Below are 57,671 nucleotides of genomic sequence, written 5' to 3'. Positions count from 1 at the left end.
ATGGACGCTCTGGCATTAAATATCCTCCTCCTCGATGGTGGTATGTGGAGGTGGCAACTGGTTGCCAACGGACATAAACCCTTGTAACGTTCCTAAGAGCTTCTGCCTCTGATCATCATCCATCTCAGGATCAAACAGTGCGCGCATGACGCCCGTACCCAGCCGGTTGAACATATTGGCTTGATCCTGCATGCTCTTCAATGTCTCAATCCGGTTCTTATTCTCAAGGCGCTTCATCTGAAGCTCAGTGTGCAAGCTATCCTGCTCGATGTCAGCCTCTGTATGGGCACGCTGCAATTCCAGGATCCCCTTGTTGATGATCGTCACCTCAGCCGATTTTTGGTGCAGTAACTGTTGCGCCAGCTGTGCCCGCTGTTGCTGCTTTTGTTTGGCCTGCTCACCATCTGTTGGCTTCTCTTCGTGGACGAAGGCCGTATAGAAGTCACTGGCTAGCGTCATGACCGTGCGCACAATAGCAAAGGTAGCGAGCCATACGATGCCGTTCACCCTGGCATTCATAGCGAACAGAAGAAACGCGACCTGGCCAGCTCCAACGCCAAATCCCAGGACAAACCAGGTGATCTTATACCGCTTGAGCTTGGCCTTGTCCAGATCGGAGGGTCCTCCAGGTCGCATTTCTGCCCTATTGCGGATTGTTGCGGCCTTATACGAGACAACCATAAACGTTGCCTCAAGCACAATGACCGTGGCCAGGATCGACATCCCTACCCACCATTCCGGATTGTTAGTATTCTGCCAGATAAAGGCGAAGACCTCTCCGGATGTGCCGAGGAGAAGAACCATCGGGCCGATGACGGACCACAGTTCCGCGACATTCTCCATAAAGCGGTGTGACAGGCTCATGCCGAAATGCACGGTAGACATCGTATTTTCGACATGTTGCATGAGCTGTGCCGGAGAGTAGTTCACCAGATTGAGGCTCTCACCATCGACGTTCTGCAGGCCGGATGTTGATGCGGTATCCAGCGGGCCTGTATTTGGGTCTGGTGGCTGCTGTTGGCTATTCTTTTGTGGCGGGGCGGCAGCAGTCTGTGCCCCTGCGACCTGGCCGGGTTGGCGGCTTTTGAAGGGGATAAATCTATCGAATCTGCCCATCGAATTCACTCCTTGTTTTGCCTCTGAAATTTGCCCGATCTTCTGTGGTTTAATCGTGTAAAAGTCAGGTATTAGTCGTGTAAAAAGGTGCGCGTAACATGCGGCGAAGGTGCCATGACAGTGCCGAGGGGCTGCCACGATTTTTGCGGCTGCAACTTCGCAGAAATTTCGGACAAAAAAACACCGAACATTCGTAAAAGTTGTACCCTGCTCTTACAAAAGTTCGGTGTCGAGGGATGGAATTAGTTAGATGTTTGGCGCTGCCCCTGGGGGCGCTGGCCTTGAGTGGAGGATTGCGCGTCCGTTGCTCCTGCTCTCCCCTGTCCAAGTTTGCGGGAGTTCAGGCGGTTTTCCCGGCTAGCGCGGAACTTGGTCACGTTGTTTGTGCGTGCTGTTCTCTTGGCCGCGGCTGCAGCTTCGATGGCCAGCGCTTTGGTACACGCGTTGCCGATTCTGCCGTAGACGACCGCAGCTTCATTTGATGTGTTGGTATCCTCAATGCGTTTGATCATATCCTCAACGAGTCCCTCGAGATGCTGAACCTCTTCTGGTCGTAGTGCCATAGGTATGTGCTCCTTTTCATTGTAGATCATCGCGTTGATAGGTAAATGGTGGCGGGCAAAAAGTGTTCTTGTTATTTATCTCTAAGAGCACATAAATTATTTTCAATTTTCAAGCACTTTGAAATTTAAATAAATGGTTGAGGCAGATGTAACCCCCAACGCTAGACTGGTTACTTTTACGATAATTATCTAGGCAAGTAAGCCACTTCAAGCTAGTTGATCACCAAAATAGTATTGGGATTTACACCAATAAACCGACGTTATGAATTTAATAGAGGTTTGCTTGATAATATAAAGTGATGCCTTGCCAAGTGACGCAAAATCTTCCTGAAGATATGCATGTCCATAGCGTCCGTTAGTGACAATTTACATCGCGGTCCCTCATTAAATTAGTTATGATTATTTCCGGTTAGGTCCTATGTCCAAGCTTCAGATAATGTTTCGGCCTGTTGAAGCACTAAATCAATGGCATATTGTTCTAGGTCAGGAGGATATTTGTATTTTCGCAAAATACGCTTTACCAGAATTCTCAGCTTTGCTCTGACTGTCTCCCGTACAGACCAGTCAACCGATATATTTTTACGGAGCTGGTCAGTGAGTTCCACAGCAATTTTTCTGAGAATATCGTCTCCTAATTCTCGTACCGCTGCCTGATTTGTTCCCAAGGCATCATAAAATGCCATTTCTTCAGCATTTAACCCTAAATCCTCGCCGCGCTCCGCGGCAGCTTTAAATTCCTCCGCCATTGCAATCAGCTCTTCAAGTACCTGTGTGGTTTCGATGGCGCGATTGCGGTATTTATTCAGGGATTGTTGCAAGAGATCTGTAAATTTTTTGTTTTGCACAATATTGTTTTTAAAGCGGACCTTAATATCGTCTCTGAGCAGCCGCTCCAGAAGCTCAACCGCGAGATTCTTCTGAGGGAGCAGGCGGACATCCTTGAGGAAATCATCTGACAATAGCCCAATATCTGGATTTTTCAACCCCGCCGCTGCAAATATGTCCACCACTCCATCAGCGGCAATGGCTTTGCTGACAATTTGCCTGAGCGCATGTTCCCGTTGTTCATCCTCAATTTTGCTAGATGCTGTGCCGTGTTTGGTAATAGCGGCTTTAATGGCTTGCAGGAAAGCTACTTCCTCCCTGTACGGAATTGCATCTTCATAGGTACTGCACAAGGCAAACGCCTGGCTCACGGCTGTGACACAGTTGGAAAAGCGTTTTTGGCCATCTCTCTGACCCAGGACATGATCTGCCGCGCCTGGCAATAACTCAAAGGCTTCGGTTTCATAATCAGAATAATCAAAGTTGTGCATCATGCCACGTGCTATGCTGAGTTTTTCTTGAAAAACTCCAAAAGCTTGTTCAATAAGTTCTGTCGGATTTCCTTTACCACCACTGGCAGTGTATTCTCTCAGCGCTTCTCGCAGTTCGTTTGCAATGCCGATATAGTCAACCACTAATCCACCAGGCTTATCCTTAAATACGCGGTTTACGCGGGCTATTGCCTGCATTAAGGTATGCCCGCGCATGGGCTTGTCGATATACATCGTATGCAGGCAGGGTGCATCAAATCCGGTAAGCCACATATCCCGCACGATAACGACTTTAAAGGGATCAGTAGGGTCTTTAAACCGTTGTTCCAAATCCTTCTTGACTTGTTTGGAGTACAGATGAGGGCGTAGGATGGCTTTATCACTGGAAGAACCGGTCATGACAATTTTTATCACGCCCTTTTTAGGGTCATCATCGTGCCATTCTGGACGTAGCTCGACGATAGCATTGTATAGATGCGCGCAGATTTCCCGGCTCATAGCAACGATCATTGCTTTTCCGTCAATTACCCTGAGCCTGTTTTCAAAATGCTGTACGATGTCGGCGGCAATCTCCTGTATGCGCGGTTCTGTTCCCACCAGTTTTTCGAGTGCTGCCCAGCGGGATTTAGTTTTGGCTGCTGAGCTTTCCTCCTGGTCTTCCGTCAGCTCCTCGATTTCTTCGTCAATCCGGAGATTCTCATTGCTATTCAGTTCCAGCTTGGCAAGTCGTCCCTCATAGTAGATTTTAACGGTAGCCTGGTCTTTCTCTGCCTGTTCCATATCATAGACATGGATGTCCGGGCCAAATACCGCCCGCGTATCGCGATCCGTTTGTGAAACAGGTGTTCCTGTAAAAGCGATAAAGGTGGCATTAGGCAGAGCGTCGCGCATGTGCTTTGCATACCCATATTCATACTCGCCTTTTTTGTTCAGGCGGGCCTCCAGCCCATATTGCGTGCGGTGCGCTTCGTCGCAGATAACCACTATATTATGCCGCTCGGATAAAATGGGAAAACTATCCTCATCCTCGCCCGGCGTGAATTTCTGAATAGTGGTAAAAATAATCCCGCCCGATGGCCGGTTTTCCAGTAATTCCCGTAAGTTTTTGCGGTCATCAGCCTGCGCTGGCGTTTCACGCAATAAATCCTTAGCCGTGCTGAATGTGCCGAAAAGCTGGCCGTCCAGGTCATTCCTGTCGGTGACGACAACGACAGTCGGGTTCTTCATCTCCGGGTTTGTCATGACCTTGCCAGCATAACAAGCCATAGAGATGCTCTTGCCGGAGCCTTGCGTATGCCATACCACACCAGCCTTGCGATCACCGTCAACCGCAGCAGCGGCAAGCGTTCTGACCATGGCCAATCGGACTGCGTGGAACTGGTGGTACCCGGCTATTTTCTTGATGATGCCATCTTTATCTTCTTCAAAAAGGATATAGTTCCGCAGGTAATCCAGTAGAAATTCCTTATTGAAGACGCCTTTTATTAGCGTTTCCAGTTCTCGCATCGCACCTAACGGGTCAATAGTATGGCCATCAATGGTGCGCCAGGTGGAGAAGCGTTCCTTATCGGCAGTTAGTGACCCCATGCGGGCAGTCACGCCATCGGAGATAATCAGCATCTCATTGGTGTTGAACAGGTCAGGGATATGCTCTTTGTAGGTTTGGAGCTGATCGAATGCTTTCCAGATATCTGCTTCCTCATTTGCCGGATTCTTAAGCTCCAGTACGGCAATTGGCAGCCCGTTTAAGAAAACGATAATGTCCGGTCTGCGGGTATGCTGCGGCCCTCGAATAGAAAATTGGTTTACCACTAGCCAGTCATTGTTTGTCGGTTCGTAAAAATCCACTAGATAAACTTGATCACCCACAGTCTCGTTGTCACGCTGATATTGTACCTTGATACCATCACGTAGCCAGCGGTGGAATTGCCGGTTGATCTGGATCACTGTGGGCAGGTTTGGCGCAAGAATCTGGTGAATAGCATCATCTATGGCAACAGCAGGAATGGTGGGATTGATAATCTGGAGCCGGGTTTTCAGGCGCTCCATAAGGATGGTCTGGCGGTAATTGTCTCGTTCTGGGGCGGTTCCGTCCGGCAGTGGGGCTATGTCTGGGCCGAAGGCTACCTGATAGCCTAGTTCTTCAAACCAGAATAGGGTCACCTCCTCCAATTTATTTTCGTTAATTCCCATGCTCATTTTTGCTTTCTATCTTTTTCTTCAGACAAAATTTCTACTACAAATTCACGGTAATTAACAGGATCAACGGCGTATAAGACTTCGCTTGGTTTATAGAAAGATCCCATAATTTCTATCAGTGGATATGAATCATCAATTAGTTCATCGATCTCTTTATTACGTTGGTATAAATCCACTTTCCTGATTTGCTTGATCCTGGCACTTACTTCTGCTTCAAGGTCAGCTATCTCAAATAGAAATGCAAATATCCAGAACGCTGCTTCCCGCACTTTAGCAAGAATGGGATCAGAAGGAATAAAATCAGGATTTTCATGATAAAAAAGGTTACGTTGGATATGCACATAAATGATGTCCTCTTTGGCTATGGTGCAAATTCCGCTTCTAACCTCCACTTCCTGGAAGAGGAAATCAATTTTGGTGTGATAATCCTTTAAAGCAGTGTCAACCACTGTGCGCTCATACTTCTTATTTCCACGCAGCGTAGGGTGAAGTTTCAAGTAGCAGGCAATCGAAGCTTCAATGGCATTGTCAAAGCTGATGAGCGATAAACGCCGATCAAAATCTTCTGGTAACGTGTAATGTAACTCGCCGTGAACTAGTAGATGAAAAGCAGAGTTCAACCAAAGTGGTATCATGAGACGTCATCCTCCTCTGGAAGATCACTTATGCGCAATTTACCGGAAATCAGGAGCGGCAGCAGTAAATCACGAGCATTTGTTAAGGAAGATACGTTGCGTTCATTTTCTGTAATTCGTTCATATATTGGTTTGGCAATATCATCAAATCTTTGAATTATAGCTTTGCTAGGAACTATAACTTTGATGGGTCTGAAAACAGATTTGCTGATTTCTGCAAAAGTGGTACCCGTAGCTCGGGCCTTAATTTCGTCCAATTTATGATATGCCCAGTTTATTACAAAGTATGGAGAAACATCTTTAATGCATTTTATTGCGATAAATCCCTGATTTATCGAAGTGGGAACTTTTGCTAACGCAATATAACCTACTGGTGCGCGAGAGGAGAGGAGAACCGTATTAATGGGTAATTGACCTGAAGGTATCTGTTTTACTCCAAGCTCAGTAATCTTACGTTCTGTATTGAGTAAAATGGGGGATTTTAATTTGGAGAGGTCTTTAGGAGTAGCCCAGCAGAGATTTCCGTCCTCCCAGTAAGCTGCTTCTTGTGTACTCGGCGTTGAGCCTCCGATTACTTCAACTTCTTTTCCTATTTCGCTTATTGTCCATCCTTCTGGAATAGGTCCAAGTATAGATTTAGTGAAATCCGAAGGAAACAGAGCGGCGGTAGCTTCATCCATACCTTCAGGCTTTTGCCCTTCGGCTTTGGCTTTTACTGGGTCAAAATCCATAAACCATGATTTGAACAGCGCCTGCACTATGCTTTCAAGCGTATTATTCATCTGGCGGTTAAGTTCAATTTTATCGTCGAAGGCGGAGAGAACGTCAGCAATGGCTTTTTGTTCATGATATGGTGGCAAGCGAACGGGAACATCAGAAAGTATCGCTGTGTTCAAGTTCGGCATCGTTGCACCGACTGCATGCTGAACGATCCACTTGCGGATATTTGGCACACCCAAATAATATGATATGAATGTTGAAGAAATTGGCTTTTTGTCACCAAATCTAACTCTTAGGCAGCCAGTTCCACACAGCCATCCTTCCTCAGTCTCACGAATAAGCGCTCGACGTTCAACATCCCCTCGACGACTGTAAACAATATCGCCAGATTTAACTAGATATCGTGATAGTCTTCTTGCATCTGCATCCCTAATCCTAGCTATACCATCAATTATGACTCGATTATCACTAATATTCTGCGGCATTATGGAAGGTACCCCAACCGACACGTAATCAGAAGCATGAAGCTGAGAGCCAAAGGGACCGGTTTGAATGTTGCCACCACTATCTTCACAAATTTTACCAAGCGTTGTTTCTTCCCACTCTGTCATCACTCATATCCCACCTTTTTGAGTTGCTTGCAGATTTCTTCGTTTAGCTTATTACCTTTTAACATTTGCACTTTTAACTGCTGCGTCAAATAGGTCATTTTTTCGGCAAAGGTTGCTTCATCATCCTCGATTTCTTCTGCTCCAACATAGCGCCCTGGGGTGAGGATATAATCGTGGGTTTTCACTTCCTCCTTTTTTGCTGCATACACGAAGCCCGGCTCATTTTGATATCTTTTTGTGGTTTCACTATCCGTTCGCCAGGCATGATAAGCGGTTGCAATTTTGGCAATGTCGGCATCGTCCAGCACACGCGTTACGCGGGTTTCCATGCGCCCCAGTTTGCGGGCATCAATGAACAGAATTTCTCCGCGCCGGTCACGACCATTAGCACGTTTGTCTTTAGTCAAGAACCATAGGCAGGCTGGAATCTGTGTGTTGAAGAAAAGCTGTGGAGGTAAAGCAATCATGCAGTCTATCACGTCCCGCTCGATCATCTCCTTACGGATGGTTCCCTCGCTATTTTGATTGGAAGACATAGAGCCATTTGCCAGAACCACGCCAGCCAAGCCGGAAGGTTTCAGGTGGTATAGGATATGAGACAACCAGGCATAATTCGCATTTCCGGCAGGCGGCATGCCATATTCCCATCGTGCGTCCCCAGCCAACTTTTCATTCCACCAGTCAGAAATATTGAACGGTGGATTTGCCATAATATAGTCCGCCCGCAAGTCCGGGTGCTGATCGCGGGTGAACGTATCGGCAGGCTCTTTTCCAAGGTTGAAGTCCATTCCCCGGATAGCCAGGTTCATTGCGACGAGTCGCCAGGTTGTAGGATTGCCTTCCTGCCCGTAAATGCTGATATCGCCAAACCTGCCGCCATGAGACTCTATGAATTTCTCAGACTGGACAAACATGCCACCGGAGCCGCAGCAAGGATCATATACCTTGCCCCTATGCGGGGCAATGATTTCGACAATCACCCTAACAACAGAGGCAGGAGTATAGAACTGGCCGCCCTTCTTCCCTTCGGCATTAGCAAATTGGCCGAGGAAATATTCATATACCTCGCCAAGTACATCGCGGGCTTTCTCCCCTCCCCCGAAGCCAACTTTTGATATGAGATCAACCAGTTCTCCCAACCTGCCGGGTTCAAGCTCCGTGCGGGCAAAGCGTTTATCCAGGATATTCTTCAAGCGAGGGTTCTCAGTCTCAATGGCAATGAGCGCATCATCTATCAGCTTGCCCAAGTTGGGCTGCTTCGCATTATTCCTTATACTCTCCCATCGTGCGGACTCCGGCACCCAGAATACATTGGCCTCGGTGTAGTAGTCGCGATCTTCCAGTTCACTGTCTATACTATCTTGATCAGGTAGATAATATTCATCATCAGGATCGATAAACTTTTGACGCAACTCTACCTGGCGTTCGGAGAACGTATCGGAAACATATTTGAGGAAAATAAGACCGAGGGCAATATGTTTATACTCGGCAGCGTCCATGTTAGAGCGCAGCTTATCCGCCGCCGCCCACAGCGTCTTTTTCAATTCTTGGCTAACCATTATTTGTCCTAAGAAAGTTATATTTACTTGCTATGAATTTATCAACTGGCAATATAGCAAAAAGAGTGTTCATTACCAATTTTTGCAAATATGTCAGCTCCCTAGCATTATGGATACTTTCTCTACAATTCTACCAGCAATACCGTCATTTGGCTAGCTTTTGTCCTGCATAATGCTCTTTTTGAGCTAAACCTTTCGTAAATTCTTTTGGGATAGCCGCTAATTTTAATTGAAAACTTGATTATGGTACAGAGCATATCCTTTTCTCTCTATTGTCATTTGCTGTTCATAAAAGAATACTTACGCTTTATCTTTTGCCTGCTATGAAATAATGCGAAGGAGAGCGCAGCGAAGACATGAAACCTCGAGATTACTGCTCTCTCCTTTATCGCCACCACAGTCCCTGCTTCTTTCCCCATCCAGCGCAGGCTTCCTCATCATTACTGCCATTACAGATTTTTACCTACCATCGTCTCGGTCTGCTCACCTGCACTCGCCTCCTCCGCAGAAGGGAGTTAATCTGAATTATGCTAAAGATTGGAGAATGCGTGAGACTAAAAGCTGCATAACAGGCGGCGTCACAGCATTCCCCAGTTGCTTGACCTGCTCCCGGCGATTGCCCGTGATCACATACTCAGTGGGAAATGCCATCGCTGCCTGTATTTCTTTGGGAAAGAGCATGCGAAATCCGCAATCTTCAACTGCAATGGAACTGGCCTCTTCACTTGTCACCAGAGCATGACGTTCCAATGTAGTAACTGTGGGCGCGGCCTGTTGTACTGGAGATAGTTGTCCATTGTTGTAGTAGGTCATCAACCAGCTTTGAGCAGGCGGAACGATGATGCTATGATGATTGCCCGCCGCACAGATGGTGGACATCGGTCGTGTAATCTCGCGAGGGCGATATTCAGCAAGATGATCAAGGATAAATGGTGGTGTGACTAGACCATGATGCAATCCGCCGACGCATATTGTTGCCAGGGGTTCAGTCGCACTTCGTGCTGTTGATGTTCCATGCAACTCTGCGATATAGGGCAAGACTACACCGGTTGCGTCATAGGCTGTCTGGGTATGAAATGGCTGTTCCACGACGAGCACCGGCCGGGCTGCAGTATGATTAAGGTTGATTAAGTAGGGGACAACCAAACCCTGCGTTTCTGTTCCCGTTTGGGTTGGAAATGGCTCCTGTATCATATCTCGGAATCGATCTTGAACCCTAGTCATCGGAATGCTAAACGAATGGCCAGCGAACTTCTGCAAACCATCTGCAATCCGTTGCAGCGTCTTCTCACGAAGTGGACGTACCCGATCTCCAATGCGTGGTGCTGGGATTGTCCAATCAATCGCATTCGCAGCTGCATAGTAGTACGGAGTGACCTCGTGAGCGCACTCAGGACAGCGATACACATATTGCTGTTTGTATTTGCCGCGGCGCTTGCTGACATTTTTCCAGGACTGTACCGACGCAACATCTTTCCCGCAATGACCACAGTAGGCAAGTGGGCAGATGCGGAGATCTGGGCGACGATTGCCTTTCTTCCACGCGACGAAGTACATTCGATCCCTGGATTGAGGTGTTGGATGGGCAAACATGCTATTGAAGTAGACCAGTTCAAAGTCATACCCCAGGCTTTTCCAGGCCTGCAGCCATGAGTCGAAGGGGCGCCACAGGTGCGCGTCAACAACATTTTCCAGAATCACGAACTGATAATTGTGATATTCTGCCCAGTCCAGTGGTGTCCACATCGTACAGCGTGAACGCTCTTCTGCTTCATCCTCCAAGGTCGGGCCTTCATCGAAGAGGGATAACTGCTGCTGACCAGTACGCTTTCTTCCCTTGGCCAGCGTATGGCTTGTGCATTCCGGACTCGCCGCTAATCCGGTGGTTGATGGAAATCGGCGAGGATTAGCCTTGTGAAGATCGGTGAGAACATGAGCCGTATTGGGATGATTGCAATTGTGCGTTTCAATTGCCCGTTTCCAGTGATTGATAGCCAGGCGAACATCGATGCCAGCTGCCACTGCGCCGGTGGAAGTCCCACCAGCGCCACAAAACATATCTGTTAAGGTGATATCCTGTGTCATGTTTCTTCTCCTCGCTTCTTAGGCCATCATATCGAATAGTGTCGTTTCCGATTTATGTAGGCACCTGGGATTACGCCAAATGCACTCTTTCCTTGTTGTCTGCTGGACTATTTCTTGCTCCGCGCGACGGTTTTCTGAGGAACAGGTGACGGTAATCGTTTTACATTCCCAGGCAGATAGCGCTTCTCGATAAAGTGGATGGCCATATCCGGAGAGGATAACCATTCCCTGGACGTGACCTATGCGGTCTAAGAGGCGCTCGTGGTCCGCATAGGTCATCTCATGGCTATAACATTGTGCCTTGCGCCGGGTCTCTGCGAGATAGGGCGGGTCGAGGTAAAAGCAGGTTTCAGGGCTGTCATATGCCTGGATAACCTGCTCGAAATCTCGGTGATCGATTTGGACCCTCGAGAGCCTTTTCACAAACTCAGTCAGGTGTGTTGCGTGATTTGACCACTTGAGGGCAGGGTTCGAGTTGGGAACTTTTGACGAACTCCAACCCGTTGATCGAATGGAGCTATTCATGCTTTGCATCACGGCACAGTACCATTGTCGGGCCTTCTCTACTGGATCTTCAGCTTCATTCCAGTGTTTCAGACAGGCGTAATACTCTTCTCGGGCATAGGGTGTGAGCAGTAAAAGTTGCTGCAGGGCTTCAGCCTGCACCGGATTGCGTAGTACTCGGAAGAAGTTGACCACGCCGCTATCAATGTCATTGAAGATCTCTATACGGCTCGGTGATTTGCCGAAGAGGAGCGCGCCGGAACCACCAAAGACCTCACAGTAGACCTGGTGCTTTGGGAGTAGCGATACCAATAGCGGCGTGAGCGCAGCCTTGCCTCCATACCATGCAAAGGGTTTCTTGTCCATATTCATCTCTCATCCTTAAAGCCGCTCCTGGGCGTTGTTAGCGTCAGGAACTGGCTGCGCTTAATCTTTCTTCCAGTAACTCTCTACAAGGACATCCGGTTCAGGAATATGCACGACAGTGAGGAAGTCCCGGCAGGCCTGCACCATCGCATCCTTTAAGATTTTCTCCACCTCTACGATGTTCTGTTCCGGGCACTCCAACACCACTTCGTCATGCACGGCTAGGACAATGTGCGCAGCCTCTGGGAGTCGTTGGTAGAGCAGTGCCAGGGCGCGTTTGATGATATCGGCGTTGAGTCCCTGGATGGGATGGTTCTTGGCTGAGCGCTCCATGGCTCCTCGTGTGGCCTGGTCATCGAGTGGAGTGACGATAAAGGGCCGGCGCCTCCCGGCCAGGGTGACTGCATAGCCCTGTTTCAATGCCTGTTTTGCCGTGGTCCGCAGCCATCTGGCCACATCTGCATAGGTATTGAAGTAGGTGGTCATCAGTTCCTTTGCCACGTCTTCAGATACCCCAACCCTCGCAGCTAATCCCTGGGCGCCCATGCCGTAGGCCAGGCCATAGTTGATGGTCTTCGCGATATCGCGTGCGCATGCCTTGCCTTTGTACAGGTAGCTGCGGGTATCCGTCTCTGGTGGTAGATTGAACATCAGCTTTGCAGTCTCCGCGTGGAGATCTGCGCCTTCTGCGAACAGGCGGAGCAGTTCTCTATCTTGCGCGACTTCTGCCAGAATGCGTAGCTCGATGTTGCTCAGGTCTGCCTTGAGCAACTTATACCCGGCAGGGGCGATGAAGCACCGGCGGATGTTCTCGTCCTCATTCTTCTCGTGGGAAGGGATCTGCTGGAGATTGGGCTTGCTGCAAATGATGCGGCCGGATGCTGCGCCGATCTGGGCGAAGTCCCCGCGCAGGCGCCCATCTGATCCAATCACCGCGAGGATATTTTCGCCGAAGGAGCTATTGAACTTCTGGAGTTTCTTCCACTGCAACAATTTCGCGATCAGTGGAAAACGCGCGGCATAGGGTTCCAGGCTACTCTCACGTGTTGAGATTACGTGAATACCCATTGATGATAGCGCGGCCAGCAGCTGCGTTGAAGAGGCCAGATTGATAGTCGGCTCTCCCTGGGGCATACGTGAGGGTCTGGGTGGTGCTTTATGATTGGCTTTCCAGGACGCAAGACCTTCCTTTCGGAACGCGGGCCAGCTAGATGGCGTCCGTTCAGATTGGTACGTATGCATCAAGTGTTGCTCTTCAGCTTGGAGCGCTCGCTGGTACGTATCATATGCCTTTTGTAGTGCTTTCCCTAGCGTGGTGGCGATTTCTTGCTCTAGAAGGTGTTGGCGTTCAGCTTTCTTCTGGAGCATCGACCGCCAGAGCGCTTGATCGATAAGGACGCCTCGTAATTCCATCGCCGCCAGTGCTGGAAGGGCTTGATTTTCCACCTGTACAATCTGTGCGAGGTCAAGCTCGCGGATGCGTTGCTGTTGGCGCTCGTAGATATGGTACGGGACTTCAATGTCCTGGATCATGTATGCCAGTTGTTGCGCTGGGAATGGGGAAGACCATTCTGGCCGCATATGGAGCTGAGGAAACCAGGCTCGTTGCTCTTTTTCTACCAGGATCTGGTAGCGTGCGGCTGTCTGTTGAAGGCTGACAGAGAACTCCCTATCGCTGAGTCCGGCGCCATGAATAAGCTGCTCGACCAGCATCGTGTCGTAGACCTGGGGGAGATGGATAGTGAAGTGGGCAGAGAGGAATTTCCAATCAAATTTCAGATTGTGCCCGATCCACGTCACTGCAGGCTTTTGGAATACATTCTGTAGCGCTCTCCTCCATTCCTTCCGGCGTTCCGGCGATAGATTGTAATACGGGCGCATATCGAGGATATAGACCCGGCCAGGAATCCCTATCATGATCGAGACCACGCGATCATGTAGGGCATTGAGTCCTGTCGTCTCCAGATCCAGCGCGACCGGGCCGGTAACCTGGCCGAGTGCTTCCGCGATTTCACAACACACATCATGAAGGAAAAAAGCTTCCTGGGTCACCAGCTGGAGGGCAGGGGAGGCTGCGCACTGTGCCAGTGATTTCTCCCGTCGGTGCTTTTCGCAATAGGGGATGCCTTGATCGCTATAGTATGTGAGTGGTTCGGGGCATTGTACGCATTGTTCGATCTTAGCATCTTCTGGCTTCTCTTGTTCTTCCAATGGCTGATCTCCATCGGAAGAGAGCAGGTGAAGCAGGTCAGTTTTTTGCGCGAGTACCTGGGCTTGCAGTTCTGGTGTGAATGCACCTTTTGCCGCATGGACGTGGAGTTTCTCACCGTTCAGGCTCAGGTAGACATCGTGTTTCTGCAGATCTTCGAGAAGTTCAATTGGGGTCATAGGTCAAAGTCCTCCCATTCCTTCCCATTTGCGGGGGGTTGCATACCAATTTGTGGTTTTTGAGGTTTTTTTTTCCCGTCTTCCGATGTGGCGATTTCTATAGAGTCGCTTGTAGAGCCATTCTCCGATTTTTGCACTGTTTCGTTTTCGGCGATTTGCGGGGGGTGCGGGGGGTGTGTCCCATCAGATCCACTCCCATTTTTCCTTTTTTCAGATTCTCCACGTAGAGAATCTGGTGTTTCACAATTTTCGCCTGGACTTGGTAGGGAACTACCCCCCGCACCCCCCGCAAATACCCTCCAAAGACTCTTTTTATGGTGGGTATCTAGCATCTTTTCAAGACAGAGATTCTCGTCTCCAAAGCAGGCATCAATGCGCTTGTCAAGCGCTTTCCCGAGGCGTACACTGAATGTCGCGGGCTTCTCTTTGAGGGCGACCTGCAGGGTATCTGGGAGGACTTCACCCAGCGAATTTTGCGTGTTTTCACTCACACCCCCCGCAACATCACTCACACCCCCCGCAGTGCCGGCGGATTGTTGAATTGCCTTGATGATGGTAGAGAGCGGAACCCACTCTTCCCCCACCTCACAGCGCCATGCCTGGAGGAACGCTTCCCACTGGCGGCCGTCCTCGTCGGCTTGTTCATCCAGTTCATCCATATTAGTCAGGAAGCCTTGGACGCCCGCGTATTCCAGAATGCCGCCGATGGTTTCGACCCAGCCGGTGAACGTGCCCATCGAGGGGAGGTGCTCGTAGCGGGGTTGACCAGCTGCATACCAGGCGCGTGCTAGCGTGAGTAGTGCTTTGACCAGTTCCACGCGATGTTCCTTAACCCACCCGGCTAGGTCCTTATGCGTGAAATTTTTGCGCTTATGGGGTTTGGAGCTTCTCGCGTTCATGCGTATGCGGTAGCACCGGCGGGTCAGATCTCCTCCGAGCCGAATGTTGTTGCCGGTGGCGATCCACGTGGCTCGTTGGGGCACACGCGCCATTTTGGATACACCCAGGATGCGCCCCTTCCACCAGTCGGCTGTCAGAACTGCATCCAGGTGTTTGGACTGGAGACGCTCTACGATGTTATCAATGGTGATCACTGTCGCGCCCTCTATCAGGAGCGCAGTGATGGACTTTTGCAATTCATCCGGGTTCTCCGACATGGTGAGAACTGAGGAGCTCGAACCGGTTGCAATAATAGAGGCAACATCACTCAACAATCCCTTCCCAGTTCCTCTCTTTGGGGCATCCAGAAGCGCCAGGGGGATATGCCGCTGAATGGCGGGACGTGCAATGGGCGTGAGCAATAACCCGAGCGCATTGGCCTTATCGGCCTCGCTTGCATAGGCAAACTCTCCAATGGCATCCCAGATGCAGGCCAGGGCAGCTTCGCGTTCTTCTCGCGTGGGACTCATCGGGACTGTTATTTTTGGCATGTCCTTTGAAGGGGCATAGTAGAGGCGTGTTGTCCGATCATACCCTGGTTTGTCGAGGATACTGCCGTCCGGCCGAATAACGGGCACTTCGACGATCGCCATGAGCGCTGGGAATGGTAAGTGAGGCTTCCGTATTTGCCGCGCGAGAATCTGCTCGGCGATTTCTTTTGGTGGTGGACACGGCGCCTTGGTATACAGTTCTTCGGCCCCGGCAACCTTTTTGAGCCGGTAGAAATTCGCGGCATGGGTGAGCACTTCTCTGACCTCGGGAATTCCCATTTGACCGATAATTGGTCGATGGTCTTCATCATGACCGACACTCACCAGTCGCGCCGCCTGCAAAAAGAGGCTTGGCGCGCGCTTTTCTTGCTGCTGAATGGCCGCAAGGGCCTGATTGGTCATATCGCGCAACTGATCTTCGCCGATGATAATCTCGGGGAGTGAATCCGGAGAGGGCGCAGATCCTGTCACGCTCCTAGGTGGAAGTGGGGGGCTTGCGCTGCCATTTGCGTTGGCAGCCAATGGATAGAGGCGGCGCAGATCCTGCCATGTTTTCTCACGGCAACTATTGTGCTGGCACCCCGCGGCGATAGCGCCGTTCTCAAATTGGACGATATAGGCGCTTCGGTCGGTGTGATCCGCATTCCATGGGCAAACGTTGAAGATCCAGCGCATGCCGTTATTCCATGGCTTGGGTCCCTGGACATCCAGGTGATTGGCAGCTATCCAGGCGGCCAGGTCAAAGGCAGGAGGCGTTCCCCGCCGAGAAATCTGGCGTCGTGGCTCCGCCTTTGGCGGAATCGGTTGGCGAGCAATCGCCTCAAGCAAATCCTGAGATACCGGGTGTATTTCTTCTGGAACGGCGAGCAAGCGCGCCATACGATGGGGTCGCTCATGCGTATCATCGCCCTTACAGGCCAGGGTCCCATACAGCTTGCTGATACGCGAAGGGTTGAAGACCGTTTGATCGATGTGAACACCTTCGCTATCAAATGCGTCTGCCAGCCCTCCGAGAACGCGCTGCACCAGATCTTTCCTGGCCACACCCAGATCGATGCGGTAGAGTAAATGGGCTCCATTGCCGCTATCAGCCACAATAGGTGCAGGCCATCCCATGGCGTGCAGCCTTTGCTGGATAGACTCTGCATGTGCGATCGCGGCTTCATGTTCTTGATCCGAAGCGGAGATATCCGCGGGGCGATCGGGATCGGCATCGATGAGCAGCCATCGATAGGCTAGAACATGGCTGTCTGAGGTGCTGCTCTTGTTCATACGCATCTCATCCGCAGAGCGCAGGCGATTCTGTGCCCGTGCCAGGAGCTCGGGAATGCAGGGCTGAAGTGTGACATACACCCCTTTGGCAGATGTCAGCGTCTTGAGCGCTTCAATCATCGCTTGCTGATCATTGAAGTACCCGCTGGCCTGGTAGGGATAGCGTGATGCGCGTGTCGTAGCATTCAAGATGCGAAGCTCTGCCACGTGCCCCGGAGCTAACAAGACCTGAAGGGCCCGTAACACCTCAGTCGTATCGATCAAGCGTTTCTCATACGTGATCATACTTATCTCCTCCCTATCAGCGTTTGAATGGCTTTCTGTGCGCGTCTGGCTTTTTTCTCGGCGCGTAGTTTCTCCGCATCATCCTTTGCTTTTCCGATCAGATCAGATGCTTCTCCGGCGGTCATATGTGGCGTTACGGGGATCTTGTATTTGTTGAGCAGGTAGCGTTGTTTGTCGGAGACGGACCTTGCGCGCCAAGGGTGGTTGTTGTCAACAAGCACGGCCTTATTGGCACCGGCTTGCAGCACTTTTGCCTTCATTTCGGCGTGTTGCTGGGCCCATTCCAGAGGGGACTCCTTCAGCCACTGTTGCTTCTGGTAGCTGGGGGCCAGCTGGGCCCAGACGGAATAGTAGCCGTCCTTGTCGTCCGAGGGCACCAGGTACACCTTGTGTTTGTGTTCCCCGATTTCGAGCACATAGGCGCCGGTCCTCTGGCGTTTCCAGTCCATTCGGGCCAGCATGTTGAGGGCGAGATCCTGCGTTCGGCGTGAGACCTTCGTCATGCGCTCCTCGCGCTCTTCGCGTTCCTGGAGCTCTCGCTTCTTCGTCTCGGTGATGCTCTCGCCGTTCAAGAGAGTCATGTCTAGAGCTTTGCTCAAGGTCAGGGGCTGGATCCGGTGTTTGAGGCAATTATCGGTGATGTCGAGGATAATCGCGTCTTTCTTCCCCGGAGCCAGTCGTGTCCCGCGACCAACACACTGGGTAAACAGTGCCCTTGATTTGGTGGGGCGGGCCATGATGATACAAGAGGTCTGGGGAGCGTCGAATCCCTCGGTGAGTACGCCGCAATTGCACAGCACTTCTACAGAGCCCCGCTCATACTCGTGCAGAATCCGCTTGCGCGCCTCGGATGGCGTTTCCCCGCTGACCACTTCGGAGCGGACGCCCATCTCGGTGAAGGTTTCCGCTAGGTGGGCCGCGTGCTCAATGGTGACCGCGAAGCAGATCCCTTGTCGTCCCTGGCAGTGCTTCTTATAGGCAAGGACAATGGCCCTGTTGCGCTCGGAGGTGTCAACTGCGACCTCGAGCTCATCTAGCTTGAAATCTCCCGCCTGGGTATGGACGTCATCCAGTGAGGTGGTGGTCGGGATAGCTATGGCCCTCAGATCGCAGAGGAACCCCTGCTCAACCATATCGATGATTGATGCGGAGAATACCGGCTCTCCGAAAATGGCTTCGATACTTTGCTTATCCAATCTATCGGGTGTTGCGGTGACCCCCAGAACAAAAGTATCTGGCAGCGCGTCGAGTACCGCCTGGTAACCGCCAGCTGAGCTGTGATGACACTCGTCGATGATGACCAACCCATACCCGAACAGCTTGAGGTTCCGGAGGTGTTCGGGGCGGCTAATCGTCTGAATAGAGGCGACGGTGATGGGTGCCCCATATTCGTGGCGCCCTGCCCCTACCTGCCCGATGATCGCGGTGGGATCCACCAGGCGGAACTTATCTGCGGCCTGCTGTAGCAACTCTTGCCGGTGTGCGATGATGAGCGTGTTGAGGCCGAGCCGCCGCGCTATCTCGGTAAAAACGATCGTTTTCCCGCCTCCGGTGGGCAAAACTACGAGCGCTTTCCCTCCCTGCGGCTGCAGGTTGTAGGAGGCAATAACCCGATCTATACACGTTTCCTGGTACGGACGCAGTGTGATCGTAGAGGGTGTTAGTATCACTTGGCACCTCCGATCGCACAGGGCTCGGAGGTTGCTGGGGCCAGGAGCGTACGTAATGCGTTCAGAGCACACTTATTATGGTAGTGAGCATTGGCTGGCCGCGGTGATTTAGGTGAGAGCATGCGGCTGATCTCGTTGAGAGGGGTAGGAGCATCGCTCAAGCCATAATAGCGCCGGACGACAAGTTTCTGTTTTTCGGGGAGCGCCTCAATAGCGCTGTAGAGGGAAGCATATTCCTCTTCTAGCGGCTTGGAAGTTTCTAAGCGCACTTCTACAGAGAGTGTATCAGCAAAAGGCGTCTCTGTTTCCCGTTGCACTGGTACATCCAGGCTTAGAATAGAAAGAGGTTTCTGGTAACTATGCCAGGTCTTGATGAGGTCAGATCTCCCGTTGACATAGTACTCGATCATCGCCCTTTTCGCGACTTTCACCAGATACCTATAGGGATCTTCTTTGGTCAGAGCATTTTGCAGAGCTTCGAGGACAGCGACGTTCGCTTCCTGTACCAGATCATCGCATTCGACATGATGGCTATTGTGAAGGTTATTATAGATGTGCTTGGTTGCCATCGCTTTGATGCAGGGTTGAAGAGAAAGGATAATTTCATCTCTTACAGGCTCCCCAGCTTGTGCGCGTGCAACCAGAGCTTGTTGTTGTACCCGTGTAGGGCTGACATTTGTTTTCCAGGCCATAGCATCTTGCTCCTCATGGCGCTTGACGTCAAGCCTCCAACACGGGATACTATGGAGGAGGACTTGACTGTCGGGACGAAAGCACGTTTACGAGAAAAGTTTCTCAATCGGGCTTGGTATGTGGCGCATGCCAAGCCTTTCTGCTTGCTAGCGGTGTGTGCGCATGTAGTATTCCTCATCGCTTATATCAAGAGGGCGGCTCGCTGGATAAGGCCGAGGAATAAATGCCGCCTTTGGGATATGTTGGCCGTGATCCGTATTGGTCAAGATATGGCTATAGTGACCTCTCACTAAGGCTGAAGCCAGGTAAATTCCGAGAATCAATCCAGCGATTAACCCCAGCAATCCTGAAACCGCAATCCAGGGCAACATCTGAGTTAGCATAGCTCTTTCTCCTTTCAAAATATAACTTTACGGCCGTTATTTGTCTTTCTTTGCCCTTCTTTGATCATTTTTGCTTGCGCTGATCGAAGTATACGGCCGTATCTTCTCCAATGTCAATGCTTTTTTAGCGGATTTTAGCAAAGATGAACGATTACAGCTAAACAAATTGATTTCTTTGCAACTATATGCTAGTATCTAGCCAATACAATATACAGAAAAGGGAGGATTTTATGACCACATTTGAAGACCTACGAACCAATGCTGGATTGACTATCACTCAATTATCGAAAGAAGCGGACATATCCCGTGCAACGATCGAAAAGATTGAGAAAGGAAAGCCTGTCAGAGCGGCATTGGCTGCGCGTGCCTGTATCGCGTTGAGCAAACATCTTGATCGATCTGTAACTTTTCAAGAGCTCGGTATTCAAACCGTTCGGTAGACTCTGTTGTACGATTGAGGAACGGTTTGCCATGTTACTTAACGCGGTTTTGGTATTTATGTGCCTATATGCTTTGTTCACGTTGAAACCTTCCTATTTAATGATGTATGCTAAAGACGCGGCTGTCTTAACGCTAATAATACTTCACACAGAAAAAGAGGAGAATGTCGTAAAGCGGACGTTATACTCACGTTTATAGTGTCGTTACCACCTGTCATTTACCTGTCGTTTGTGCTGTAATGCTCCATTTTAAAGATGTTTTTTGCTTGACCCTACTGTCGTAGAACCTTAGAATTCATTTAAGGGGCTGAGATGAACCAGAAGCTACGCAATGCCAGGAAGCAACGGTTATGGTCACAGGCTTTCGCTGCAGATAAGGCTGAAGTAAGTGAACGCACCTATATGCGCTGGGAGCTAGGTACACAAACACCCAGAGGGTATAATCTGAGTTTACTGTGTCAGGCTTTTGGAATGTCTCCTCGGGATCTGGGATATACGGATGACGGACATTTGCTAGATACAATTGGAGATGCAACCGCATCGAAAAGTGTTCCGGCGCAGCCTTCAATCTACGAGTTGCAGGAAAGTCAAAGCCCATCAATCATAGTGTTAACGAGGGAGCAAGCATCATATCTCTCTTCCATACTAATAGGAGAGGACAAAATGGCGCACTTTGACGAGTCACGGCGGAACGCACTAAAGCAGTTGCTGGGCGTATCAGGATTAACACTGGCAATGCCTATGAACGAACTGATAAACCCTGAACCGTGGGACCGGCTTAGCAGAGGACTTACCAAGCCAACAAACATTAATGAGGAAACTTTAGCACATTTTTCAAAGCTAGTAGATACTTGCTGGGGACTGAATAATGCGAGCCAGCCCGAGACCGTACAGGAGATTCTGCCGACCTTCCTGCCGAGGGTAGAGACCCTGGCCCAAACCTATTCAAAAAACCAGAAAATGGCCGCAGCGATTGCCTCGCAGGGATACATACTTGCGGCCGAGGTGGACAAGGGCAACGTTCCTGCCCTAGAGAGGTACTGTGATTTAGCAGTGCAGTATAGTCAGCTTACAGGTGACTATAGTATCCAGGTGGCTGCCCTTAAGCAGATGGCAACGATCGCTCTCGTCGCCAAGAAGACCGATAAGGCCCTGCAGACATATCAGAGAGCGCTCCCTCTTACACGTTATGTGTCGCCTCTGCTACGCGCCAGAATATATATGGGATTGGCCAGCGCCTACGCGCGATGTGGAAACCAGCAAGATGCGCTGAGGTATAGAGGCCGCGCACACGAAGTGTTCCCCTCGCAGCCGGAAGAAGACCCAAGTTTCCTGTATACGGTTTGTAATGAAGCAGTCCTCCATCTGTATGATGGGCTGACATACATGGACTTAGACCAGCCTCAACAGGCCTGGGACGCGCTGGCACAAGTAGATGGACTTAATCCCAAGTTCCCTGTTGCAGAAAGTTGGCGTATTGAGATCATCAATCTGCAAGGAAGTGCGGCGGCTGAATTGGGAAATCTTGAGATGAGTTGCGCATATGTCGAAGCTGGGGCTAACGCTGCCGCTGAACAGGGGTATGAAATTTGGCAAAGCGAGTCTGCGGATGTCTTTAAGCAGATCCAGCTGCGCTGGCCCAGCGAAACCCGTGTCCAGAATCTGGAGGGTTTGTTTCAACAGGGCAGTTGAGGCTTGAGGAGTAAGCTTGGTTTATCATCTTGTTCATTGTCACTTCCTAGCGTCTAGGGACAGGATGCTTTTCAGTTATGACGACGTACTCAAACGCTATTAATGTGTTTCTTTCGTATGCTCATGAAGATGAGCCATTGCGTGATGAGTTGATGAAGCATCTCAGTTCACTCGAACGCCAGGGACTCATCTCAACCTGGTTCGATCGGAAGGTCGTTCCAGGTACTGACTGGGCTAGGACGATTGATGAACGATTAAATCGCGCATCGATCATCCTTCTGTTGGTCAGCTCGGATTTCCTCGCATCAGATTATTGCTATCAGGTCGAGATGAAACGTGCGTTGGCCCGCAACCAGGCTGGCCAGGCTCGCGTCATTCCCGTGATATTGCGTCCAGCTGACTGGAAAGGCGCCTTATTTTCTCATTTACAAGTCTTGCCAACTGATGCCAAGGCAATTACCACATGGAGCAATCGCGATGAGGCGTTTGTGGATGTGGTGACTGGTATCCGCCGGGCCATCGAAGACTTGTCATTGTTGCCAGCCAGTTCCGCACGTGCCACTTTGCCGTCTATCTGGAACATTCCCTATCCTCGTAACCCCTTCTTTATGGGGCGAGATGAGGTCCTCATACAGCTACATGCCCAATTGCAAGGGGGGCAGGCCATGGCGCTTTCCCCGTCCCCCACAGCTATCAGCGGGCTTGGAGGAATTGGCAAGACACAGATCGCTACGGAATACGCCTATCGCTACCATCAGGACTATGTAGCTGTCTTGTGGGCACGTGCTGAGAGTCAGGATGCGCTCATTTCTTCCTACATCGCGATTGCCAAGCTTCTTAATCTCCCTGAAGGCGATGCGGATGAGCAGGAGATCACTATAGAGGCCGTCAAAATGTGGCTACAGAACCATCAGAAGTGGTTGCTCATTCTTGATAATGTGGATGAATTGGATGTGCTACCACCGTTTTTGCCAACAGTTCCCGGAGGTCATATTCTGCTGACTACCCGTGCCTGGGATATGCAGCGGCTCGCCACACGCTTGGAAGTGGAAACGTTGCCTGATGAACAAGGCGCTGCGTTATTTTTGCGACGAGCCGGGCTGTTGGCTCCTGATGCCGATTTGCTGCAAGTGCCGCTTACAGATCAGCAATTAGCAGTTTCAATCACCTACACTCTGGGGGGATTACCTCTGGCTTTAGATCAAGCAGGAGCCTATCTGGAAGCGACTGGGATAAGTTTGTCGGAATATCAAGAGATTTATCAAACCCATCGACAAACGTTGCTTCATGATCGCCGTTCTCGCATTTCTGATCATCCTGAGGCTGTGGCTACTACCTGGTCTCTTTCCTTTAGACGCGTTCAGGAGAAGAATTATGCTGCTGCCGATCTGTTACGCCTGTGTGCTTATTTTGCCCCTGACGCCATTGCCGAAGAAATTCTGACCCTAGGTGCTTCAGTTCTGGGACCGGTGCTGGCTCCTCTCGCTTCTGATGCTTTACTACGCAATCAAGCTATCGAAGTATTACGGACCTATTCACTGGTTCGGCGTGATCCCAGAGAACGAACGCTCTCCGTGCATCGGCTGGTCCAGGCGGTACTCCAGGATGAGTTAGAGGAGGAAGAGCAGCGTATATGGGCTGAGCGTGCGATGTTGGCAATTAATGCAGCATTTCCAGATGCGAAACATCGAACCTGGCCACAGTGTGAACGGCTTCTGAGGCAAGCAATCACAGGAACGCAGATTATCCAACAATACCAGATCGCTACCTGGAAAGCGAGTCGTTTGCTTTATAAGGTAGCATCCTACCTTCAGGATCGTGCTCGTTATCGTGAGGCAGAGCCGTTGTACCAGCGAGCCTTGGGCATCTTGGAGCCGAGCCTGGGAACTGGGCATCCTGATGTGGGCTATCCACTCCATAATTTAGCGAATATCTACCTAGAACAGGGCAAGTATGCAGAGGCGGAGCCGTTGTACCAGCGAGCCCTGCACATCTGGGAGCAGAGTTTGGGAGCCGAGCATCCTGATGTGGGCTATCCCCCCCATAATTTGGCGGAACTCTACCGAGAGCAGGGCAAGTATGCAGAGGCAGAGCCACTGTACCAGCGAGCCCTGCATATCTGGGAGCAGAGCCTAGGAGCCGAGCATCCTCAGGTGGCCTCTTCGCTCAACGGATTGGCGGAACTCTACCGAAAGCAGGGCAAGTATGCAGAGGCGGAGCCACTGTACCAGCGAGCCCTGGGCATCTTGGAGCAAAGCCTGGGAGCCGAGCATCCTGATGTGGGCTATCCGCTCCATAATTTGGCGGAACTCTACCGAGAGCAGGGCAAGTATGCAGAGGCGGAGCCGTTGTACCAGCGAGCCTTGAGCATCTTGGAGCAAAGCCTAGGAGCCGAGCATCCTGATGTGGCCTTTCCGTTCAACGGATTGGCGGAACTTTACCGAGAGCAGGGCAAGTATACAGAGGCGGAGCCACTGTACCAGCGAGCCTTGAGCATCTTGGAGCAGAGTCTGGGACTTGAGCATCCTCGCACCCGAACAGTTCGTGATAATTATGCCCTCCTATTACAAAATATGGATCCCAACACACAACAAAGCCGATAGGAAAGTTTCTCGATTTGTTTTAGAGATGATGTATCATCTCGCAATTACCTAATGCACTTTGAGGTTTCTTTGAATGCGCTTGTATTGCTGTTTGAGAGAGGGAAAATCTGACATCCACTTTGACATCCACTTTGACATCCACTTGCACGAACAAAAGGGGATAACACCGGCTGGTTTTGCACAAGAATTGTAGAGCGGTGAGCGTGATGTGGACGTCGTGGAGGGCTATGCTCTGGTCAAAAATGGGGAATTGTGTTATTGTTATGAACAGGACAATTTTATTGGGAATACTCGTCCTCACAGATCGTAATACATTCTTAGAGGAAATGCTTATGGATAGTTCTCTTCAACGTGCTAATCCCGCTACAGACGATAGAGAGAGCACTGTTGTCGCTGATTATGAGGAGGATGCGCTGGCTGCTGAGGAGGAACATCATATCCACTTACCGAATCCTAGCTTGTGGCCTGTGTTACTTAGTGTCGCAATTCTGGTTTCGATAGTTGGTTTGTTGTTCATTCCCGATGCACCATGGCTGACTCTGGTTGGCGCTGTCTTCGTGCTTGTAGGTATTCTTGGGTGGGCACTAGAAGATCCGATGGCCGCACCAGAAGAAACATATATTTCTTCTCCACAGTTAGGCGGAGCTCTGGCAAAATTTTATATTGGTCAAACAGTCATTGATAGAAGTGGTGAGTCGCTGGGTGCAGTGCAGGCTCGCCTGGGCAACTATATTCTGGCTGATCGTGGCGGTTTCGCCATGAAGGTCTATTATGTGCCGCTACGTTTTATTGAGAATAACATTATCAATGATGTTGTGCGTTTAAAGGTTAACGAAGTGGATCTGCTGAAGCGTGGTCTTGACCGCGTACCGGCTGATCTCTATGATGAGTCACCTGAGTTTGGTGTACCAGAGGTAAAAGGTGTACCAATGTTTGCGCGTGGCCCACTGTCTCCAGCCGAGACCGGTCACTACAACTATGGTCCAAATTTCCCTGGCATTAACACCGATGCGGCTGGCTCATATCTTCCTGAAGAGGTACGCCCGACACCTCAACGCTATGTGTCTGACCGCCGAGGCTACAATACACGAAGATCACTTCCACCCCGTGTTGTGGCTGCAGACTAAACAAAAAGGATGCGAGCATAGCCCGCATCCTTTTTTGCCCCGCGTTCCAGCGGAAATGCATCTTCTTAAAGTATCAGTAATCACTGATAATCGTAGAACCCCTTGCCGCTTTTCTTTCCATAATATCCCGACTGCACCATACGGCGTAGCAACGGAGGAGGAGCATAGAGCGGATCTTTGTATTCATCATAGATCGCTTCTGCCGCCCAGAGTGTCGTATCGAGTCCTACATAGTCCAGCAATGTAAATGGACCCATGGGATAGCCACAGCCGAGTTTCATGGCCGTATCGATGTCATCGCGGCTGGCTACACCGTTTTCCAGCATGCGAACTGCTGAGATCAGATAAGGGATGAGCAGGAAGTTGACGATAAAGCCCGCTGTATCTTTTGCCAGTACCGGCGTTTTACCTAGCGAACGGGCAAACTGCTGGACGGTTTCAATAGTTTCATCCGACGTTGAAATTGTACGTACGATTTCAACCAGTTGCATGACTGGAGCAGGATTAAAGAAGTGCAGGCCCGCTACTTTGTCGGGTCGTCTGGTAACTGCTCCCATCTGGGTTACGCTTAATGAAGAAGTATTGCTCAACAGTAGGGCCTCGGGTTTGAGTAAGCGATCGAGCATCGGATATAGACGTAATTTCTCTTCCATATTCTCGATTACCGCTTCGATAATCACGTCACAATCGGCCAGATCCTCCAGATTGATTGTACCGCGCAGACGCTCGCGTGTTTCTGCAGCCTGCTGTGCCGTAAGCTTGCCCTTGCTCTCCATTTTCTGCCAGGCGGCATCTATCCGTGCCAATCCTTTATCAAGTAGTTCTTGATTAATTTCCCGCACAAGCGTCGTATATCCCGCTTGCGCGCAGGTCTGCGCAATACCTCCACCCATTAAGCCGCATCCGATAACGCCAACTTTGCGAATTTCCATTGATGCTTTTCTCCTCAAGTTAAATATAAAAAGTAAATAATCAGAAAAGAATGTATCTCGACTAAAAATTCATGATGAGCTAAAAGCACCCAACATGAATAGGCGAAAACCAACTATGAAATTACTTCTCTGAAGTATCTACTCTATAGTATACGCTTTTTGTTGATCCCTGGTGTAGAAACGAAATGAAGGCCATTAATTACTGTGACGATGATTGAGCGTCAGCCTGTTCGGTATGCTCGAACTCTTTCCATCGGCCCATGGCTGAGGCGATCAGCGGTTTGCCATCGACCTGGCGCTCCTGAGATAGGCGCCACTGTTTGTAACTACTATGGGCCGCGACGGCCGGTCCTAGCTCATTTTTGATGATGAAAGAGTAGTCTTCAGCTTGAGGTGGAAATAGATAGCCATAGTGGCCATCTTCAAGATAGAAATAGTGTCCTTTTTCCTGGTGCCAGGCCCGAATATCCTCCTGGCCATGTATGCGTTGACCGTGCTCATGCTGCTCCAGATCATAGATGAGTGGACCAATGGGGAAGCAGTGTAGATGAGCATGATAGACCGTCTGGTGGAAGATGCCATGTTCCCAATACACTGGCTCAGTATAGTTGAGCTCAAAAAAACGTCGCACTTCTTGCTTGAGATCGAACAATTCGGCATCGAGGCTGGCCGGGGCATCTCCATAACAGGTATAGTGTTGTTTAGGGATAATCAGCAGGTGGCCTTCAACTACAGGTGCATGGTCAGCTACCAGACGTAAGTTTGGTGTTTCCTTCATTACCATCGGAGCAATATGTTCCATCTGGCAAAATGTACATTCGCGTTTAATATCCAACAGGGAATTTTTATGGGTATCTGAAGATGCGCTGCTCTGACGCTGCATGCAGTGAACTCCTTTGTCTTGTTGTTCCTCATTTGAATAAAGTATATGGGCATATATAGAGTATGGTACAAGACGACGCGTAGAGATGTATCACCTGGTATCATACTCTATTGAAGGTTGTTATTACATTTTAACCTGCATGGCGGAACCCTGCCTCATTCATAGTAAGAGAAGCGCCTTCAGCCTGCACGCCAGCGTCGATAACTTCTGCGATGATCAGTGTTGAGTCCCCGGCCGGCATGGTATTCTGTACCTTACAGGTGATCCAGGCCAACGCATCATTCAGGACCGGGTAGGTATCTTGCTGTAAGCTGTAGCTAATGCCTGCCAGTTTATCAGGATTTTTGTTGTATGATCGACCCAACTGGCCTGCCAGATCGCGTTGCCCTGTTTTCAAAACATTGATCGTGAATGCCTGGCTATGCTGAATCATCGAAAGCGATTTCGCATCGTTCTCAATAGAAACAGCGATCAATGGAGGCTCAAAAGAGACCTGTGTGAGCCAATTGGCTGTAAATGCATTTACAACCTCATCTTCTTTGCTCATAACCACATAGAGTCCATAGGTAAATGTACGTAATGCTTGCTTTTTTACTGCCGGGTCCATGGTATCTCACCTCACTTTTGCTATATTACTTATCTTTATTGTAATCTCTGGACGGATCTGGTATCCAGTCACCTGTGCTTAGAGTTGCTCAAGAGTTTGCCAGTTGCTGCTAGCCAGTACTTTGCCGCTATGACACTAGTATGCGTTTAAATACGTGTATATGAGACAAGAGGGCTATGAAAAGCGGCAGTTTAAGGGCGACCAGGACCATCCACACGACTTATGCGTGCTATATATTATATATATACACTATCTGCATGATTGTCTTGAAAGGGGAGCTTATCCAGTGCGAAGGTATTCAATTACTGCAAGCTTAACTACGTTGTGGTTATGTTTGATGCTAGAGTTGAATGGTTGTGGTTCCAGTAGCACACCACCAACCGCTTCACATCCTACTCATACGAGTACGCCTGCTGGTGCGAAAGCAAGCGCGACGCCACAGACCAATCAAGGAACCTCAACGTCGGCTGTCTCTGAGATCTTAGCTCATCCTGCGGCTGGCAATCAGCGTGTCAAGGTATCTGTAGCATCTAATATACGCGGTGGAACGTTTGCGCAAGATCGTTATCTCAATGTTCCTCCACATATGCAGATTTCCGTCTATGCTCGCATTCCCAAAGCTCGTTTTATGGCAGTGACGCCTGATGGAGATTTACTGGTTTCAGTGCCAGATGAAGGGAAAGTTGATCTGGTGCGGTCCAATCAACAGGGGAATTCTAGTATATCAACATTTGTGGGCGGTTTACGGCGTCCGCAGGATATCGTGTTCCATACGATTGGTCAACAGGCATATGTCTATATCTCTGAAACTAATCAGGTCAATCGTTTCCTTTATCAAAAAGGTGATACCCAGGCTCACAATCGTCAGATAGTGGTCAAGGGATTGCCAGACAGCAGTAGCCCTGAACTGCATGGTGCCTATGGTCATGAACTGAAGAACATTGCGTTGGATAGTAACAATAAATTATATGTCTCAATCGCCTCAACCTGTAACGCTTGCCTGGCGGATACCCGGAGCAATCCACTGCGAGGCGCTATCTATCAGTATAATGCAGATGGTACACAGGGGCATCTTTATGCACACGGATTGCGCAACGCTGAAGGACTGGCTTTTGTCCCGGGCAGCAACGAGCTCTGGGTTGCGGTTAATAATCGCGATAACATCCTGTATCCCCATCAAGACGCAACCGGTCAATATGGACAACGAATTCCAGCATATGTAGATAATCATCCACCAGAAGAATTTACCCATGTACAGGAAGGGGCCAACTACGGCTGGCCGTTTTGTAATCCCAATCAAGATCAGGGTCTCAATCACATGCCTTTCGATCGCGATGTCGAGTTTAACGCCGATGGCCATGTGAACTGTGATCAGATGCAGCGCATTGATAAAGGAATACAGGCCCATTCAGCACCGCTTGGCCTGACTTTTCTACAGGATCCAGTGGCTGCAAACCCACAACATACAGGTGCATTGATCAGCCTGCACGGCTCCTGGAATCGTACCGTGCCAACCGGCTATAAAGTCATCTACTTCCCCTGGAACAATCAGTCCCACCAGCCAGAACAGCAAATCGATCTGGTGACTGGCTGGCAGGATAACACATCTGTATGGGGACGTCCGGTTGATACAGCTATTGATCACCAGGGTAACATCTTTATCTCGGACGATTTAAATGGTACCGTCTATAAGCTTGCGTATCAGCCATAAGGTGGTGGCTAGGAGATTGCTGCGACCTGCCCCTGTGTCATGCCCTGGAGGTCCCGGGGTGTAAGCTGAAAGACAGCAAAAGGCGTACCGGCTGCAGCCCAGATCTGGTCATACTGCAAAAGATCCTGATCAATAAAAGTGGTTAGTGGCTCGGGATGACCGACGGGGGCAACTCCGCCAACGGCGTAGCCGGTATGCTGGCGTACAAAGTCTGGATTGGCGCGCTCAATTGGTTCTCCAACCAGTTCGCCTAGTTTTTTTTCATTGACACGGTTAGAGCCACTGGCAACTACTAATATAGGTTTGTGTGTATCCTTTGTCTTAAAGATCAACGATTTTACAATCTGGGCTACCTGGCAACCGATGGCCTGAGCCGCTTCTTTCGCGGTGCGGGTCGATTCGGCTAACTCCACCACCTCAACCTGGTAGCCCAGCGTCTGTAACGTGTTCTGGACAAATCTGGCTCTCGCTTTCATTTCCTGAGACATACAGCGTTGCTCTCCTGTTTTTTTCTTATTATAAGTCATTATCATCCACTATTGTGTGTATAAACCGGTAATTGCTATTATGCGTGCCATAAATTTAAAAAAAAGCAGAGATACTGATGACCATTATGAGTATCTCTGCTTTTGAAGACGATGATCTTATGCGCGTTTTGCGCAGAGCTGATTACTGGTCGGTTCAGCGCAGCAGAACCAGGACTCAGTCAGGTGGGGAAGTTCTTTGCGTTCGCCATACTGGCGCATTGCCTTAAATGCGGATAGCTTCTGTTCCTGCATAGCAAGAGCGCGAGCTTTGATCTGGAAAAAGGTCATTACCGCGTCTGAACCCATCTGCTCGGCCTGTTCTACCAGGGCGGCAACCTGCTTTTGCAGCTCATCCATGCGTGGATCGGGATGGGCCCAGCGATAGCCAAAGGCGGCAGGATCAAATTCACCGATCCAGCTCGAACTGTTGGGGGTAGCCAGGTGTGCCGAGCCAGGAGGAATGAGCAGACGGATTGAGAGGTGAACCGGATCAATGTGTTCAATGAAGTGTCCCTGCTCGAAGAAATTGAGTAACTCAATATAACTATCAAGTGTTTCCCAGGGAGTAAAAGGCAGCAGTGATGGGCGCAGCGTAATACCGACCCGCTCCATTTCAGCAAAAGCTTCTGCCACATCGGCGGCGGTATGGTTTTTTGCCAGCTCTTGTAGCACTGTATTGTTCAGCGACTCGACCGCTGATACCACAAAGACACAGCCCAGCTCTTTCATTTCTGGTAGAAACTGTCGATGCTTTAATAAGTGCTCAATCTTAATAGTTGCATCGAAGGTCAGCTCGGGGAACTCCTGGTGCATCGCCCGCGTAATGCGTAATGCATGGGTCGGACCATTCCAGAAATCGGGATCGCCAAAGGTAATATGCTGGGCGCCTCGTGCCACCTGTGCGCGAATATCGGCCAGCACAATTTCTGCCGGGACCGCGAAGAAGCGTCCATGGTAAATCGGCGTTACCGGACAATGGACGCAAGTGTGCTTGCAGCCTCGTGTGGCCTCAGTATAGCCTACCACACGCGTTTCCGTGCCCTGTTCCATACGCGCATAGCGCTCTAATGCGGGCAAATGATCGCGTTCGGGCACCATAAATGGTGTGCGTTGAATCCACGGGCCGCTGACATGACCACGGCTATACACGCCTGGAATACCTTCATCTCTATCTTGCTCGACCGCTGCAATCAATTGGCAGAGTGGAGCCTCATATTCACCCCCAATAGCCGCATCGATAGCATGCTGCTCAAGCAAATGGCCGGCATTGAGCAGGGCATAAAGGCCATAAAAGCAGATATAAGCAGCTGGATTGAGCATGCGAATATGTTGCGCAACCTGTTCGCCCAACCGCATTGCCGTATGCATTGGGACCGAAATGGCCACAAAGCGTGCCTGGCGAATTGCCTCATCTGAAAGTGTATCAACTGCCGTATCGACACACACCGGCAAATAGTCGGCCTGCTTCAGCATAGCCGACAAAGATGCCAGGTGGAAAGGTTGATGTCCCAATTCATAGCACGAAATTAATAGAATATCTCCGTGCTTCCTCATTTCTTTCGTGGTGCGCCTCCTCCCCCTTTGCGCTGTGGTGCGCCTCCGCTGCCCGATCCAGCGGTCTCAGGCGTCCAACCTTCTGGCATAGAGGCATTCTGTCCAAAGAAAAACTCTTCCATTTGTTCGCGTAAGATTTTACGAGCCTCTGGATCCGCCATATTCAACCCATAATGGTTGATAATCAACACTTGCTGTGCTGGCCACATATCGTAGGCTTGTTGTGAAATTTGTTCGTAAATGCGTTGCCCCAGCTTTCCTGGAAACGGAGGTTTCTCCAACCCAGGAAGTTCACGCTGTAACTTAACGCAATAAACCGTTCTAGGCATATGAACTCTCTCCCATAAAGGGTAATGATAAAGACCATTGAGCAGCTCGCACTTGCCGTTAATGGAAAAACATCAGCCAATGCATAGCATCTTACTCGTTATTGTACTATGTTGGCAACTATTATTGCACGCCTTTCTCAGAATCTTTTGTTGATCAGGCAGGTATTTTCTATCAGACAGAGAGCCTGTTTGACAGCGGAAGAGAGATTTGTTACTATTTTTGAACGTTTGTTTACCAGAAAGTCGCAATAGGTAAGCAGGCAGTACGATGAAAAGGATAGGAGAGATGTCAAAAGCTTCTTCATCAGGGACACGCATTCTGTTCTTTGGGATGGAATGTGATTTTTCGATACCTTCCTTAGAATCGCTACTTCAGAATGGAATTGAGGTTTGCGCAGTCGTTATCCCTGCCGATGGAGCTTCATTGCCTGGCATTCATGTTACTCCTGCTATTGTGCCAAAAACTCCTCCCCAACAACGACGTAGCTGCTTACCCATGCTCTCTACTGCTAATCCATCACTCACGCAGCTGGCGTGGACGCATTCTGTTCCTGTCTGGCAGGTGCGCAAACTGAACGATTCCGAAACGCTGAAAACGCTTGCTGCCTATCATCCAGATATTCTCTGCGTCGCTTGTTTCTCAAAGCTCATTCCGCGCTCCATTGTAGACCTGGCGCGCCTGGGAGGTATAAATGTGCATCCCTCATTGCTTCCGGCCAATCGTGGCCCCGTGCCGCTTTTTTGGACCCTGCAAGCAGGAGAGGAGCAGACCGGTGTCACAATTCATCAGCTTACCGACACATTAGATAGCGGGCCGATCCTGGCACAGCAAACAATTGCAGTGCCAGAAGGAATCCGTTATGGAGAACTAGAGGCGCTCTGTGCCAGTTGTGGTGCACAGCTTTTAGTGCAAACAGTGCAGGCTCTGGCGGCTGGGCAGAGCCATGCGCGGCCCCAGGATGAAGCATTGAGTAGCTATCACCCTTATCCGGGTGATAATGAATATGTTGTCAACGCCCGTGAGTGGGGGGCGCGGCAATTGTACAATTTTATTCGCGGCGTAGCCAGTGTCGAGCGACCGGTTGAAATTCTCTGTGAGGATCGTTATGTACTGGCAAGCGACGCTATTTCATATAGTTTTGATGGTGCAGAGATAGCAATAGATGCTATACAGCAAGATGGTCATGGAGAAGCAACAATTGTCTGCCATGACGGCCACTTGCGAGTATACTATATTTGAACGACATGACAACGCTTTTTGATATTTTTCAAGAAGAGGATGAAGCCAGGCAGTGTATCTTAAACGACTAGAAATGCTCGGGTTCAAGAGTTTTGCCTCGAGAACCTTACTCGAATTTAGCCCTGGTATTACGGCGGTGGTAGGGCCCAACGGAGCTGGAAAATCCAATGTGGCAGATTCCATGCGCTGGGTATTGGGCGAACAGAGTATGCGGCAGTTGCGGGGAAAGAAGAGCGACGATATTATTTTTGCGGGTGGACAAGGAAAAGCTCCGCTGGGCATGGCTGAGGTCTCGCTTACGCTCGATAACAGCACTGGCTGGGTGCCCTCTGAATACAGCGAAATTACCGTCACGCGACGTAGCTATCGCTCAGGCGAGAATGAATACCTGATCAATAAGCAGAAGGTCCGTCTCAAAGACGTACTGTTGCTACTGGCGCAAGCACGCATAGGGCACGACTCTTATACCGTTGTGGGTCAGGGTCTCATAGATGCGGCCTTGAGTTTGCGTGCGGAGGAGCGACGTGCGCTGTTTGAAGATGCCGCCGGCATACGCCCTTTTCAGGTGCAGCGTACCGATGCCGAGACGCGTCTGAAGCAGACGGAGCAGAACGTGGAGCGCCTGCGTGATATTGTGAGCGAAATCGAGCCACGTCTTGCTCCCCTGGCTGAGCAGGCCAAACGGGCCCTAGAGTTCTCCCGGTTAAATGATGAGCTACACGACGTCCTGTTATCCTGGTATGCACTACAATGGCGGCGGCTACGTGTTACCCGCGAATATGCTGAACTGGCGGAACGTGAGCAGGGCCAGAAGGTCCGTCAGGCAGAGGCCGAATTGCAGATGCTCACAGAGCAATCGCAAGCATTGCGTAACAAGCGACAGCAGATTCAGGTCCAGATCAGTGAAGCACGCACATCCTGTGATAAAGCCAACGAGTTGGTGCGCTGGTTAGAGCGCGACCTGGCTGTCAACGAAGAGCGTATCGGTGGTCTGGAGCGTCAGCGTAATGATATACAAGCCGAAGAGCGCCGTTTACGTGAGCGCTCAATTGCATTGCAAAAGCAATTGATCGACCTGGAGGAGCAGTGTGACCTGGCGGATGAGGCAGTCGATAATGGTGCCACGCAACTTGCCAGTTTAGAAGGCAAAGTGGCCCAGGCGCAGAAAGAATATGAGATGGACGAGCGCCGGCTACGTTCGGCTCAGAGTGACCTGGTGCAGGTACAGGCTCGCCTGGGCTCAACCCAGACTGAACTGGGGCGTTTGCAGAAGCAGTTAGGAGAGCGTAACCGCACGCTGGCCAGTCGCCGCGACACAATCTCTCAGGCTCAACAATCCCAGCGCACCCTTGAAGGTCGGCTGATTGAGGAACGTGGCCGTCTGGAGACAGTGCGTACTGAAGAGCAGCAAATGCTCCAGCGCAAGCAAAATATTGCCAGAGCTATCGCTGATGCCCAGCAAGAGTTGGAACGCATGAAAGCTACGCTGGCCGAAGCTGAGCGCCGGAAGCGCACTACCGTAGATCGCCTGAATATGCTCAAGAACTGGCGGCAAAGCCTCAGTGGCTATAGTGATGGCGTGCGAGCACTCTTACGAGCCCCTGCCGCCGATGTCAGTGGCCTGGTTGGTCCTGTGCCACAATTAGGCGTCGTCGCCAGTGGAATGGAGATGGCCCTGGAGGCCGCCCTGGGACCTTATATGCAGGCTGTCGTAGTACGGACACTGGCTGATGCACAACGGGGCCTGGCGCACCTGCAGAAAACGCAGGCGGGCCGGGCTATGATTATCTGGATGGAACGGGTTGAAGAGGATGAGGATGAAGACATCCAGGAAGTACGCACTATTCAGGGCCAGGTTGAAGAACGCGTGCTCCAGCGCTACCTGGAGACGGCTCCAGAACTGAAGCCGCGCATCCTGGGTTTTGCCTGGAAGCAACTGCAATGTGAGCCCCGCTTCATACCGATCTTCATGCGTCTCTTGCATGGTGTTGTCCTGGCCCAGGATCTGGCCGCAGCCCACGAATTACTGTCCTGGGGTATAGAGCTTAGCATCTCATCGGATAGCGATCTACCTTTTACTTCGCTGGTCACTGTGGCTGGTGAGGTCCTGCATATAGATGGCTGGCTGACTGGCGGTAGCGGGAAAGCCGGAGTACAACAAGGACTGTTGGCTTATGAGCGCGAACTGCGTGAGTTACCACAGCATCTGGAAGAGATTAATCTCATGATTAATCAGTTGCATGACATGATGAGCGAAGCGCAACGAAAACAAGAAGGACGTCGCGCCGAGCAGAACGCAACTGAGAAAGAACTACAGAAAGTTACTAGTCGCATCCATGATATCAATAAAACACTGAACTCCTCCCAACGGGAACTGGAGCGCGTGCAAACAGAGATCCGGCTGGCAGCCTCAATCGAGCAGCAACTGGCCTCTGAGGTCGCCGGTCTGGAGCAGGAGGTAGTAGCCGCCCAGGAACGCGTGCGTACCCATGAGAAGTCGCAGCGTGAAATGATCGGCCTGGTCGAGGAACTTCAAATCGAAATGGAGGAGCGCGCCACCAGCTACCGGCATATGCAGGATGAACTGGGGGGTGAACGTACGACTGTGGCTGTGAAGCGCCAGGAGGCACGCTCTCTGCGTCAGCAACTCTCAACGTTGCAAGGCCAGGCACAGGATCTAAAAGCGCAGGTTCAACAGCAGGTCACACGGATCAAAGAGGCGGAACGGCAGCAGCAAGACTTACAGGCGTCTATTACCCTGCAGCGTACAGACCTGGAACAGGGCCGGCAGCGTGCCCAGACGCTGACTCAGGAATTGCATGTGGTGGAAGGGACCCTGGCTGACGTTGAGCAGCAGATCTTGTCCCAGGAGCAGCAGCGCATCAAGGTGCAGCAGAACACGCGCGAACTGGAAGCAGCCTATCGTCGTTCTCTATTGGACAGTCAGAAGGCACGCGATGCCGTTGAATCCCTACTCGCACAATTGCAAGAGGAAATGAATATTACTGATCCAGAAGAATTGAGCCGTCATAGGGAGCATGAGAGTGACATGCTAGAGGCCCCTGACTCCAGTGAGCAATTTAATGGACAGAATGGTCAGCATCACGGACAGAATACAGTCGCAGTGGCGATCCAGAATGGAACGCACGCCCATGTAGACGTAGTGGAGCAGTTAACGGAAGAGGAAGAGACGCAACTGCGCAAGTATCGACGGCGCATAGAAGGCTTACGAGGATGCATCAAGGCGATGGGTGGTTGTGACGCGAATGCGCCGCAACTATATACAGAGACTCAAACACGTTATGATTTTCTCACAGCGCAGATCACGGATCTGGAGCAGGCGGCGCAGCAACTCTATACCATTATCAGCCAGCTTGACGTTACTATGGCCAGGCAGTTTGAAGAGACCTTCCAGGCTGTGAATACACGCTTCAAAGAGCATTTTACGACACTTTTTAATGGTGGTATGGCGCGCCTGGAGTTGATGGCGGCAAAGAGCAGCGACGAAGAGGGCGTTATACCCCCCAGCATGCCAGCTGGTGTCGAGGTCATTGTCCAGCCACCCGGCAAAAAGGTACAGGACCTCTCTCTGCTCTCAGGAGGAGAGAGAGCCCTGGTCTCAGCGGCTCTGCTCTTCTCATTGCTAGAGATCAATCCGCCGCCATTTTGCCTGCTGGATGAAGTGGATGCGGCCCTTGATGAATCCAACGTCACCCGTTTTTGTGACATTCTGAAACGCCTGGCCCAGCGTACTCAATTTATTGTCATTACCCATAACCGAGTGACCATGACGGCGGCCCAGGCCATCTATGGCGTCACCATGCGCGAAAGCGCCTCTCGCTTGCTCTCATTACGGCTCGAACAGGTGCCAGCCTCTGCCAGCCGCTAGCATGACGTTCGCTATGCCTGCTTACTTGCTGTGCTGATACATGCATTTAATAGACTCTCTATTAAGCGTGAGCTAACGCCCCAGTTCCAGACCATGCTTGATTTCAAAGGTAACGGCTTTAGGAGAGGTAGTGAACTCAACCGCGGTAATCATAATACAGGTCAAGAAAACCAGGGCCCCAACGAGCAGGGTGAATAATGCAGCTGGCTCTACCCATGGCATATGGGTAATAACATGGAAGCCGATCTCAAACATACTGAAAACCAGGATACCAATAGAAATCTCAGCGGCAAGAATGGCATTCCACTGAAGCCAGTGCCGTTTTAAAAGATGAGGCATTTCAGATTCAAGTTCAGCGAGGCGTTCTTTACTGAAATTACATAGGCTGCCAGTGTCGCGTGTATCGCACTGATTAGCTGCGTTCTCTTTCCTGATAGCGCGCAACAATTCCATATGTTCTAAATGCATGGCGCGTAAACGTGCGCTGAGTGAATCATAGCGCTGAAGTAATCCATTCATAAAGAGTGTACAACTTGAAATCATCACAACTGGAGCAAGGATTAAGCTAATAACATTTTGAATATTATTCATAGGTATAAGTAAACCATCCCGTACCTGATGAGTATCATAGAAAAAATCTCCACAAATAAATAGCCCTTGCACTTTTGATGCGCAGGACTTTTATCAGAGAGCTAAGATAAACAGCATATTCCTTTCCGAGAGAATACGTTTTCCCTTATAATACGAGCATGCTGAATTTTTTGATACTGAACCGTGCTAATATAGGATGAAAGGGTGTGAACATGCTTATTATAGATGCTCACCTGGATTTAGGCTGGAATGCTTTGCAGTGGAATCGTAATCTGGAGCTTTCAACATCTACTCTACGCATGCTGGAAGTTGGTATATCTGGACCAGGGAGAGCTATGGGGACAACCGCATTGCCAGAACTTCATAAAGGAAAGGTTGCTGTGTGTTTTGCGACCCTGCTGGCTCGTTCAACCGGTCGGCCAGAGCCATACATCGACTATGGATCGCCTGCCCAGGCCTTTGGCATCGCAAGAGGACAACTGGCTTATTATCAGGCACTGGAAAAAGCAGGCCATGTGCGTATTCTCACTGAGAAAGTAGCATTAGAGTCACATATGGCGGAATGGCAGGCCTGGGATGCTGACCAGCAGACCGATGAGCAAAAGCAACCACCGCTGGGTCTGGTTATAAGTATGGAAAGCGCTGATCCTATCCTGGATGCTGATGAACTGAGTGAATGGCAGGCAGCGGGCGTACGGCTGATTGGTCCGGCTCACTATGGTCCTGGTCGCTACGCAGGCGGTACAGGTACTGAATTACCACTTACTCCTTCTGGGAGGGAACTGTTGATCCAGATGCAAAAGTACAATATAATTTTGGACGCTACTCATTTGTCGGACCAGGCGTTCTGGGAGGCCATGCGATTCTATGATGGTCCCGTGATTGCCAGCCATAATAGTTGTCGCTCACTGGTCCCGCATCAGCGGCAATTTGACGATGAGCAGCTCAAGCTTATCATTGAGCGTGACGGTGTTATTGGTATGCCCCTTGACCTGATTATGCTCCAGTTTGGTTGGATTCGTGGTGGATTGACCAATCCACGTGTCAACCTGGTCCAGATTGTGGATCATATCGACCATATTTGTCAGCTGGCAGGTAACAGCAAACATGTGGGCATTGGCAGTGATCTCGATGGCGGGTTTGGCCGTGAGCAGTCACCACAGGATCTAGATACTATTGCAGACCTGCAAAAGCTGGGGTTGCTATTAGCCCAACGTGGGTATGCTGAAGCAGATATTATGGCTATCTTACACGGCAACTGGCTGCGATTGTTACGCCGTGTCTGGAACTAGCCGTTTGCGGCACCGTTTCATACTCCTGCTGATGGATATAGCACAGGCCAGCCAGGTTGGCGCAAGGAGCAGCATATTTAACTGGCTGCAAACCTCTGTTGCCCATGGTACCGACATATTATGTATGATATTGTCATTGATTCCTAATGGCAAAAGGAAAGTAGTGAAATGCAAGACTTTACGGCTGCATCCCACGAGCCCCAACCTGGCAGATTTGTGGTTGAAGAAAAAAATAGCGCCTTGAACAGATTTTTTCGGCAGCGCCCTTTGCTCGGCACGGCGCTGCTTCTATTGTATTTTATTGTTGTCTTGCGAGTTTTTAGTTATATTTTTCAGCTTGGCGTTAAAGATTGGCATCTGTCTTTTGTAATCAAAAATATTATTGGTGAGTGTTTTTATGCTGTACTGATAATTATTCCTTTATTGCTATTGGGGTGGTGGGCACAGATAGGTTTTACGCGTGGCATTCAGCGCAAAGATATCCGTTTATATATTGTACCGTTTATCATTATTGTTCTACCATCGATAGTAGCATTGCCAATCGCAACAGGAAAGAGCAGTACACAAATTATTGTGTTGTCCCTGATTGCTTCACTGCTGGTTGGTCTGACTGAGGAAAGTTTTTTTCGCGGATTACTCCTGCAGAGCGCATTGCCTACAGGTATCTGGCCCGCGGTATTGATCTCCTCTGTTCTATTTGCCCTGGTTCATCTGAGCAATATTGTGGTTGGTTTTACCTGGAACTATGTTATTGGACAGGCATTATTCGCATTTGGTTTTGGCGTCCTGCTGTCCGGATTACGTCTACGCACCGGATCAATCTGGCCTGGCATCCTATTTCACGCAGCCAAAGATTTTCCTGGCCTGATTTTATTGACGGTGAATCCTCGACTGGTTCTCTCAACTCCATTAAATCTAGCCCTTTTAAGCTCAGGAATATACTGTGTTATTTTGCTCATCAATGCCGTTATTATTTTGCGGCCGCGCAAAGCGAGAGAGCTACGGGTCGATTATGGCCTGCAGCCAGTACCGCTGTCTCCACCAGTATCTAATCAATTAAGGTGAATTGTTGTAAACACCGATTGAGGGGTATTGACATAGGAGAATGGCTGTGATAGTATTCTCCCTGTCAAGAAAGCCGCTTGTATGTGCAGGTGAGCTGGTGACTGTAGAGAAGAGGGCACACCCGTTCCCATCCCGAACACGGAAGTTAAGCTCTTCATCCCCGATGATACTGCGTGGGCAACTGCGTGGGAAAATAGGAAGTCGCCGTCTCACCCGCCCACATGAGTGGCTTTTTGGCGTTTACAAATATTTTCTGATAAATGGACCGTTTTTGATGATCAGAGCAGGGAGGTTGTTGCCCATTATGCATATAGACCAGTTGGAAACTCCAGTCGCAACGGTAGATCTGGATAGGCTAGAACGCAATATTGCACGTCTGCAGGCCCATCTAGATCGGCATGGAATCGCCAATCGGCCACATATTAAGACCCATAAGATACCGCAAATTGCCCGCATGCAGATTGAACATGGAGCGGTAGGCATTACCTGTCAGAAGCTGGGCGAAGCGGAAGTAATGGTCAGCGCAGGTATCCATGATATTTTTGTGCCCTATAATATTGTAGGTGAACCTAAACTGGCGCGCCTTGTGGCGCTGGCCCGGCGCTGTCGCATCAGTGTCACCGCCGATGACGAGATCGTGGTGCATGGGCTTTCAGCGGCGATGGAACAGGCCGGTCTGACCTTACCTGTACTGGTTGAATGTGACACCGGTTTGGAACGCTGCGGCGTTCAGACGCCCGCAGCAGCCGCTCAACTGGCAAGACTGATTGCTAATGCTCCAGGACTTCACTTTGGCGGTTTGATGACCTATCCCAGCAGTGAGCGTGCTAACACCTTTGTACGTGAAACCAGAGCTTTGCTCGCTGCTGCTCAACTTCCATTGGAGCGTGTCAGCGGCGGTAGCACCCACTGCATGTGGCAGGCACAGGATTTTCCTGAAATCAACGAGCATAGAGCAGGCGAATATGTCTATGGTGATCGACACGCCTTGCAATCGGGCGCAATGACTCTGGATGATCTGGCCTTTAAGGTAACCGTGACCGTAGTTAGCCAGCCAACTGAAAACAGACGAATTATTGATGGTGGCAGCAAAACATTTTCCTCGGACCTGGGAACCGCACCCGGGCATGGCTTAATTCTGGAATACCCCGAAGCCATCATCTACTCACAATCCGAGGAACATGGTCACGTGGATTTCTCCGCCTGCTCCCACAAACCCTTGATTGGCGAACGCCTGACTGTGATTCCCAACCATTGTTGTACCGTTACCAATCTCTTCAACCAGATTGTTGGTATTCGTAATGAGCAGGTAGAGGTTACCTGGCCCGTGGCCTGTCGCGGTCTGATACAATAGTAACTGTCAGGTTCTTTAATATGTTGGTTTCATTATTAGGTATGAAATAGGTAAGGAGTGATTCCGTATGCCAAAGCAGCAGATTTCTACCCAGCAAGGTGCTACGCCACGGGGAGCGTATTCGCAAGGATTGCGCGCCGGGGATTTTATTTTTGTTTCAGGGCAAGGACCCATTGATCCGGCCACGGGCGAAATTGTTGGCCAGACGATTGAGGAGCAAACGGCGCGAGTACTGGAAAATATCAAAGCGATCCTTGCCGCCGGCGGAGCCACGCTGGATGATGTAGTCAAATCAACCGTTCACCTCAGCGATCTCAGTCTGTTTGCAGACTATAACAAGGTCTATTCCAGTTACTTTTCCGATCCCAAGCCTACCCGCACCACCGTTGGCAGTCAGCTGGCAGGTTTCATGGTAGAGATTGATGTCATTGCCTACGTAGGCAAATAGCAGCATGAACACCAGAAGCACTATCTTTGTTATAGTGCTTCTGGTGTTGAATTGTTAGACGACAGAGAGGTATTGGATGCTGAAGAATTCTTTGGGATCGAGCCAGATGCGCTCAACCTTGAAACCAGCACTGGCGGCCAGCTGGCCAAACTCATCAAGCGTGTATTTATAAGAACTCTCCGTCCAGATACTCTCATAATCGTCAAATGTGATCTTTTCTCTTCCCAAATGGACCTGTTGTTTCCTCAGGCTCACCAGGTGCATTTCAATCCGGCCTTCACCGGGATTGTAGAAAGCATAGTGACCAAAATGGTCCAATTGGAAATCGGTGCTTAGTTCGCTGTTAAGTCGTTCCAACAGATGCAGGTTAAAGGCAGCCGTGACGCCTGATCGATCGTTGTAGGCGCTATGTAAAATGGAAAAGTCCTTTTTCAGATCGACGCCAATCAGAAGCCCGCCACCCTGGCCGCAGGTGTGAGCGATCTGCGCCAGAAATGTTCTGGCTGGTCCTCGATCAAAGTTTCCAATCGTAGAACCTGGATAGTAAGCCACTTTACGAGCACCCGGCTGTGTTGGTGTTGGCAGGGAAAAACTGCTTGTATAATCTGCACAAATGGGCAGAATTTCTATTTTCGGATAGGACTGTGACAGTTTGAGGGAAGCCTGGAGCAAGTGTTCTTTGGAAATGTCGATGGGCACATAGGCCACTGGGTGCTCCAGATGATCTAGCAACTGACGCGTCTTCAAGCTGCTTCCACTTCCATACTCAATGAGCATACAGCGCGGCCCCAATGTAGCGGCGATATCGTGAATTTGTTGCTGCATGATCTGTAACTCAGTACGAGTCAGATAATATTCATCGAGTTCCGTAATACGATCGAATAATTGTGAGCCAACCTCATCGTAAAAGTATTTGCTCGGCAGTTCTTTGCTCGGCTTCTGTAATCCTTGCAGAATTTCCATCCGAAACGTTTTCTGTTTAGGCGCGAAATCATATCGCTCAAGTTGTTCTTGTATGCTCTGTACGATGTTACACCTCGCGTGCTAAACGAATGCCCATAAATTGCCAACGCGCATCCGGTGGAAAGAAATTTCGATAGGTAGGGCGAATATGAGTGATAGAGGTGGCACAGGAACCACCACGCAGCACGAACTGATTGCACATGAATTTGCCGTTATATTCGCCTAACGCTCCTGGGGAGGGACGATAACCGCGGTAAGGCAGGTACGCGCTCTGGGTCCACTCCCAGACATCCCCATACATCTGCGCCGGTCTGGCCAGATCTAAAGACTTTCCCAGCGGAACTGGATGGAAATTCTGGTTTTCAACAAAATTGCCCTCGATTGGCACATGTCTTGCGGCCAATTCCCATTCAGCTTCAGTGGCCAGGCGCGCATCGGCCCAGCGTGCATAAGCATCGGCCTCATAATAACTGACATGGCAGACTGGTTCAGCTGGCTCAACTGGTCGTAGACCACTCAATGTCATCATCATCCAATGCCCATCATGTTTTTCCCAATACAATGGCGCCTGCCACTGCTCGCTCTGAACAGTATTCCAGCCACTGGAGAGCCAGAGCAAAGGATTTTGATAGCCGCCATCCTCAATAAATTGAAGGTATTCGCCATTGGTAATCAAGCGTGAGCTGAGCTGGTAAGCATCTACAAACTCACGATGAGACGGACCTTCATTGTCGTAAAAAAAGCCATCACCCTCATACCCGATCCAGGCCAATTGTTCTGGATAACTGATCCAGGCCAGAGCAGAAGGAGGCTCAGCAGAAGGAAGCGTCCGTTCCAGATAAACCGGATGCAAAGGATTACAAGAGAGGACATGTTTAATGTCTGTTACCATCAATTCTTGATGTTGCTGTTCATGATGAATACCCAGTGTTACCACTGGGGCAACCTTTAATAGTATGTCCTCTGTACATGTCAGCAAAAAGTCGCTGACGCGCTCATCCACATACTGTCGATAGGCATAGGTTTCCCGGACTGTAGGCCGTGAAATCAAGCCTCGCTTCGGTCGGCAATGGCGCTCTCCGACTGAATTGTAGTAAGAATTGAACAGGTAGGCGTATTGTGGATGAGGTGAGGTATAGCCTGGTGCGTATGACGATAACACAAACGTCTCAAAGAACCAGGAAGTGTGAGCCAGGTGCCAGCGCGTTGGGCTAACATCAGGCATCGATTGGATCACATAATCTTCTGTCTCCAGCGGAACACATAATTGTTCCGAAAAGCGACGTACGCGTATGTAATCTTCAAGTAGGGTTTGTCGAGGTGAGGATTGTGCTAGCGCTGGATGATCCTGGATATTTTTTGCCACTCTACAACTCCTTAAATCGATCTCAGTTTGACACTTGAATTAGCCAGAAGCAAGACCTACAACAGCTAATTCCTGGCATAGAATGCAAGCTTGTGAATTGGTAGGCCGCCTTTCTGTCACACAAAAAGCTAGTACTATATTTATTAGCTTTTTGTCTTAAAGCCATCAATATCTTCAATCTATACTAGAGCTTCACGACTTTCCATAGACTTTCCTATTGTAACCTCTAAAGGATTTTTACTCAAGTTAAGAAAAGCTATGTCTGGAGTAAAAAAAGCAAAAAGGGCATCATTAACAATAAAGAGGCACCCTCGGGGGTGCCTCTTCGCAACTGACTATGATCATTAGTGGGCTAAAAGGGCGTGAACCAGCGTATCGATCTCGCTTTCAGTATTGAAGAAGCCGGTTGAGATGCGCAGGGATTTATTGTCCGGAATACTGCGGATCGCAATATTATATTTTTCGCGCAGGTAAGTAACAAGTTCCGTCTCGTCTGTATCCGCAATGGTAAAGGAGAGAATACCGCAGCGGCCAGGTTCGGGCGTGAGGATAGTCAGATTGGGGATCTCTTTAAGGGCCTGGTAGGCGTATTTGTTAAGCTCCGTGATGCGTGAGAAGAGCCAGTCATAGCCAACCATCGTTTCTAGCCAGTGCAAGACAGCGCTCTGCCCATTGATAGCAGCTGTTTGACGACCACCGACCTCGAAGCGTCGTGCGTAGTCGTGCAACTCCCAATCCACGCCAGGGCCAAATTTGATAGAATTATACCCCACATAAGTCGACTGAATGTAGTGCATAGACTCTTTACGTATATAGAGCGCTCCGGTCCCATCAGGTCCACATAGCCACTTCTGCATTGGGATAGCATAGAAATCCACCCCCAACGCTGTAACATCGATGGGAATATTGCCTGCCGATTGAGCACCATCAATGAGGACTGGAATATTATGAGCACGACCCAGGGCCGCTACCTCCTGCACATCTACGACGGCACCTGTAGTCCAGGTGACATGAGAAAGAGAGATAAGGCGTGTACGTGGCGTGATCAACTGCTCAATAGCTGCACGGGCAGATTGATTGGCAAGCGGACCCAGATCGGCGATACGTATAACTATGCCTGTGCGATCGCGTATCTGATAAAGAGGTGCCAATGCGCTGATATGCTCGTGATTGGTAGTAATAACCTCGTCGCCAGCCTGCCAGTTAATACCATAGCTAACAATATTCATGCCCTCGCCAGTATTGTCCGTGAGCGTGATTTCTTCTTCCAGGCAGTGGAGCAGACGAGCAACATGCTCACGAGCCTGTTGAGAGATAGTAGTGATACCCCCAAAACCGCTGGGACCCAGGCGGCCCTGTTTCCATTCTTCCTGAATGCGAGCCGTCATAGCCTGTGGCACACAATCAGGTAGAGGACCAAAGGTGCCGGTATTTAAATAAATCTGCGCAGTCGTTGCTGGGAGAGCCTGGCGGATTTCTTGAAGATGAGTGAGTGCAACCAAAATAGATGATCTCCTCTAGTATAGATGCGACCAGAAAACGTAGGTAAACACTGATATATGGCCGCAGGCCTTAGATAATGTATGTGCTTATAGTATAACTTATGTATATGTTGTTGTGCAGCCTTATAATGATGAGGCATTAAGCTTTTATATGTGTAAACAAGCTACGACTCACTTACAACTGTGATGTCGCCTCCAGCTATACGCTTATTGATGCCGAACAGTGCTATGCGAGTCAGGTAATGACATAGTATAGTATACATAGCTGTAATTTTTAGTATAGAAAGACAGACATAGATATGCGTATTCGCTATTTTCGTCTGGGAGATATTTCCGCAGTAATTACTATTCAACATGCGGCTGCCATTGCTGATCATGTTCCAGCCAGGAGCGAGGAAGCATTTACGGCCTGGTTTTTAGATCCTGAACGCGATGCCCTGGCGAATGCTTTTGTGATGACCGACGACGACGACGAATTGCTGACCTGGGGGCAAGCAGGAACGTTGGAAGGTATCGAAGGAGAGATTGTAGGTTATACCATATTGGAATGCCTGCGCGATACCGATGGCTATCACTTGCGTTGTCATGGGGCGGTGCATCCTGAGCATCGGCGTCGAGGTGCTGGCCGCTCATTGCTGATAGGTGCTCTAAACCGGGCTCGCCTGCTGGCCTCAGATTTTGAATTTGAAGCTGAAGCCGAAGGCGTCCCGGTATATTTTGAAGCCTTACTTCCATGTACAGATGATGCAGCTCCTCGCCTGGCTGCGAAATGTGATCTAGAGGTAGCGAATCAATTAATTATCGATGGTTTGCAGCTATACCGCATTAAATTGTAGCAATAGATGACAGGATTAAAGAGTTAACTTAAATAAATGCTCATGAAAAGCCTCCGTCTGCTAGTGGGGGAGTCATACTAGCAGTTCGGAAGCTAGTATACTAATCTGTTTCTACACCAACATTGCTCTCTTCAAGTAGAGAGGATGGGGCTGAAAGTAATGCTTCCAGTGTCGAACGGCGAATGCGATATGCTTGACGTATGCCACTATGGGGAAGTGAGATCGCCTCAAGCACACCACTTTTAATCCATCGGCGAACGGTAGTGTCATCAACGCGTAGTTGTTTTGCGACCTCGCCAACTGTTAACAGATCCGCTTCCTCGTTTGCCACAATTTCCTCTTTCTGGTCTGGTATTCTAGTCAGACCGAATGAATATTTACTACGATGTTAATACATTAAGACAAAATAATATGTCAGACAATATATATTTTGTCTATTTAACTATAATGACGATCCTGCCGTTTTTTTGTAACATTCTTTTTACAAGTCTTTACACTGTATTAACGGGGTCAGTGACTACAAAAAAGTATCACCTTTATATGTAAAGTAGGTGTACTATCAATCGTTTGATTGAACTATCCACCGATCCTTGACATCGTTCTGTTGGTTCTACGGAACCGTTTATCCCCGATGTAATGTTTTAACTCTTTATTTAGTACTGCCTGGCGTATCGTCTGAATGAGCAGCTCATCGTCTGTGTGGGCGCGTATAACGGCGCGGAGATCTGTTTCTTCTGTCCCGAAAAGGCAGGTGCGTAATTGCCCATCTGCTGTAATTCTAATACGATCACAGGTAGAGCAGAAAGGTTCGCTCACAGGATTAATGAAGCCGACTTCGCCAATACCATCACTAAATGTATAGCGGCGAGCGGTTTCTGATGGATCTCCTGATGTAATTTGCTGGAGAGGACCATATTCTGATTCGATAATTTGTTTGATTTCAGCTCCAGTCAGGATATCTTCTTTGCGCCAGATTTGATCAGCATCTAACGGCATGAATTCTATCCAACGTACGACATAAGCTTTAGCACGAGCCAGACGAGCGAACGAGAGAACTTCCTCCTCGGTATAGCCACGCATTGCCACCGCGTTAATCTTAATGGGGTGGATAGAAGGGTAGTTTTCTAGTTCGGCCAGACCCTCCAGAACTTTCTCCAACTGATCACGACGAGTCAGGCGCGCGAACTTCTCACGCAGCAGGGAGTCCAGACTGACATTAATGCGTGTCAGACCTGCCTCTGCCAGTGCTTTAGCCTGCTGTTTCAGCAGGATACCATTGGTAGTCAGGCTCAAGCTGCGCAAGCCCTCAATTTGCCCCAGCTGGCGTACCAGATCTGGCACATCGCGCCTCACCAGAGGTTCTCCTCCGGTCAAACGAATTTGCTCAATACCCATTTTTACCGCAACGCGAGCGATGCGCACAATCTCTTCATATGAAAGAATCTCATCTTTCTTAAGCCAGGGTAATCCCTCCGCAGGCATACAATAGGTGCAACGAAAATTGCACTTATCGGTAATCGAGATACGCATACTTTTAATGCGTCGTCCATAGCTATCTACAAGTAGTTCCATATCTGTGTCCCTCTATATGTAAGTCTAACGAATGCGCTGTTATGTTATACTATAGCACGTTCGTCGACGCATGTTGGGTACCTATTTTTATGACGCGGCAGTGCACAAACTATTAAGGAATCCACTGGTTACATTACTAATCTGTACAAGAATGAATCGTAGTTGTCAAAGCAGGTAATATTTTTGCACTTCTTATTAATTCTATCAGCACAAAGTATAAGAGGAAAAAGAGTAGATTAGCCAGAAATACTGCGATATTTATTTCACTATTTTTTTGTGCAATGCCATATTACTGGTTATTTTAGGACAAAAAAGATCCCAGGCCACATCAGGTAGCCGGGACCTTTTTTGTTGTACATATAAATCAGGCGTCGTAGTACATTGAGAATTCGATTGGAGCAGGGCGCAAGCGGACCTGATCGGCTTGCTCGCGTTTGAGATCAACGTATTTTTCCAGGACGTCAGGGGTAAAGACACCACCTTCAAGTAAGAAGGCATGGTCATTCTCGAGTGCTTTAAGGGACTCATCCAGAGATCCTGGTACAGAGCTAATCTCGCTCAATTCTTCTTTGCTCATGCTGTACAGGTCTTTATCAACGGGACCATAGCCATACTGGCTGGGATCGATCTCGTTGCGGATACCATCCAGACCAGCCATGAGTAAGGCTGAGAAGAGCAGGTATGGATTAGCCGTTGGATCGGGAGGACGGAACTCCACGCGGGTAGCTTTGGGGCTCTCGGTCCGTGGAATACGAATGGCCGCGCTACGGTTACCCTGTGAGAAGACCAGGTTAACTGGCGCTTCGAAACCTGGAACCAGACGTTTGTAGCTGTTGGTTGAAGAAGCGGCAATAGCCAGGATTGAAGGAGCGTGGGTCAAGACGCCACCGATGTAGTACCGAGCCAATTGTGACAGATTGGCATAACCGCCCTCTTCATAGAAGAGGGGCATGCCATTTTTCCACAGGCTCTGATGGGTATGCATACCGGAGCCGTTGTCACCATAGATTGGCTTAGGCATAAATGTGACCGATTTTCCGTATTTGCGGGCTGTATTCTTGATCACATATTTGAAGAGCAAAAGTTTATCCGCGGTATCGAGCAGTGTACCAAACTTATAGTCAATCTCACATTGTCCAGCGGCACCAACTTCGTGGTGATGGGCTTCGACTGTGATACCCAGGGCTTCCAGGTTCAGTACCATCTCTGAACGAAGATCCTGATAGGTATCGCTAGGAGCGACCGGGAAATAGCCGCCCTTAACATTCATTAAATGGCCAAGGTTACGGGCATCTTCACGGCCTTTACTATTCCAGTGGGCCTCGTCCGAATCGACTTCTGCGTACTGAATATTGTCATTAGAGGCGTAACGGACATTATCAAAAATGTAGAACTCCGCCTCAGGACCGAAAAAGGCGGTATCGGCGATGCCTGAGCTTCGCAGGTATTCTTCAGCCTTACGGGCAATATAACGGGGGTCGCGGCTATATGGCTTCTGGCTACCGGATGGACCTGGATGGGCGATATCACAGGTGAGGCTCAGAGTGGGGACATTGGTGAATGGATCCAGAAACGCCGTATTGGCATCGGGGATCACCAGCATATCACTCTCATTGATGGTCTGGAAGCCGCGAACGCTGGAACCATCAAATGGCAAGCCTTCTGAAAATAGGTCTTCTGATAATACATGCACGGGCACACTGAAATGCTGCCAGGTACCTGGTAGATCCGAAAATTTGAAGTCTACAATCCTGACTCCGTTTTCTTTCGCTAACTTTAAGACTTCCTCTGGGGTCATCTGTCTTTTTCTCCTCTTAACGTGGTATCCTCGCATCATTGCAGGAAATGATGGCATGCATTGCCCGGTAGTGCCGTATTAATACATAGTATTAAGCTCATTAACCTCGTGCCCACGAGATTGTATTTGCCTGCCTTTATAATATGACGGTTATAGAGGAGTATACTACAGTCAGTTTATCCGAAACTTACTGGCCAGAAATTGTGCATTGTGCACAATTTACGCTGGAAATGGCTCAGTTTCTTGCCTGAATAGACAATGTTGACCTTGCTATGAGGATTTGTCGCACCAAAAATCGATGTGCATACTAGACATAAAAGAGAATGCCTTGAACGTAGAAAGCAATAAAAAGGACGAAATAGGGAATCGCAATATGCTATTTAATGCTCATTAGTATGATTTGCTTCTCTTTGTGGAAGATGATTTTATGCATGTCTGGTTTCTGAGCCTGTTTGCTTTGTGCAGAACATACATGAAAATAAATAAAGATATGTATGTTTTGCGCGTAGCGTCTTTCCCTCCGATCTGGTTATGGCTACTGTCTGACATGCTGCTCGATAGCCCGCCTGTACTCGCTAGGACTCTGACCAAAGCGTTGATGAAACTGCCGACTAAAATAAAAGGGACTACTAAAGCCCACCTCTTCAGCAATAGTAGCTATCGTGTGGTTCGTGAACTCCAGTAAGCGGGCTGCTTTGTCCAGGCGCAGAGCGATCAACACATTGATCAGAGAACTACCTGTTTCCTGTTTGAAAAGGTGAGAGAGGCGTGAGGGAGAAAGAGCTACCATCGCGGCCAGCGTTTCAATATCATAATGCGCTTTAAGATTTTCAGCCATCATTTGTAGCAGCGATTGGACACGCGAGTCCAGTGTCTGTCTGGTTTGCTGCGTCGATTCACGGGTAGCCAGCAATAAGATTTCTTCCAGCCCATTGAGCATCAATTCTCGCTGTAGCATATCGCCGGGTCCGGTTGTGGTTGGTGAACTGCTTGTCTGCAAAGTAGATGAGAGATTGGCCGAAGGAGTGCTCGCATCGGCATGCAGCTTAAAAAAAGCGCTACGCAGTCGTTCTCGTACCGCTGAGGATGGCAAGGAAACGCAATAAAGTCCACGCCCTCTTTCAGGAAACTGCCACCAGGAAAGCCAGCTTAATCGAGGCTGAAAATGGGCCCAGAGAAACTCCCAATAACCGTCAGCCGGAACCGAATAATCATGGATGGCGTCCGGCTGCAGCAAGACCAGTGAGCCCGGCACAGCCTGTAGCTGTACGCCTGGTTGACGATAGAGGCCCTGACCAGCGAGCGTATAGGTAATTAACCAGCTACCTGAACCATGCGGACGGTAAACCGCATAACCCTCATGCTCTTTAAAATAGCCTGTAATGAAAATCGCGGGCGGTGGTGATGTTGTTTCTTCAATCGTCATATAGCAGGATTGTACATGTTCCCGACCGACTTGTCTATTCTTTTTTCAGTCTGCTTCAGGTACAGTAAAGACAAAACAACGAACAAATATGAATGTAGAGCAGGATTTTTCAGTTCCAATATGGAAAGAAGAGAGGAATAGTTAAGCATGTCAACGACGATGAAGCAATTAACAACTGAACAACTACAGACATTCCAGCAAGATGGCTACCTGGTGATACGAGGTTTGCTGGCACCCACGGAAGTCGAAGCTCTGATCAACAATTTTATGCAAATGCATGCTCAGGGACCTATTCCTGGCTTTTTCGAGCCCGTTTCCGCAGAACAGGCTAATGGAGATATACTCAAGCAATATCCACGCATTATGCATCCGCATCGCTTTAACGATATGGCTTTGCGTTATCTACTGGATCCTCGATTGGGAAATATTCTGGAAGATCTTTTTGCGGAGGAGCCGCTGGCTGCGCAGAGTATGCTCTACTTTAAGCCGGCGGGCGGAAGAGGCCAGGCACTCCACCAGGACAACTTCTTCCTGCGCGTTGAACCAGGAACCTGTATTGCTGCCTGGATTGCTCTGGATCGGGTAGATCGAGAGAATGGAGGCCTGGAAGTAGTGCCAGGCACTCAGAATATGGGTATCTGTTGTCCCGAAGAGGCTGATGAAGCTGTCTCTTTTACCAAAGACTATGTACCTATTCCCGCTGGCTTGCAGGCTGTGCCGGTAAACATGGAGCCAGGGGATGTACTATTCTTTAATGGCAGCCTGGTGCATGGCTCACAGCCCAACACCAGCCGTGACCGCTATCGCCGCTCATTTATCTGCCACTACATCGGCCGCTCTTCCGAGCGCATGTCACTCTGGTATCGTCCCATTTTAACCATGAATGGCGAAGAAGTTACCATAGCCGAAAATACTGATGGTGGTCCTTGTGGTACCGAATTTGGCATGGCGGGACCTCACTAAATTGATGTTGCATCTGTGTCAGGGCACCAGGCGACCGCAGGGGGCAATAGCAGACACATCGTAGCGCTCGACGGCGGATATATCTTCGATAGTGTCGATATCCAGAGAAAGACCAAGGCTGTGATGAACCGTGCAACTGAGCTGGCGCTGCCTGGCTTCATGCTGGTGATGATAGCGACTATTGACACCAAATCTATAGGGCAGTATCAGTGGAGGATGTGTAAGTAAAGCATTTGTACCAGAGCCATCCTGGGATGTGGCAATGACAACATCATGGTATTTGGATTTTTCGACGATCTGACGAATATCAGCCACCTGCAACAAAGGCAGGTCGGCTGATATTGTTAACAGGGCACCGGAGCCCTGCAAAAGCTCATAGGTAGCGGCGGCGGTCAGAGCAGGATTATGGCCAGCTTGTGTTTCTACCAGGGCCTTCGTACCCCAATTCTGAGCCTGCTGTAGCACGCGGGTATCAGCGCTAACGACCGAGATACGATCGAAGACCTGACTTGCCTGCAATGTTTGCAAGACATGATGAAGCATATCCAGCATAAGACTGGCGCGCTGTCCGGATGTTAAGTGGGCAGCGAGGCGGCTTTTTGCCGCTTCAAGCGATTTAACCGGGACAAGGGCTGTATATTTCACAAGCTTTTCCTGTATCTTCACCAAATGGTTTCGAGTCAACTGGCCATTTTCGGGCTATTGCGGACGGGCGCATGCGCGCCCGTGCTATTTTTTGTAGTGTATGCGACATATGCTTCGCATACCCCAGGAATACGTATTGAGCTTCCATGGAGCGAAAGCTCAATACATAAAAGTACCGATCGTAACCGGAGTCAGACGAGCCGTTAATACCAGTAGAAAACTAATAATTCAGTCCAGCTGCACGCAGGACATGGCGGGCGAGTTCGGCCTTTGCCCGACTGTCACTCATAATCGTATTTGTGACAGAAGTGGGTATGCCAAGGTCTTCAATGGCCTCGGCCAGGTGTGCATCTTGATTGTCAATGACCATGACATCCAGGAAATCGCGATAGTGGCGAGCTACACCAACCGCGGATACATCCATATGCAAGCCGCGCATCAGCTTATCTGCGGGACCCTTGATGGGAGCACCACCAACAATTGGGCTGACCGCGACAACCATACCACTGGTCTCATGCAAAACATCATGAACGCCAGGGACAGCTAAAATACTGCCAATGCTTACGATTGGATTACTGGGTGCCAGCAATATGGCGTCAGCTGTTTTGAGTGCTTCCAGCACGCCGGGGGCTGGTTTAGCGTCTTTCGCCCCCACAAAAACAACATCCTGTACTTCATCAGAACACCGACGTTGAACCATGTATTCCTCAAAGTGAAAAAGTCCGGCCGGTGTTTGAATATGTGTAGCAACAGGTTGGTCGCTCATAGGCAAGATACGGAGCTTTAAACCAAAGTGCTCACGTAGCTCATCAGCTACCTCGCTCAATGTCTTGCCCTCACGCAGGCGGGCGGTACGATGAATATGCGTAGCCAGGTCCCGATCGCCCAGGGCGAACCAGTCTTCATGGCCATAGCTGGTCAGCTGTTTCATGGTATGGAAGGTATCATCGCGAATACCCCAGCCATTTTTCTCGTCTACAATGCCGGCCAGCGTATACATCACGATATCTGTATCTGGCGAGACATTGAGCCCATAAAAGACCCGATCATCACCAGTATTGGTAATGACCGTAATTTCTTCTTGCGGCACTATCTGAACGACGCCCTGTAAGAAGCGCGCGGCGCCGACTCCACCGGCTAGAACGACAATCATACGTTACCTCAATCAAAGTGAACTATTAAACTATCTAAGGGCAGGCGCGGGCGTCGTTTAGGGTCAGCTGCCGCATAGCCGACAGTAATGAGTGCCTGTGGAATCAAGCGTGAGTCCAGTTCAAGAGCCTCACAGACAACCTCCGGACAGAACAGCGGAGCACACATCCAACCGGTATCCAGGCCCAGATCATAGGCGGTCAACAGCATATTCTGGATTGCCGCCCCAATGCTCTGAACCGCCATCGTCTTCTCATCTTCCTGCCGTCGGGCATCGGAATACTGATCCAGATCCTCCAGATAGAGGCAGGGAATAATTAGAGCAGGCGCACGTAAAATACGCTGATACGATTTTTCCAGGCGAATGTTAACGATCTCAGCGGGTTGCCCATCCATTTCTAGATTTTGCCGCCATGTAGCGCCCATTGCATTGGCCAGGTGTAGTTTGATGTCTGGTTTTGTCAGAACTACAAACCGCCAGGGTTGACGCCCGTGGGGAGATGGAGCCCAGCGAGCCGCCTCAAGCATTTGCAGAAGCATTTCTCGTGGTACGGGACGATCCTGGTACTGACGAACACTGCGACGACTACGCATCAGCGTGGCAAGATCAGCTACACGCTCAGGCGTGGTGACTGGACGGCTGGTCACGCTTTCATTGGTTGTGTTAGTTTCTTTCATGAAATATTATGAGACCCGTCTCGACTAGCGGAACATATCGGTGGCACTATCGCGTGTCAATGTATGTACGGTGCCTTCTGCTGGAGTATAGCGATAGCCACGGATCAATGCAACCGGGACTCGATCGATTTTGCCCATAACCAGCTCGGCGGCGGAGGACAACTCATCGGCTACCGCGATCATACTGGCGCGCATTTCATAACCATACGCATCGTGTTGTCCTCGATAATCGGCCATCGCCTCCATACCTGCGATCCCGATGGCCATATTCACCTGGCCATTGCGCCAGGCGCGTCCCCAGGTATCAGAAATGATTACCGCGATATCCAGCGGCTGCTGCTCATACTGTAACTCCTGTAAACGACCCCGAATCCGGCGGGCCGATGCATCCGAATCCACTGGCAACAATGTCAGGAACTCGCCACCCTCGACATTCGACTCATCAACGCCAGCATTGGCACAAATAAAGCCGTGATACGTCTCGCTAATTATCACGCCACGATCCATGCGCGCAATACGCTTACTCTCGCGCAGTACCACTTCTACATGGCGTGCATCCTTTTGATTACGTTCTGCAAAAGCCTTTGCAAACTCCGATGGCTCAATCGTCTCTAGATTGACCAGACGCCCCTCTGCTTTTGAAACAATTTTTTGCGTCACCACCAGCACATCGCCTGCTTCTAGCGTTAGTTGCTGTTCTTGTAATGCTTTATAAATGAGAACTCCCAGGTCAATGCCCGGGTCAATCTCACCAATACCGGTAATCGGTATAATACGTAGTTCTGTGCTCATAGGCCTCCTTGTGAAAATATTATATCCCTTCTGAAGAGGTCCTGCCAAGCAACAGATGCTCGCCATCTCGGAGGGAAAGCTGATGAGCAAGCAATTCCTTAGGAGCAAGTACTTGAAAATGGATACTGCAAAGATGTAATGCCTTTAGTCCGTGCTATGCGTTTGGCCCAATCTGTTGGCGATAGTATTGTTGTTGCCACGACCAGAGTATGGGTGCGAGCGAACGGCTGGTCCTGACTCATTGGCGACCAGTCGGCTGGCTGTCCTGGCTCATGTTCATAACAATAATTAGCCAGACGAAAACCATTGTTTTGTATTGTATACAGGGCATCATCATAGTTTACGCCAGGCGCAAAATGTATATGAACATAAGTACCTACCTGCCTTTGCGGCAGAGATCCCACTAACCCGGATGGTAATTTGGAAGGTATCGCAGGGCAATTGATGGCATGAAGATGTTCGATTTTTGCCACTCCAGAGCTAGCACGCAAGCGATTTTGCCAATCTGCTGGTGTCAATGGTGTCGTCATGACAACCATGGTTGGCAAGTTGGTTTCATATGTCACCGTGGGCGTTTCACCTATTTTACCAGAAGTACTGACGCCATGCGTGACCTTAAAATCATCTTTTGCTCCTATTGGTTGCCAGGGCATGGTCGGGCCAGAGCAGAACAGAGCTAGTTGTAACCCTAGATTGGTTACGGTGCGTAATGCTGTGGCATAAGAAGTGAATGCGTTAAACGATATAACACCATCTTCTTGTGTGGTAAGTCGCTTCGTCATTGGAGGTGCCACATTGGCAACCCCTGGTTGATTTGGAACATTTTGTCCGCAGGTTGCCAGTATCAGCAGTAAGCTACAAAAGATTACAGAGATGAACACAGGTTTGTGTAATATGCGAAAGCAGCGTAGCGGTGTAACAAAAGGTTGTTGCTTGCTGTCATGGTTGTGCATAAATCATTTAGCCTCCAGTCGATAAAATATGCATTTTTGATGTGTTTGAGCATTGTAGGGAAGACACATTTATCACAACTGAAGTTCCATTGTTCTGGTGCATATAAGGCTAAGAGTACAATATGAATTGGGCACCTTATCAAATTGCCTGCTAGATATCGTATGAAAAGAGGTGATACCTGGGAGTTAGGAAGGAAGCAAGGGTATGAAACCGTTGGTCCTGGAATTGTGCTCTCTATAGAGAGCAGGCGAAATTGCTTGCTCTCTATAGAAGAGAATGTTAGTATTGCGTTTGAATAGTTCCTTCTGATGTGAAGAATTGAGAGTAATGATATGCTTAAAACTCTGGGGCAATTACTGCTAGGTTCTATCTTTATTATTGGTGGCGCTGGAACTTTTGCCGAGCCGGGAGGTCGAGTACAAAAAGTAGAGGCAGCTGGTTTGCCGCAGCCACGCCAGGCCACTATTTTAAATGGTGCTGTAATGGTAGTCGCAGGAGCAGCGTTGGCCGCAGACGTGCTACCAAAACTTTCTGCCACTGCGTTGCTTGGTTCATTGGTCGCCACAACGCTGGTGGGGCATCCCTTCTGGAAAGAAGAGACGCCAGCAGCACGTGCCGCCCAACAAGTACAATTTTTCAAAAACCTCTCTTTACTGGGGGGCTTGTTATTAGTGCTTGCCAAGAATGATGATTAACTCATAGTGTACAATACATAGATGCCAGGCAATGCCTGACTGATCAGGTGATACCGTGTTGTGCGGCAACAGTTTTTTCTGATCACGTAAGCAGGAAAGATCGCCCGAAAGGTGTAACTTACAAGCGGTGTAGATGAATAAGAAGCTGTTTGTGGGCAACCCTTTGCGGGCGTTTCCGCTTTTTTGATAGGCAGTGAGTCGAGCGTATTAAAAAACAGAAATGAAAGAAGATGACTATGCAAGAAGAACA

48 protein-coding genes and 1 rRNA gene (2 of these 49 running past the window's edge) are annotated in these 57,671 nt (G+C 49.6%); 16 read left to right on the top strand and 33 right to left on the bottom strand.

Annotated elements, in window-relative coordinates; all coding sequences use genetic code 11:
- The 14 genes from JMI88_RS04970 to JMI88_RS04905 form a co-directional block, all read right to left on the bottom strand.
- Positions 1-16: the 5' end (the start) of a hypothetical protein gene (locus JMI88_RS04970; protein WP_201360627.1), read on the bottom strand. The gene continues 707 nt to the left of window position 1, outside the view; 16 of the gene's 723 nt are visible here — the first part of the coding sequence; it begins with the start codon at positions 14-16; its stop codon lies beyond the left edge, outside the window.
- Positions 16-1,116: a hypothetical protein gene (locus tag JMI88_RS04965; protein WP_201360626.1), complete on the bottom strand. Its 1,101-nt coding sequence runs from the start codon at positions 1,114-1,116 to the stop codon at positions 16-18. Before JMI88_RS04965 ends, JMI88_RS04970 begins: the two co-directional genes overlap by 1 nt.
- 242 nt (positions 1,117-1,358) lie before the next feature.
- Positions 1,359-1,679 carry a hypothetical protein gene (locus JMI88_RS04960; protein WP_201360625.1) on the bottom strand — a complete coding sequence of 107 codons (321 nt, stop codon included), beginning with the start codon at positions 1,677-1,679 and terminating at the stop codon, positions 1,359-1,361.
- Between the two features lie 416 nt (positions 1,680-2,095).
- Positions 2,096-5,194 carry a type I restriction endonuclease subunit R gene (locus JMI88_RS04955; RefSeq protein ID WP_373323753.1) on the bottom strand — a complete coding sequence of 1,033 codons (3,099 nt, stop codon included), beginning with the start codon at positions 5,192-5,194 and terminating at the stop codon, positions 2,096-2,098.
- On the bottom strand, positions 5,191-5,829 hold the full coding sequence (locus JMI88_RS04950) for a hypothetical protein (protein WP_201360623.1): 639 nt from the start codon (positions 5,827-5,829) through the stop codon (positions 5,191-5,193). Before JMI88_RS04950 ends, JMI88_RS04955 begins: the two co-directional genes overlap by 4 nt.
- On the bottom strand, positions 5,826-7,160 hold the full coding sequence (locus JMI88_RS04945) for a restriction endonuclease subunit S (protein WP_201360622.1): 1,335 nt from the start codon (positions 7,158-7,160) through the stop codon (positions 5,826-5,828). Before JMI88_RS04945 ends, JMI88_RS04950 begins: the two co-directional genes overlap by 4 nt.
- Positions 7,160-8,719, bottom strand: a complete 1,560-nt coding sequence (locus JMI88_RS04940) for a class I SAM-dependent DNA methyltransferase (protein ID WP_201360621.1) — start codon at positions 8,717-8,719, stop codon at positions 7,160-7,162. The genes JMI88_RS04945 and JMI88_RS04940 overlap by 1 nt, the downstream gene beginning before the upstream one ends.
- A 525-nt stretch (positions 8,720-9,244) precedes the next feature.
- Entirely contained in the window at positions 9,245-10,804 is a 1,560-nt protein-coding gene (locus JMI88_RS04935) for a DNA cytosine methyltransferase (protein WP_201360620.1), read from the bottom strand.
- A gap of 18 nt (positions 10,805-10,822) precedes the next feature.
- Entirely contained in the window at positions 10,823-11,674 is an 852-nt protein-coding gene (locus JMI88_RS04930) for a DNA adenine methylase (protein ID WP_201360619.1), read from the bottom strand.
- A 60-nt stretch (positions 11,675-11,734) separates the two neighbouring features.
- Positions 11,735-14,062: a DNA polymerase gene (locus JMI88_RS04925; protein ID WP_201360618.1), complete on the bottom strand. Its 2,328-nt coding sequence runs from the start codon at positions 14,060-14,062 to the stop codon at positions 11,735-11,737.
- Positions 14,059-17,049, bottom strand: a complete 2,991-nt coding sequence (locus tag JMI88_RS04920) for a hypothetical protein (RefSeq protein WP_201360617.1) — start codon at positions 17,047-17,049, stop codon at positions 14,059-14,061. The genes JMI88_RS04925 and JMI88_RS04920 overlap by 4 nt, the downstream gene beginning before the upstream one ends.
- A 2-nt stretch (positions 17,050-17,051) precedes the next feature.
- A complete protein-coding gene (locus JMI88_RS04915) occupies positions 17,052-18,719 on the bottom strand; it encodes a DEAD/DEAH box helicase (protein WP_236022815.1) in 1,668 nt (555 codons plus the stop codon).
- Entirely contained in the window at positions 18,716-19,411 is a 696-nt protein-coding gene (locus tag JMI88_RS04910; RefSeq protein ID WP_201360615.1) for a sigma-70 family RNA polymerase sigma factor, read from the bottom strand. Before JMI88_RS04910 ends, JMI88_RS04915 begins: the two co-directional genes overlap by 4 nt.
- A gap of 147 nt (positions 19,412-19,558) precedes the next feature.
- Positions 19,559-19,795 (bottom strand): hypothetical protein, encoded by a 237-nt coding sequence (locus tag JMI88_RS04905; protein ID WP_201360614.1) that lies wholly within the window; start codon positions 19,793-19,795, stop codon positions 19,559-19,561.
- A 230-nt stretch (positions 19,796-20,025) separates the two neighbouring features.
- Between JMI88_RS04905 and JMI88_RS04900 the strand changes: the two genes are divergently transcribed.
- The 4 genes from JMI88_RS04900 to JMI88_RS04885 all read left to right on the top strand — a co-directional run bounded on the left by JMI88_RS04900 (position 20,026) and on the right by JMI88_RS04885 (position 25,657).
- Entirely contained in the window at positions 20,026-20,235 is a 210-nt protein-coding gene (locus JMI88_RS04900; RefSeq protein WP_201360613.1) for a helix-turn-helix domain-containing protein, read from the top strand.
- A 312-nt stretch (positions 20,236-20,547) separates the two neighbouring features.
- The gene (locus JMI88_RS04895) at positions 20,548-21,927 is read left to right on the top strand and encodes a helix-turn-helix transcriptional regulator (RefSeq protein WP_201360612.1); all 1,380 of its coding nucleotides are present in this window, start codon (positions 20,548-20,550) and stop codon (positions 21,925-21,927) included.
- Between the two features lie 77 nt (positions 21,928-22,004).
- Entirely contained in the window at positions 22,005-24,530 is a 2,526-nt protein-coding gene (gene fxsT / locus JMI88_RS04890) for an FxSxx-COOH system tetratricopeptide repeat protein (protein ID WP_201360611.1), read from the top strand.
- Positions 24,531-24,862: 332 nt separating this feature from the next.
- Positions 24,863-25,657 carry a PRC-barrel domain-containing protein gene (locus tag JMI88_RS04885; RefSeq protein ID WP_201360610.1) on the top strand — a complete coding sequence of 265 codons (795 nt, stop codon included), beginning with the start codon at positions 24,863-24,865 and terminating at the stop codon, positions 25,655-25,657.
- Positions 25,658-25,737: 80 nt separating this feature from the next.
- Here the strand turns inward: JMI88_RS04885 and JMI88_RS04880 are convergent, their stop codons facing one another.
- From JMI88_RS04880 to JMI88_RS04870, 3 genes are all read right to left on the bottom strand, one after another.
- Positions 25,738-26,589: a 3-hydroxyacyl-CoA dehydrogenase family protein gene (locus JMI88_RS04880; protein ID WP_201360609.1), complete on the bottom strand. Its 852-nt coding sequence runs from the start codon at positions 26,587-26,589 to the stop codon at positions 25,738-25,740.
- 199 nt (positions 26,590-26,788) lie between these two features.
- Positions 26,789-27,472, bottom strand: a complete 684-nt coding sequence (locus JMI88_RS04875; RefSeq protein WP_201360608.1) for an HIT family protein — start codon at positions 27,470-27,472, stop codon at positions 26,789-26,791.
- 130 nt (positions 27,473-27,602) lie between these two features.
- Positions 27,603-28,079: a flavin reductase family protein gene (locus JMI88_RS04870; protein ID WP_201360607.1), complete on the bottom strand. Its 477-nt coding sequence runs from the start codon at positions 28,077-28,079 to the stop codon at positions 27,603-27,605.
- 337 nt (positions 28,080-28,416) lie between these two features.
- Between JMI88_RS04870 and JMI88_RS04865 the strand changes: the two genes are divergently transcribed.
- Positions 28,417-29,790 (top strand): PQQ-dependent sugar dehydrogenase, encoded by a 1,374-nt coding sequence (locus JMI88_RS04865; RefSeq protein WP_201360606.1) that lies wholly within the window; start codon positions 28,417-28,419, stop codon positions 29,788-29,790.
- An 8-nt stretch (positions 29,791-29,798) separates the two neighbouring features.
- Here JMI88_RS04865 and JMI88_RS04860 read toward each other — a convergent pair whose 3' ends face one another.
- The 3 genes from JMI88_RS04860 to JMI88_RS04850 all read right to left on the bottom strand — a co-directional run bounded on the left by JMI88_RS04860 (position 29,799) and on the right by JMI88_RS04850 (position 32,200).
- Positions 29,799-30,278, bottom strand: coding sequence for a YbaK/EbsC family protein (locus JMI88_RS04860; RefSeq protein ID WP_201360605.1), 480 nt, complete (start codon positions 30,276-30,278; stop codon positions 29,799-29,801).
- A gap of 156 nt (positions 30,279-30,434) precedes the next feature.
- Positions 30,435-31,871, bottom strand: a complete 1,437-nt coding sequence (locus tag JMI88_RS04855; protein WP_201360604.1) for a CUAEP/CCAEP-tail radical SAM (seleno)protein — start codon at positions 31,869-31,871, stop codon at positions 30,435-30,437.
- On the bottom strand, positions 31,868-32,200 hold the full coding sequence (locus tag JMI88_RS04850; RefSeq protein ID WP_201360603.1) for an oxidative damage protection protein: 333 nt from the start codon (positions 32,198-32,200) through the stop codon (positions 31,868-31,870). Before JMI88_RS04850 ends, JMI88_RS04855 begins: the two co-directional genes overlap by 4 nt.
- A gap of 286 nt (positions 32,201-32,486) precedes the next feature.
- Here JMI88_RS04850 and JMI88_RS04845 point away from each other — a divergent pair, with 286 nt between their 5' ends.
- Together JMI88_RS04845 and smc are read left to right on the top strand one after the other, a co-directional pair.
- Positions 32,487-33,440 carry a methionyl-tRNA formyltransferase gene (locus JMI88_RS04845; RefSeq protein ID WP_201360602.1) on the top strand — a complete coding sequence of 318 codons (954 nt, stop codon included), beginning with the start codon at positions 32,487-32,489 and terminating at the stop codon, positions 33,438-33,440.
- A 52-nt stretch (positions 33,441-33,492) separates the two neighbouring features.
- Positions 33,493-37,329, top strand: coding sequence for a chromosome segregation protein SMC (gene smc, locus JMI88_RS04840; RefSeq protein ID WP_201360601.1), 3,837 nt, complete (start codon positions 33,493-33,495; stop codon positions 37,327-37,329).
- Between the two features lie 72 nt (positions 37,330-37,401).
- Here smc and JMI88_RS04835 read toward each other — a convergent pair whose 3' ends face one another.
- Positions 37,402-37,920 carry a DUF2721 domain-containing protein gene (locus tag JMI88_RS04835; protein WP_201360600.1) on the bottom strand — a complete coding sequence of 173 codons (519 nt, stop codon included), beginning with the start codon at positions 37,918-37,920 and terminating at the stop codon, positions 37,402-37,404.
- 212 nt (positions 37,921-38,132) lie between these two features.
- Here JMI88_RS04835 and JMI88_RS04830 point away from each other — a divergent pair, with 212 nt between their 5' ends.
- The 5 genes from JMI88_RS04830 to JMI88_RS04810 all read left to right on the top strand — a co-directional run bounded on the left by JMI88_RS04830 (position 38,133) and on the right by JMI88_RS04810 (position 42,079).
- Entirely contained in the window at positions 38,133-39,212 is a 1,080-nt protein-coding gene (locus JMI88_RS04830) for a dipeptidase (RefSeq protein WP_201360599.1), read from the top strand.
- A 168-nt stretch (positions 39,213-39,380) separates the two neighbouring features.
- Positions 39,381-40,277, top strand: a complete 897-nt coding sequence (locus JMI88_RS04825; protein ID WP_201360598.1) for a CPBP family intramembrane glutamic endopeptidase — start codon at positions 39,381-39,383, stop codon at positions 40,275-40,277.
- A 93-nt stretch (positions 40,278-40,370) separates the two neighbouring features.
- Positions 40,371-40,487: ribosomal RNA gene (gene rrf / locus JMI88_RS04820) — 5S ribosomal RNA — on the top strand.
- A gap of 94 nt (positions 40,488-40,581) precedes the next feature.
- Complete coding sequence (locus JMI88_RS04815) at positions 40,582-41,631, top strand: D-TA family PLP-dependent enzyme (RefSeq protein ID WP_201360597.1); 1,050 nt, start codon at positions 40,582-40,584, stop codon at positions 41,629-41,631.
- Positions 41,632-41,698: 67 nt separating this feature from the next.
- Entirely contained in the window at positions 41,699-42,079 is a 381-nt protein-coding gene (locus JMI88_RS04810; protein ID WP_201360596.1) for a RidA family protein, read from the top strand.
- A gap of 54 nt (positions 42,080-42,133) precedes the next feature.
- On the opposite strand, the gene egtD is transcribed toward JMI88_RS04810, so the two are convergent.
- From egtD to JMI88_RS04795, 3 genes are all read right to left on the bottom strand, one after another.
- On the bottom strand, positions 42,134-43,042 hold the full coding sequence (egtD, locus tag JMI88_RS04805) for an L-histidine N(alpha)-methyltransferase (RefSeq protein WP_201360595.1): 909 nt from the start codon (positions 43,040-43,042) through the stop codon (positions 42,134-42,136).
- Between the two features lie 67 nt (positions 43,043-43,109).
- Positions 43,110-44,408 carry an ergothioneine biosynthesis protein EgtB gene (gene egtB, locus JMI88_RS04800; RefSeq protein WP_201360594.1) on the bottom strand — a complete coding sequence of 433 codons (1,299 nt, stop codon included), beginning with the start codon at positions 44,406-44,408 and terminating at the stop codon, positions 43,110-43,112.
- Between the two features lie 344 nt (positions 44,409-44,752).
- A complete protein-coding gene (locus JMI88_RS04795) occupies positions 44,753-45,910 on the bottom strand; it encodes an aminotransferase class V-fold PLP-dependent enzyme (RefSeq protein WP_201360593.1) in 1,158 nt (385 codons plus the stop codon).
- A 299-nt stretch (positions 45,911-46,209) separates the two neighbouring features.
- Between JMI88_RS04795 and JMI88_RS04790 the strand changes: the two genes are divergently transcribed.
- Entirely contained in the window at positions 46,210-46,746 is a 537-nt protein-coding gene (locus tag JMI88_RS04790; protein WP_201360592.1) for a GNAT family N-acetyltransferase, read from the top strand.
- 100 nt (positions 46,747-46,846) lie between these two features.
- On the opposite strand, the gene JMI88_RS04785 is transcribed toward JMI88_RS04790, so the two are convergent.
- From JMI88_RS04785 to JMI88_RS04770, 4 genes are all read right to left on the bottom strand, one after another.
- Positions 46,847-47,077, bottom strand: a complete 231-nt coding sequence (locus tag JMI88_RS04785; RefSeq protein WP_201360591.1) for a helix-turn-helix domain-containing protein — start codon at positions 47,075-47,077, stop codon at positions 46,847-46,849.
- 245 nt (positions 47,078-47,322) lie between these two features.
- Positions 47,323-48,318: a GTP 3',8-cyclase MoaA gene (gene moaA, locus JMI88_RS04780; RefSeq protein ID WP_201360590.1), complete on the bottom strand. Its 996-nt coding sequence runs from the start codon at positions 48,316-48,318 to the stop codon at positions 47,323-47,325.
- Between the two features lie 364 nt (positions 48,319-48,682).
- Positions 48,683-50,116: a type I glutamate--ammonia ligase gene (glnA, locus tag JMI88_RS04775; RefSeq protein WP_201360589.1), complete on the bottom strand. Its 1,434-nt coding sequence runs from the start codon at positions 50,114-50,116 to the stop codon at positions 48,683-48,685.
- Positions 50,117-50,651: 535 nt separating this feature from the next.
- The gene (locus JMI88_RS04770; protein WP_201360588.1) at positions 50,652-51,542 is read right to left on the bottom strand and encodes a helix-turn-helix domain-containing protein; all 891 of its coding nucleotides are present in this window, start codon (positions 51,540-51,542) and stop codon (positions 50,652-50,654) included.
- A 147-nt stretch (positions 51,543-51,689) separates the two neighbouring features.
- Between JMI88_RS04770 and JMI88_RS04765 the strand changes: the two genes are divergently transcribed.
- Positions 51,690-52,505: a phytanoyl-CoA dioxygenase family protein gene (locus JMI88_RS04765; RefSeq protein ID WP_201360587.1), complete on the top strand. Its 816-nt coding sequence runs from the start codon at positions 51,690-51,692 to the stop codon at positions 52,503-52,505.
- Between the two features lie 18 nt (positions 52,506-52,523).
- On the opposite strand, the gene cofC is transcribed toward JMI88_RS04765, so the two are convergent.
- The 5 genes from cofC to JMI88_RS04740 all read right to left on the bottom strand — a co-directional run bounded on the left by cofC (position 52,524) and on the right by JMI88_RS04740 (position 56,554).
- Positions 52,524-53,150 carry a 2-phospho-L-lactate guanylyltransferase gene (gene cofC, locus JMI88_RS04760; protein ID WP_201360586.1) on the bottom strand — a complete coding sequence of 209 codons (627 nt, stop codon included), beginning with the start codon at positions 53,148-53,150 and terminating at the stop codon, positions 52,524-52,526.
- Positions 53,151-53,370: 220 nt separating this feature from the next.
- Positions 53,371-54,303: a 2-phospho-L-lactate transferase gene (cofD, locus tag JMI88_RS04755; RefSeq protein WP_201360585.1), complete on the bottom strand. Its 933-nt coding sequence runs from the start codon at positions 54,301-54,303 to the stop codon at positions 53,371-53,373.
- Positions 54,304-54,311: 8 nt separating this feature from the next.
- The gene (locus JMI88_RS04750) at positions 54,312-54,980 is read right to left on the bottom strand and encodes a nitroreductase family protein (RefSeq protein WP_201360584.1); all 669 of its coding nucleotides are present in this window, start codon (positions 54,978-54,980) and stop codon (positions 54,312-54,314) included.
- A 24-nt stretch (positions 54,981-55,004) separates the two neighbouring features.
- Positions 55,005-55,772, bottom strand: coding sequence for a coenzyme F420-0:L-glutamate ligase (cofE, locus tag JMI88_RS04745; protein WP_201360583.1), 768 nt, complete (start codon positions 55,770-55,772; stop codon positions 55,005-55,007).
- 98 nt (positions 55,773-55,870) lie between these two features.
- Positions 55,871-56,554: a hypothetical protein gene (locus tag JMI88_RS04740; RefSeq protein WP_201360582.1), complete on the bottom strand. Its 684-nt coding sequence runs from the start codon at positions 56,552-56,554 to the stop codon at positions 55,871-55,873.
- A 504-nt stretch (positions 56,555-57,058) separates the two neighbouring features.
- Between JMI88_RS04740 and JMI88_RS04735 the strand changes: the two genes are divergently transcribed.
- Both JMI88_RS04735 and JMI88_RS04730 read left to right on the top strand, forming a co-directional pair.
- Complete coding sequence (locus tag JMI88_RS04735; RefSeq protein ID WP_201360581.1) at positions 57,059-57,421, top strand: DoxX family protein; 363 nt, start codon at positions 57,059-57,061, stop codon at positions 57,419-57,421.
- Between the two features lie 236 nt (positions 57,422-57,657).
- Positions 57,658-57,671 carry the beginning of a PIG-L deacetylase family protein gene (locus JMI88_RS04730; protein ID WP_201360580.1) on the top strand. 718 nt of this gene lie beyond the right edge of the window, so only the first 14 of its 732 coding nucleotides appear in the window; it begins with the start codon at positions 57,658-57,660; the stop codon falls past the right edge of the window.

It is taken from the genome of Dictyobacter formicarum (assembly GCF_016587435.1).
The sequence above is the reverse complement of the archived record's forward strand: the minus strand, read 5'-3'. Positions and strand labels throughout refer to the sequence as shown.

Excerpts from the sequence above, each read along its gene's own strand:
- JMI88_RS04815 (WP_201360597.1), top strand. The coding sequence starts at position 40,582 with ATGCATATAGACCAGTTGGAAACTCCAGTCGCAACGGTAGATCTGGAT.
- JMI88_RS04950 (WP_201360623.1), bottom strand. The coding sequence starts at position 5,829 with ATGATACCACTTTGGTTGAACTCTGCTTTTCATCTACTAGTTCACGGC.
- fxsT (WP_201360611.1), top strand. The coding sequence starts at position 22,005 with ATGACGACGTACTCAAACGCTATTAATGTGTTTCTTTCGTATGCTCAT.
- JMI88_RS04735 (WP_201360581.1), top strand. The coding sequence starts at position 57,059 with ATGCTTAAAACTCTGGGGCAATTACTGCTAGGTTCTATCTTTATTATT.
- JMI88_RS04940 (WP_201360621.1), bottom strand. The coding sequence starts at position 8,719 with ATGGTTAGCCAAGAATTGAAAAAGACGCTGTGGGCGGCGGCGGATAAG.
- JMI88_RS04895 (WP_201360612.1), top strand. The coding sequence starts at position 20,548 with ATGAACCAGAAGCTACGCAATGCCAGGAAGCAACGGTTATGGTCACAG.
- JMI88_RS04945 (WP_201360622.1), bottom strand. The coding sequence starts at position 7,160 with ATGACAGAGTGGGAAGAAACAACGCTTGGTAAAATTTGTGAAGATAGT.
- JMI88_RS04835 (WP_201360600.1), bottom strand. The coding sequence starts at position 37,920 with ATGAATAATATTCAAAATGTTATTAGCTTAATCCTTGCTCCAGTTGTG.
- glnA (WP_201360589.1), bottom strand. The coding sequence starts at position 50,116 with ATGACCCCAGAGGAAGTCTTAAAGTTAGCGAAAGAAAACGGAGTCAGG.
- JMI88_RS04930 (WP_201360619.1), bottom strand. The coding sequence starts at position 11,674 with ATGGACAAGAAACCCTTTGCATGGTATGGAGGCAAGGCTGCGCTCACG.
- JMI88_RS04935 (WP_201360620.1), bottom strand. The coding sequence starts at position 10,804 with ATGACACAGGATATCACCTTAACAGATATGTTTTGTGGCGCTGGTGGG.
- JMI88_RS04810 (WP_201360596.1), top strand. The coding sequence starts at position 41,699 with ATGCCAAAGCAGCAGATTTCTACCCAGCAAGGTGCTACGCCACGGGGA.
- JMI88_RS04920 (WP_201360617.1), bottom strand. The coding sequence starts at position 17,049 with ATGATCACGTATGAGAAACGCTTGATCGATACGACTGAGGTGTTACGG.
- JMI88_RS04955 (WP_373323753.1), bottom strand. The coding sequence starts at position 5,194 with ATGAGCATGGGAATTAACGAAAATAAATTGGAGGAGGTGACCCTATTC.
- egtD (WP_201360595.1), bottom strand. The coding sequence starts at position 43,042 with ATGGAAATTCTGCAAGGATTACAGAAGCCGAGCAAAGAACTGCCGAGC.
- JMI88_RS04870 (WP_201360607.1), bottom strand. The coding sequence starts at position 28,079 with ATGGACCCGGCAGTAAAAAAGCAAGCATTACGTACATTTACCTATGGA.
- JMI88_RS04750 (WP_201360584.1), bottom strand. The coding sequence starts at position 54,980 with ATGAAAGAAACTAACACAACCAATGAAAGCGTGACCAGCCGTCCAGTC.
- cofD (WP_201360585.1), bottom strand. The coding sequence starts at position 54,303 with ATGATTGTCGTTCTAGCCGGTGGAGTCGGCGCCGCGCGCTTCTTACAG.
- JMI88_RS04965 (WP_201360626.1), bottom strand. The coding sequence starts at position 1,116 with ATGGGCAGATTCGATAGATTTATCCCCTTCAAAAGCCGCCAACCCGGC.
- JMI88_RS04910 (WP_201360615.1), bottom strand. The coding sequence starts at position 19,411 with ATGGCCTGGAAAACAAATGTCAGCCCTACACGGGTACAACAACAAGCT.
- cofE (WP_201360583.1), bottom strand. The coding sequence starts at position 55,772 with ATGAGCACAGAACTACGTATTATACCGATTACCGGTATTGGTGAGATT.
- JMI88_RS04845 (WP_201360602.1), top strand. The coding sequence starts at position 32,487 with ATGTCAAAAGCTTCTTCATCAGGGACACGCATTCTGTTCTTTGGGATG.
- JMI88_RS04765 (WP_201360587.1), top strand. The coding sequence starts at position 51,690 with ATGTCAACGACGATGAAGCAATTAACAACTGAACAACTACAGACATTC.
- JMI88_RS04850 (WP_201360603.1), bottom strand. The coding sequence starts at position 32,200 with ATGCCTAGAACGGTTTATTGCGTTAAGTTACAGCGTGAACTTCCTGGG.
- JMI88_RS04865 (WP_201360606.1), top strand. The coding sequence starts at position 28,417 with ATGCTAGAGTTGAATGGTTGTGGTTCCAGTAGCACACCACCAACCGCT.
- JMI88_RS04900 (WP_201360613.1), top strand. The coding sequence starts at position 20,026 with ATGACCACATTTGAAGACCTACGAACCAATGCTGGATTGACTATCACT.
- JMI88_RS04825 (WP_201360598.1), top strand. The coding sequence starts at position 39,381 with ATGCAAGACTTTACGGCTGCATCCCACGAGCCCCAACCTGGCAGATTT.
- JMI88_RS04770 (WP_201360588.1), bottom strand. The coding sequence starts at position 51,542 with ATGACGATTGAAGAAACAACATCACCACCGCCCGCGATTTTCATTACA.
- JMI88_RS04880 (WP_201360609.1), bottom strand. The coding sequence starts at position 26,589 with ATGGAAATTCGCAAAGTTGGCGTTATCGGATGCGGCTTAATGGGTGGA.
- JMI88_RS04905 (WP_201360614.1), bottom strand. The coding sequence starts at position 19,795 with ATGCTAACTCAGATGTTGCCCTGGATTGCGGTTTCAGGATTGCTGGGG.
- moaA (WP_201360590.1), bottom strand. The coding sequence starts at position 48,318 with ATGGAACTACTTGTAGATAGCTATGGACGACGCATTAAAAGTATGCGT.
- JMI88_RS04790 (WP_201360592.1), top strand. The coding sequence starts at position 46,210 with ATGCGTATTCGCTATTTTCGTCTGGGAGATATTTCCGCAGTAATTACT.
- JMI88_RS04885 (WP_201360610.1), top strand. The coding sequence starts at position 24,863 with ATGGATAGTTCTCTTCAACGTGCTAATCCCGCTACAGACGATAGAGAG.
- JMI88_RS04830 (WP_201360599.1), top strand. The coding sequence starts at position 38,133 with ATGCTTATTATAGATGCTCACCTGGATTTAGGCTGGAATGCTTTGCAG.
- JMI88_RS04960 (WP_201360625.1), bottom strand. The coding sequence starts at position 1,679 with ATGGCACTACGACCAGAAGAGGTTCAGCATCTCGAGGGACTCGTTGAG.
- JMI88_RS04740 (WP_201360582.1), bottom strand. The coding sequence starts at position 56,554 with ATGACGAAGCGACTTACCACACAAGAAGATGGTGTTATATCGTTTAAC.
- JMI88_RS04855 (WP_201360604.1), bottom strand. The coding sequence starts at position 31,871 with ATGAGGAAGCACGGAGATATTCTATTAATTTCGTGCTATGAATTGGGA.
- JMI88_RS04875 (WP_201360608.1), bottom strand. The coding sequence starts at position 27,472 with ATGCAGCGTCAGAGCAGCGCATCTTCAGATACCCATAAAAATTCCCTG.
- JMI88_RS04860 (WP_201360605.1), bottom strand. The coding sequence starts at position 30,278 with ATGTCTCAGGAAATGAAAGCGAGAGCCAGATTTGTCCAGAACACGTTA.
- JMI88_RS04925 (WP_201360618.1), bottom strand. The coding sequence starts at position 14,062 with ATGACCCCAATTGAACTTCTCGAAGATCTGCAGAAACACGATGTCTAC.